The 57,494-nt window shown below is 71.0% G+C and carries 47 protein-coding genes and 7 pseudogenes (1 of these 54 running past the window's edge); 20 read left to right on the forward strand and 34 right to left on the reverse strand.

Annotated elements, in window-relative coordinates; translation table 11 throughout:
• Nucleotides 1-950, forward strand: a 950-nt coding sequence (locus CCL05_RS03250) for a bile acid:sodium symporter family protein (protein WP_086558959.1), incomplete at its 5' end; no start/stop codon positions are given.
• Between the two features lie 7 nt (nt 951-957).
• Here the strand turns inward: CCL05_RS03250 and CCL05_RS45845 are convergent.
• From CCL05_RS45845 to CCL05_RS03270, 5 genes and pseudogenes are all read right to left on the reverse strand, one after another.
• Entirely contained in the window at nt 958-1,302 is a 345-nt protein-coding gene (locus CCL05_RS45845; protein WP_244204144.1) for an ATP-binding protein, read from the reverse strand.
• A 145-nt stretch (nt 1,303-1,447) separates the two neighbouring features.
• Nucleotides 1,448-1,543: pseudogene (locus CCL05_RS45850) on the reverse strand (histidine kinase dimerization/phospho-acceptor domain-containing protein); the annotation flags it as partial.
• Nucleotides 1,544-1,648: 105 nt separating this feature from the next.
• Nucleotides 1,649-2,068 (reverse strand): annotated as a pseudogene (locus tag CCL05_RS45855) (transposase family protein); the annotation flags it as partial.
• A 16-nt stretch (nt 2,069-2,084) separates the two neighbouring features.
• Entirely contained in the window at nt 2,085-2,396 is a 312-nt protein-coding gene (locus CCL05_RS03265) for a hypothetical protein (protein WP_086558960.1), read from the reverse strand.
• Nucleotides 2,386-2,865 carry a cupredoxin domain-containing protein gene (locus tag CCL05_RS03270; protein WP_086559012.1) on the reverse strand — a complete coding sequence of 160 codons (480 nt, stop codon included), beginning with the start codon at nt 2,863-2,865 and terminating at the stop codon, nt 2,386-2,388. Before CCL05_RS03270 ends, CCL05_RS03265 begins: the two co-directional genes overlap by 11 nt.
• A gap of 144 nt (nt 2,866-3,009) precedes the next feature.
• On the opposite strand from CCL05_RS03270, the gene CCL05_RS03275 reads away from it, so the two are divergent.
• Both CCL05_RS03275 and CCL05_RS03280 read left to right on the forward strand, forming a co-directional pair.
• On the forward strand, nt 3,010-3,591 hold the full coding sequence (locus tag CCL05_RS03275; protein WP_086558961.1) for an RNA polymerase sigma factor: 582 nt from the start codon (nt 3,010-3,012) through the stop codon (nt 3,589-3,591).
• A complete protein-coding gene (locus CCL05_RS03280) occupies nt 3,584-4,384 on the forward strand; it encodes a zf-HC2 domain-containing protein (protein ID WP_086558962.1) in 801 nt (266 codons plus the stop codon). The genes CCL05_RS03275 and CCL05_RS03280 overlap by 8 nt, the downstream gene beginning before the upstream one ends.
• A gap of 34 nt (nt 4,385-4,418) precedes the next feature.
• Here the strand turns inward: CCL05_RS03280 and CCL05_RS44695 are convergent, their stop codons facing one another.
• Nucleotides 4,419-4,571 (reverse strand): hypothetical protein, encoded by a 153-nt coding sequence (locus tag CCL05_RS44695; RefSeq protein ID WP_158102412.1) that lies wholly within the window; start codon nt 4,569-4,571, stop codon nt 4,419-4,421.
• Here CCL05_RS44695 and CCL05_RS03285 point away from each other — a divergent pair.
• Nucleotides 4,569-4,811: pseudogene (locus tag CCL05_RS03285) on the forward strand (winged helix-turn-helix domain-containing protein); the annotation flags it as partial. The gene CCL05_RS44695 and the pseudogene CCL05_RS03285 overlap by 3 nt on opposite strands.
• A gap of 49 nt (nt 4,812-4,860) precedes the next feature.
• On the opposite strand, the gene CCL05_RS03290 reads toward CCL05_RS03285, so the two are convergent.
• The 7 genes and pseudogenes from CCL05_RS03290 to CCL05_RS03325 all read right to left on the reverse strand — a co-directional run bounded on the left by CCL05_RS03290 (nt 4,861) and on the right by CCL05_RS03325 (nt 10,894).
• Nucleotides 4,861-5,529, reverse strand: a complete 669-nt coding sequence (locus CCL05_RS03290) for a response regulator (protein ID WP_086558963.1) — start codon at nt 5,527-5,529, stop codon at nt 4,861-4,863.
• The gene (locus CCL05_RS03295) at nt 5,526-6,809 is read right to left on the reverse strand and encodes a sensor histidine kinase (protein WP_167409496.1); all 1,284 of its coding nucleotides are present in this window, start codon (nt 6,807-6,809) and stop codon (nt 5,526-5,528) included. The genes CCL05_RS03290 and CCL05_RS03295 overlap by 4 nt, the downstream gene beginning before the upstream one ends.
• A gap of 27 nt (nt 6,810-6,836) precedes the next feature.
• The gene (locus tag CCL05_RS03300) at nt 6,837-7,676 is read right to left on the reverse strand and encodes a hypothetical protein (protein WP_086558965.1); all 840 of its coding nucleotides are present in this window, start codon (nt 7,674-7,676) and stop codon (nt 6,837-6,839) included.
• Nucleotides 7,673-8,611 carry an ABC transporter ATP-binding protein gene (locus tag CCL05_RS03305; RefSeq protein ID WP_086558966.1) on the reverse strand — a complete coding sequence of 313 codons (939 nt, stop codon included), beginning with the start codon at nt 8,609-8,611 and terminating at the stop codon, nt 7,673-7,675. Before CCL05_RS03305 ends, CCL05_RS03300 begins: the two co-directional genes overlap by 4 nt.
• A gap of 441 nt (nt 8,612-9,052) precedes the next feature.
• A pseudogene (locus CCL05_RS03310) lies at nt 9,053-9,266 on the reverse strand (lysylphosphatidylglycerol synthase domain-containing protein); the annotation flags it as partial.
• Between the two features lie 330 nt (nt 9,267-9,596).
• Nucleotides 9,597-10,526 (reverse strand): M48 family metalloprotease, encoded by a 930-nt coding sequence (locus tag CCL05_RS03320; RefSeq protein ID WP_086558967.1) that lies wholly within the window; start codon nt 10,524-10,526, stop codon nt 9,597-9,599.
• Nucleotides 10,526-10,894 carry a BlaI/MecI/CopY family transcriptional regulator gene (locus CCL05_RS03325; RefSeq protein WP_086558968.1) on the reverse strand — a complete coding sequence of 123 codons (369 nt, stop codon included), beginning with the start codon at nt 10,892-10,894 and terminating at the stop codon, nt 10,526-10,528. Before CCL05_RS03325 ends, CCL05_RS03320 begins: the two co-directional genes overlap by 1 nt.
• A 135-nt stretch (nt 10,895-11,029) precedes the next feature.
• Here CCL05_RS03325 and CCL05_RS03330 point away from each other — a divergent pair, with 135 nt between their 5' ends.
• From CCL05_RS03330 to CCL05_RS03350, 5 genes are read left to right on the forward strand one after another with little or no spacing between them, the layout of a single operon-like run.
• Complete coding sequence (locus CCL05_RS03330; RefSeq protein WP_167409497.1) at nt 11,030-11,698, forward strand: DedA family protein; 669 nt, start codon at nt 11,030-11,032, stop codon at nt 11,696-11,698.
• Nucleotides 11,695-12,300: a phosphatase PAP2 family protein gene (locus CCL05_RS03335; protein ID WP_086558970.1), complete on the forward strand. Its 606-nt coding sequence runs from the start codon at nt 11,695-11,697 to the stop codon at nt 12,298-12,300. The genes CCL05_RS03330 and CCL05_RS03335 overlap by 4 nt, the downstream gene beginning before the upstream one ends.
• A complete protein-coding gene (locus CCL05_RS03340) occupies nt 12,297-13,115 on the forward strand; it encodes a phosphatase PAP2 family protein (RefSeq protein ID WP_086558971.1) in 819 nt (272 codons plus the stop codon). The genes CCL05_RS03335 and CCL05_RS03340 overlap by 4 nt, the downstream gene beginning before the upstream one ends.
• Complete coding sequence (locus CCL05_RS03345; protein ID WP_086558972.1) at nt 13,069-13,731, forward strand: response regulator transcription factor; 663 nt, start codon at nt 13,069-13,071, stop codon at nt 13,729-13,731. Before CCL05_RS03340 ends, CCL05_RS03345 begins: the two co-directional genes overlap by 47 nt.
• Nucleotides 13,728-15,107 (forward strand): sensor histidine kinase, encoded by a 1,380-nt coding sequence (locus CCL05_RS03350; RefSeq protein WP_086558973.1) that lies wholly within the window; start codon nt 13,728-13,730, stop codon nt 15,105-15,107. The genes CCL05_RS03345 and CCL05_RS03350 overlap by 4 nt, the downstream gene beginning before the upstream one ends.
• A gap of 28 nt (nt 15,108-15,135) precedes the next feature.
• On the opposite strand, the pseudogene CCL05_RS03355 reads toward CCL05_RS03350, so the two are convergent.
• The 8 genes and pseudogenes from CCL05_RS03355 to CCL05_RS03395 form a co-directional block, all read right to left on the reverse strand.
• A pseudogene (locus CCL05_RS03355) lies at nt 15,136-15,884 on the reverse strand (COG4705 family protein).
• Between the two features lie 532 nt (nt 15,885-16,416).
• The gene (locus tag CCL05_RS03365; protein WP_086558975.1) at nt 16,417-16,659 is read right to left on the reverse strand and encodes a DUF5302 domain-containing protein; all 243 of its coding nucleotides are present in this window, start codon (nt 16,657-16,659) and stop codon (nt 16,417-16,419) included.
• Nucleotides 16,660-16,867: 208 nt separating this feature from the next.
• Nucleotides 16,868-17,219: pseudogene (locus tag CCL05_RS03370) on the reverse strand (hypothetical protein); the annotation flags it as partial.
• A 144-nt stretch (nt 17,220-17,363) separates the two neighbouring features.
• On the reverse strand, nt 17,364-17,642 hold the full coding sequence (locus tag CCL05_RS47375) for a class I SAM-dependent methyltransferase (RefSeq protein WP_425275883.1): 279 nt from the start codon (nt 17,640-17,642) through the stop codon (nt 17,364-17,366).
• A 96-nt stretch (nt 17,643-17,738) separates the two neighbouring features.
• Complete coding sequence (locus CCL05_RS03380; protein ID WP_086558977.1) at nt 17,739-18,803, reverse strand: LLM class flavin-dependent oxidoreductase; 1,065 nt, start codon at nt 18,801-18,803, stop codon at nt 17,739-17,741.
• A 41-nt stretch (nt 18,804-18,844) separates the two neighbouring features.
• On the reverse strand, nt 18,845-20,293 hold the full coding sequence (locus tag CCL05_RS03385; RefSeq protein WP_086558978.1) for an MFS transporter: 1,449 nt from the start codon (nt 20,291-20,293) through the stop codon (nt 18,845-18,847).
• A 307-nt stretch (nt 20,294-20,600) separates the two neighbouring features.
• On the reverse strand, nt 20,601-20,690 hold the full coding sequence (locus tag CCL05_RS47380) for a putative leader peptide (protein WP_425275884.1): 90 nt from the start codon (nt 20,688-20,690) through the stop codon (nt 20,601-20,603).
• Between the two features lie 1,038 nt (nt 20,691-21,728).
• On the reverse strand, nt 21,729-22,583 hold the full coding sequence (locus tag CCL05_RS03395) for a class II fructose-bisphosphate aldolase (protein WP_086558980.1): 855 nt from the start codon (nt 22,581-22,583) through the stop codon (nt 21,729-21,731).
• A 152-nt stretch (nt 22,584-22,735) separates the two neighbouring features.
• On the opposite strand from CCL05_RS03395, the gene CCL05_RS03400 reads away from it, so the two are divergent.
• Nucleotides 22,736-23,524, forward strand: a complete 789-nt coding sequence (locus tag CCL05_RS03400) for a DeoR/GlpR family DNA-binding transcription regulator (RefSeq protein WP_086558981.1) — start codon at nt 22,736-22,738, stop codon at nt 23,522-23,524.
• A 62-nt stretch (nt 23,525-23,586) separates the two neighbouring features.
• Here CCL05_RS03400 and CCL05_RS03405 read toward each other — a convergent pair whose 3' ends face one another.
• From CCL05_RS03405 to CCL05_RS03415, 3 genes are read right to left on the reverse strand one after another with little or no spacing between them, the layout of a single operon-like run.
• Nucleotides 23,587-24,414, reverse strand: a complete 828-nt coding sequence (locus tag CCL05_RS03405; protein WP_086558982.1) for a carbohydrate ABC transporter permease — start codon at nt 24,412-24,414, stop codon at nt 23,587-23,589.
• Between the two features lie 56 nt (nt 24,415-24,470).
• Entirely contained in the window at nt 24,471-25,421 is a 951-nt protein-coding gene (locus CCL05_RS03410) for a carbohydrate ABC transporter permease (protein ID WP_244204138.1), read from the reverse strand.
• A gap of 26 nt (nt 25,422-25,447) precedes the next feature.
• Entirely contained in the window at nt 25,448-26,728 is a 1,281-nt protein-coding gene (locus CCL05_RS03415) for an extracellular solute-binding protein (RefSeq protein ID WP_244204139.1), read from the reverse strand.
• Between the two features lie 175 nt (nt 26,729-26,903).
• On the opposite strand from CCL05_RS03415, the gene CCL05_RS03420 reads away from it, so the two are divergent.
• From CCL05_RS03420 to CCL05_RS03465, 9 genes are all read left to right on the forward strand, one after another.
• On the forward strand, nt 26,904-27,800 hold the full coding sequence (locus CCL05_RS03420) for an SIS domain-containing protein (RefSeq protein ID WP_086558984.1): 897 nt from the start codon (nt 26,904-26,906) through the stop codon (nt 27,798-27,800).
• A gap of 355 nt (nt 27,801-28,155) precedes the next feature.
• On the forward strand, nt 28,156-31,167 hold the full coding sequence (locus tag CCL05_RS03430; protein ID WP_244204140.1) for a TIM-barrel domain-containing protein: 3,012 nt from the start codon (nt 28,156-28,158) through the stop codon (nt 31,165-31,167).
• Nucleotides 31,168-31,279: 112 nt separating this feature from the next.
• A complete protein-coding gene (locus CCL05_RS03435; protein ID WP_086558987.1) occupies nt 31,280-33,148 on the forward strand; it encodes a DUF4091 domain-containing protein in 1,869 nt (622 codons plus the stop codon).
• 44 nt (nt 33,149-33,192) lie between these two features.
• Entirely contained in the window at nt 33,193-36,789 is a 3,597-nt protein-coding gene (locus CCL05_RS03440) for a beta-galactosidase (protein ID WP_244204141.1), read from the forward strand.
• Complete coding sequence (locus CCL05_RS03445; RefSeq protein WP_086558988.1) at nt 36,789-38,909, forward strand: GDSL-type esterase/lipase family protein; 2,121 nt, start codon at nt 36,789-36,791, stop codon at nt 38,907-38,909. The genes CCL05_RS03440 and CCL05_RS03445 overlap by 1 nt, the downstream gene beginning before the upstream one ends.
• 62 nt (nt 38,910-38,971) lie before the next feature.
• Entirely contained in the window at nt 38,972-40,396 is a 1,425-nt protein-coding gene (locus CCL05_RS03450) for an alpha-L-fucosidase (protein WP_244204142.1), read from the forward strand.
• A 5-nt stretch (nt 40,397-40,401) separates the two neighbouring features.
• Nucleotides 40,402-41,346 (forward strand): hypothetical protein, encoded by a 945-nt coding sequence (locus tag CCL05_RS03455; protein ID WP_086558990.1) that lies wholly within the window; start codon nt 40,402-40,404, stop codon nt 41,344-41,346.
• On the forward strand, nt 41,343-42,239 hold the full coding sequence (locus tag CCL05_RS03460; RefSeq protein WP_086558991.1) for a beta-glucosidase: 897 nt from the start codon (nt 41,343-41,345) through the stop codon (nt 42,237-42,239). Before CCL05_RS03455 ends, CCL05_RS03460 begins: the two co-directional genes overlap by 4 nt.
• Nucleotides 42,240-42,258: 19 nt before the next feature.
• Nucleotides 42,259-45,357, forward strand: coding sequence for an alpha-N-acetylglucosaminidase (locus CCL05_RS03465; RefSeq protein WP_244204143.1), 3,099 nt, complete (start codon nt 42,259-42,261; stop codon nt 45,355-45,357).
• A 30-nt stretch (nt 45,358-45,387) separates the two neighbouring features.
• On the opposite strand, the gene CCL05_RS03470 is transcribed toward CCL05_RS03465, so the two are convergent.
• From CCL05_RS03470 to CCL05_RS03490, 6 genes and pseudogenes are all read right to left on the reverse strand, one after another.
• Nucleotides 45,388-45,717: an ATP-binding cassette domain-containing protein gene (locus CCL05_RS03470; protein ID WP_425275885.1), complete on the reverse strand. Its 330-nt coding sequence runs from the start codon at nt 45,715-45,717 to the stop codon at nt 45,388-45,390.
• 58 nt (nt 45,718-45,775) lie between these two features.
• A pseudogene (locus CCL05_RS03475) lies at nt 45,776-45,976 on the reverse strand (asparagine synthase); the annotation flags it as partial.
• Between the two features lie 104 nt (nt 45,977-46,080).
• A complete protein-coding gene (locus tag CCL05_RS47385; protein WP_307178844.1) occupies nt 46,081-46,194 on the reverse strand; it encodes a keywimysin-related RiPP in 114 nt (37 codons plus the stop codon).
• A 17-nt stretch (nt 46,195-46,211) separates the two neighbouring features.
• On the reverse strand, nt 46,212-46,733 hold the full coding sequence (locus CCL05_RS03480) for a GNAT family N-acetyltransferase (protein WP_086558992.1): 522 nt from the start codon (nt 46,731-46,733) through the stop codon (nt 46,212-46,214).
• Nucleotides 46,730-48,328: an amidohydrolase gene (locus CCL05_RS03485; protein WP_086558993.1), complete on the reverse strand. Its 1,599-nt coding sequence runs from the start codon at nt 48,326-48,328 to the stop codon at nt 46,730-46,732. Before CCL05_RS03485 ends, CCL05_RS03480 begins: the two co-directional genes overlap by 4 nt.
• Before the next feature lie 6 nt (nt 48,329-48,334).
• Nucleotides 48,335-48,547 carry an MbtH family protein gene (locus tag CCL05_RS03490; RefSeq protein ID WP_086558994.1) on the reverse strand — a complete coding sequence of 71 codons (213 nt, stop codon included), beginning with the start codon at nt 48,545-48,547 and terminating at the stop codon, nt 48,335-48,337.
• A gap of 91 nt (nt 48,548-48,638) precedes the next feature.
• Here CCL05_RS03490 and CCL05_RS03495 point away from each other — a divergent pair, with 91 nt between their 5' ends.
• Entirely contained in the window at nt 48,639-49,730 is a 1,092-nt protein-coding gene (locus CCL05_RS03495; RefSeq protein WP_086558995.1) for an alpha/beta hydrolase-fold protein, read from the forward strand.
• A gap of 64 nt (nt 49,731-49,794) precedes the next feature.
• Here the strand turns inward: CCL05_RS03495 and CCL05_RS03500 are convergent, their stop codons facing one another.
• The 4 genes from CCL05_RS03500 to CCL05_RS03515 all read right to left on the reverse strand — a co-directional run.
• Nucleotides 49,795-51,798, reverse strand: a complete 2,004-nt coding sequence (locus CCL05_RS03500; RefSeq protein WP_086558996.1) for a sensor histidine kinase — start codon at nt 51,796-51,798, stop codon at nt 49,795-49,797.
• Nucleotides 51,799-51,847: 49 nt separating this feature from the next.
• Nucleotides 51,848-52,669: an MHYT domain-containing protein gene (locus CCL05_RS03505; protein ID WP_086558997.1), complete on the reverse strand. Its 822-nt coding sequence runs from the start codon at nt 52,667-52,669 to the stop codon at nt 51,848-51,850.
• 325 nt (nt 52,670-52,994) lie between these two features.
• On the reverse strand, nt 52,995-54,695 hold the full coding sequence (locus CCL05_RS03510) for an ABC transporter ATP-binding protein (RefSeq protein ID WP_086558998.1): 1,701 nt from the start codon (nt 54,693-54,695) through the stop codon (nt 52,995-52,997).
• Nucleotides 54,682-57,494 carry the end of a non-ribosomal peptide synthetase gene (locus CCL05_RS03515; protein ID WP_086558999.1) on the reverse strand. 8,101 nt of this gene lie beyond the right edge of the window, so the window shows 2,813 of its 10,914 coding nt (coding positions 8,102-10,914); the start codon falls outside the window, past its right edge; the stop codon is at nt 54,682-54,684. Before CCL05_RS03515 ends, CCL05_RS03510 begins: the two co-directional genes overlap by 14 nt.

Here is a 57,494-nt window from a genome sequence, read left to right on the forward strand (position 1 = left end):
CCCCCGGCCTGTGGCTGCGCCACCCCCATCCTCTGCCGCCGTCGCACCTGACAGTGCACACCGCACCGCTCCTGCTGTCCCTGGTGCTGTTCTCGGCCGGACTCCAGGTCCCCGTCCGCGCGCTGGGTGCCCTGCTGCGGCATCCGAAGGCCCTGCTCGCCGGCCTCGTGCTGCACCTGACGATCCCACTGGCGGTCGTGCCGTTCGTCGCCTTCCTCCTGCGGCGCACCCCGGACACCGACGGCGGCAGCGGACTGCTCACCGCGATGATCCTCGTCGTGGCGATGCCCGTCGCCGCCGGGGCGACCGTGTGGACCGACAAGGGCGAGGGAGATCAGCCGACGATGGTGGGCCTCGTCCTGGCCTCCACCCTCCTCAGCCCGCTGACCACCCCCGTGCTGCTGGCGACGCTGTCGCCGCTGCTCAGCGGCGGTTGCGCGCACACCCTCGCCGCCACCGGCCGGCTGGCCGAGAGTGGATTCGCCCTCACCACCGTGGTCCTTCCCTGCGCGGCGGGCCTGCTGGGCGCACTCGTCCTGCCCACGCGATGGCTGGGCCGCCTGGTCACGACGGTCGCGCCGTCGGCCATGGCCGGTTCGCTGGTCCTGACCTACGTCAACGCCAGCGGCGCCCTCGGATCCGTCCTCACCCGGCCACGCCCGCTGCTGTTCGCCGCTGCTCTGGCCGTGGCCGCCCTGGTCTGCCTGCTCTCCTTCGTTCTCGGCCGGGTCGCCGCCCACCTCCTGCGGCTGGAGGCGGGCGCCGCCTCGTCGCTGACGCTCGCCTGCGGCATGAACAACAGCAGCGCGAGCGCTGTACTGATCACCGCGTCCCTGCCCGACAAACCGCACCTGCTGCTGCCGGTCCTCGCCTACGGGCTGCTGCAGAAGACCGCCGCGAACCGGATCGTCACCCGGCTTCGACCGGCTCCCACCGCAGCAGGCACCTGAACGGTCCTCAGCCGCCGCCCTCGGAGCCGGGCTCCTCGCAGCGTACGGGGATGAGCAGGGTGAAGGCGGCTGGACGGCGGCCGGTCAGGGAGAGTCTGCCGCCCAGAGACACGGCCAAGTCGCGGGCGAGGGACAGGCCGATGCCGGAGCCCTCCCCCACGCCGGTGCGGCCGCGGTCGAACAGCTGGGACGCATCGCCGTCCACTGCGCCCTCGTCGGTCACATCGAAGGCGACGGCTTCCCCGAGGTCGCGGGCCGTGAAGCGCCCGTGGACGTGCGCGTTCTCCAGCAGGATGCCGAGGATCTCGGTGACGGGGGCGCCGAGGACGCGAACGTCGTCTCCCCGTCTCAAGGGCCCCTGCCTCCAGGCGTCTGCCGTCGCGGGCGAACAGTCCGTGCCAGCGCTCCTCGGTCTCGCGCAGCAGCTGTGACACGGGCGTATCCGGGGCGGGCTGAGTCCGAGCGTCGTCGTCCTGGGCGAGCCCCGCCTCCAGCGTCAGCTGAAGCCCGGTGAGCGGGGTGCGTAGCTGGTGGGAGGCGTTGGCGGTGAAGTCACGCTCGTGGCGCAGGAGTTCGGTCAGGCTGTGCAGCATCTCGTTGTGGGTCCGCGCGACCTGGTCGATCTCGGCGACGCTGCTGGGCGCGGCCCGGGCGTCACCTCCGTCAAGAACCCGCTCGTACCTCAACTGCGCGGGCAAGTAGCGGCTGTGGCTGGCGCAGTACCCGTACTCGGCCCATCCGGCCAGGTCGGAGCGATTGACGGTCTCGCGGGAGCGTCCGCACTCCACCGGCGTGGAGTCCACGATCTGCACGTTGTCGCTCCATACAGAGGTGTCGGTGGCCAGCAGCTGGGTCATCCGCCGCAGCAGCTCGGCGGCTTTGCGCAGGCGCTTGTTGTAGCCGGGCTGCTTGGGCGGGTACGGGAAGAGAGGCCGCAGGGGGGAACGGGCGTGGCGAAGCCACCCGGCCTCGGAGGTGAAGCCCAGCATGGCCTGCATCATCGCCAGTGTGACCAGCTCGGCATCGGTCAGTTGCGGAGCGACCCCGACGGCCGGACGCCAGGGCGCCAGATGCGGTGATGCCTTCAGCAGGTCGTCGGTCCTCACATCATCGGTCACATCCGTCCGCGTCTGCTCAGCAAGGCCAGCGCCACTCCTGGAACCCGGAGAGACCGGAGGTGAGGCTGACGATCAGGGCCACCAGTGTGCCGGCCGCGAAGAGCGTTCCGAGCGTGGCGAGGACGGGCAGGAGGCGGGTGGGTGTGATCAGCAGCGACAACGCGAGCAGCCCGGCCCCGATCGCGTTGAGCAGGAACAGCGTGCCGATCGCGTCCAGATATCGGTAGCCGTCGTACCAGAGGTGGAGGTGGATCGCGCCCATGGCCACGACCGTTCCCGCCGCGGCCAGCCGGAGGGCGATGAGCGCGGCCGTGCGCTCAGTAGCCATTGCCGTCGGTCGTGTTGGTGCCGTTGCCCGTTGAGGCGCTGCCGCCCACGGTGAGCTCGGTCTTCATGCCCAGGTCCTTGTGGCCGTCGACAGGGCAGTAGACCTGGTACTTGCCGTCCTTCAGCGAGACGGTGAGGTTCGCCGACTCCCCGGGGGCCAGCGTCCGCGTCTTCTGTTCCGTTCCGGTGCCCTCGATCTCCATGGCGTGGTCGTGATGGCCGTCGTTCTTGACGACGAAGGTGTAGGCACCCGCCTTCAACGTCTTCTTGGACAGCTGCATCTTGAAGTCGATCAGCTTCGCGTCCACCTGGGTGGTTCCCGGCTTGCCACTCTTTTCCGGGGCTGACGGTGACGCGCCGCCACCGTTGCCGCTTCCGCCCCCGCACGCCACGAGGATGCCCGCCAGTGCCCCGGCGGCCAGCCCGGGCCCGACGTTCCTGCGCACGAACGTCATGAGCGTCGTCGTCATGTCTCGGCCCTCCATGAGAAACCATTCCTGCCCAGAGATACGGACGGACCGCGCCAGGGGATTTCCGGCAAGCGGGAGAATGGGGCTGTGGTCCCGCGTGGAACTGGGGGAATCCGTTCGGCGAGGTTCGCCGTATCCACTGGTATGCGGAGATTGGGCCTACCCCTCGGACGGCTCTCGGACGAGGCGCTGCTGGCGGGAATGGCGGCCGGCGCCCCGGAGATCGCCCTCGCGTTCGTCCGCCGGTTCCAGCGCATGGTCTTCGGTATCGCCATCGCTGTCGTCGGCGACCCCCAGCTCGCCGAGGACATCGCCCAGCAGACCTTCGAAAGGGCTTGGCGTCATGCGCAGGTCTACGACTCCCGGCGTGGATCGGTGAAGACCTGGCTGGGGACCATCACGCACAACCTGGCGATCGACGCCGTCCGCGCGCGCAAGGCGACCCCGGTCTGCTCCGAGGACCTCGACGCTCTGCTTGGCATCGTGACCCGGACACCCGAACAGTGGGCACTGGCCGATGAGGCGGCATCCCGGATACGGGCCGCGGTGGCGGGCCTACCGCGCGAGCAGGCGCGGGCCGTGGTCATGGCCGGGATCTACGGGATGACCGCACAGCAGATCTCCGAGTTCGAAGGGATCCCCCTGGGCACGGCGAAGACACGGATCAGGACGGCGATGGGGAAACTGCGGACGGTTCTGGAACCCGAGCGAGCCGATCATGACTGACAGGGACTGCGAGTGGCTGAGGGCCGTCGCCGACGAGCTGGCTCTGGGTATCCTCCCCGGTCAGGAGCGTGCCGAGGCCATCGCCCACCTGGACGGCTGCCCCACCTGCCGGGAGCACGTCGAGCAGCTGACGCTCGTCGGAGACGGACTGCTCTCTCTCCTGCCGGGCAGCGAGCCGCCCGCCGGCTTCGAGACACGGGTGACGGACGGGCCGGGCCTGAACCGGCCGGCGCGACGGCGGCGACCACGGGCCGGCGTGGCGGTCGCGGCCGCCGCCGCGATCGCCCTCGGGTTCGGCTTCGGCGGCTGGGCCGTCGGAACGGCCATCGAGGGAGCGTCGGCTCCCTCCTCGCGGAGTTCGCAGCCCCCCGGCTCGGAGCACGGCCTGCTCACAGCGTCTCTGCTGGCCCCCGACCACCGCCCGGTGGGCCGGATCTTCGCCTATACCGCATCTCCGGGCTGGGTCTACATGTCGGTCCACTTCAGCCGGGCCGGGTCCGCATCCGACTCCCAGGCCAGGGACGGGTCCGCATCCGACTCACAGGCCGGAGACGAGTCCGAGGCCGCAGGCTCGCGCGACGGATACCCGGAGGCGGGAAAGGTCAGCTGCCGACTGGAGCGTACGGACGGCACGTCGGTCCACATCGGGGAGTTCTCCCTCGACGACGCCGGCCGGGGCTACTGGGGAGCACCCACGCGTGTCGACCCGGACACGGTGTCCGGTGCCCGGCTGCTGACCGCGGACGGCTCCGTACTGGCTACGGCCCACTTCCACGCACGGCAGAACCAGTGACCGCAGATCACCCCTCATGCCCGGTCCGGTTCGGTCAGTGGCGCCAGACGCGGCGTCCGGAGTAGCCGCGGCCGCCGAACTCCTCGTGGCGGGCCACGAGCCGCTGCACGCGCTCCGTCTCGTCGATCTCGCAGAACCGGACCTCGTCGAGCCGGGGACGGACACGCGCCCCCTTGGAATTGATCATCTAGTCCTCGACGTCGTGGCCCGACGCTGCACGCTGCACGACGCGGACATCGACTTGCGTCCCAAGGAGTTCGACCTGCTTGCCGTCCTGGCACGGCATGCGGGGGAGGCCGTCTCCCGGGAAACCCTGATGGCCGAGGTCTGGGACGAGAACTGGTTCGGCTCCACCAAGACCCTCGACGTCACCATGGCCGGCCTGCGCCGCCGCCTCACCGAGGCCGCCGACGCCTCGGTCAAACCCCGGCAGCAGCGAGCAGGCCGCCGGTCTTCCCGGCCGCCGCTCATCGGGTTCAGTCCGCGTTGGGCCGGGCGAGGCCGTGGTCGTAGGCGAAGATCACGGCCTGGATCCGGTCGCGGGCTCCGATCTTGGCCAGGACGCGGCCGACGTGGGTCTTGACGGTCGACTCGGAGAGCACGAACCGGGCGGCGATCTCGCCATTGGTCCAGCCCTTGCCGACGGCGACGAGGATCTCCCGTTCGCGGTCGGTGAGGGCCCCGAGCCTCGGGTCCTCGGCGGCGTCACCCCGGTGGGCGGGGACGTACTGGGCGAACTCGTCCAGGAGGCGGCGGGTGAGGGCGGGCGCGATGACGGCGTCACCGACGGCGACCGCGCGGATCCCGGCGAGGAGCTCGTCGGGGCGCGCGTCCTTGAGGAGGAACCCGCTGGCCCCGGCCCGGATCGCGGCGTGGACGTATTCGTCGAGGTCGAACGTCGTGAGCACGAGGACGCGTGAGCGGCCACCGGCGGCGACGATGCGGCGGGTCGCCTCGATGCCGTCCATGCCGGGCATCCGGACATCCATCAGGACGACGTCCGGGCGCAGTTCGGCGGCCTTGCGCACGGCCTCCGCGCCGTGGGCGGCCTCACCGACGACGTCGGTCTCGGGGACGGAGTCCAGGAGCAGGTGGAAGCCGTAGCGTTGCAGGGGCTGGTCGTCCACGACGAGGACGGTGGTCACCGGTCACCGCCGCTTGCGGGTGTGAGGTCGAGGACGGCCTCGACGCTCCATCCTCCGCCGTCCGTCGGTCCCGCGCTGACGGTGCCTCCATACAGAGCGGCTCTTTCTCGCATGCCCACCAGGCCGTGCCCTTCCTCGTTCGGCGGTCCGGATGGTGTGGCCGGGCCGGTGTCCTGGACCCGGATGCTCAGCCGGGTGTCCGTCACGGCGACCGCCAGGCGCACCCGGGCGTCGTCGGCGGCGTGCTTCATGGTGTTGGTGAGGGCTTCCTGGACGATGCGGTACACCGTCAGCTGCACCCCGCTGTCCAGGGCGTCCACGTCGCCGGAGGTCCGGTAGAGGACCTCCAGTCCGGCGGCGCGCACCTTGGCGCACAACGCTTCGAGGTCTGCGATGCCGGGCTGCGGGCTGAGTTCGGGCCCGTCCGGGGGACCGTCCGCCGCCTCGCGCAGCACCCCGAGCACGCGCCGCAGCTCGCCGAGGGCCTGCCGGCCGGTGTCGCCGATGAGCTGCAGGGCCTCCTTGCCTCGTGCGGGTTGGATGTCCGTGGCGTAGGCGCCGGCGTCGGCGAGCGTGATGATGACGGACAGGTTGTGGCCGACGATGTCGTGCATCTCGCGGGCGACCCGGGTGCGTTCGGTGGCCGTGGCCAGCCTGCTGCGCTGGTCGCGCTCGATCTCCAGCCGGGCGGCCCTCTCCCGTAGTCCGGCGAGCTGGGCCCGGCGGATCCGGACCATCATGCCGAGCGCGAGCGCCGCGGTCGCCGTGCTCAGCAGGAAGAACAGCGCGTCCCAGACGGACACGACCGAGGACGCGCGGACCGCGACCAGCACCATCGCACCCGCCATGACCGCACAGGCCCACGGCAGCTGCCGCAGCCGCCCGTGCAGGGCCAGGCTGTACAGCGCGACGAAGAGGGCGACGTCCGCGCGCAGCGCCGCGCCCAGGGACCACTGCAGGACGAACACCGCGGCGATCACGCCGAACGCCACCTCGGGCTTGCGCCGCCGCCACAGCAGCGGCAGTACCAGGCCGGCCTGCAGGGCCAGCATGCCCGCCACGGGCAGGTGGGTGAAGGCGAGCCGGAAACGGGGCGGGCTGTCGCCGTCGTCCACACCGCCGTGGATCAGATCGGGCAGGCAGAACATCAGGAAGACCAGGACGACGACCGCGGTGTCCAGCACCCAGGGACGTGTCCGGTCGGCATGGCGCAGCCGCTGGCCGCCCCGGGACAGCCGGGCGACCAGCGGTCCCATCCCGCTGAGGTCATCGCTGGTCACGGACGTCACCTGTCCATGATGCGGCCGTCAGACGTCACTGCGCACGAGCCGGTACGCCGCGCCGCCCAGCGCCAGCACCGTCCAGCACAGGAACACCAGCAGTCCGGCGCCCGGCGACAGGGTCGTGGAGTCGTGGGTCAGGGCGAACATCGCCTCCCCCGCGTTGGACGGCAGGTAGGGGCTGATGTCGTTCTGCCAGGAGCTCGGCAGCAGTGAGATCAGTCCGGGGATCAGCATCAGGGTGGCCACCAGGACCGAGATCCCGCCGGCCACCGACCGCAGCAGTGCGCCCAGGGCGGCGCCGATCACCCCGACCAGGCCGAGGTAGAGTCCTGCGCCCAGCAGGCTGCGCAGGACACCCGCGTGCGAGAGGCTCATGGCCGCGGGTGTGCCGGAGACGATTCCGCTCCCGATCAGGAAGGTGACGAACGCGCCCAGCATCCCCACCACCAGCGCGACCAGCCCGAACACGGCCGCCTTGGACCACAGCACGGGCAGTCGGCGGGGCACCGCCGCCAGCGTCGAGCGAATCATGCCGGTCGAGTACTCCCCCGCCGTGATCAGCACGCCGAGCACGCCCAGGGCCAGCTGGGCGAAGTTCGTACCGAACAGAGACAGGCTCACGGTCGTCGAATCGGCGAAGTCCGAGTCGAGGTTGCCGGAGTCGATCCCCGACTTGTAGCGGCTCGCGGCGATGAGGCCGAAGGCCACCAGGAACAGCAGGCCCAGGCCCAGGGTGATCCAGGTCGAGCGCAGGGACCACAGCTTGGCCCACTCCGAGGCCAGCACGCGCCGTCCGGTCACCCGGTAGGCGGGTCGGGCGGGGGTGGTCCGGGGCTCCTCGGCGGTTGCGGTGAGGGTGCTCATGCGAGCCTCCCGAGGGTCTCGATGCCGGCCGTGGAGCCGTGGTACTCCACGGCATCCCTGGTCAGGTCCATGAATGCCTCCTCCAGCGACACGGTCCGCGCGCTCAGCTCGAACAGGGCGATCCCGCGCTCGGCCGCCTTCAACCCGATCTCACGGGCGGTCAGCCCGGTCACCTGCAGCTCCTCCGAGCCGATCCGCCCGGTGACCTCGACGCCCGGCCCGGCCAGAACGTCCCGCAGCCGCGCCGGGTCCTGCGTCACCACCTTCACCGCGTCCCCGCCCGCCTCGCGAATGAGCTCCGCGACGGTCGTGTCGGCCAGCAGCCGGCCGCGCCCCACGATGATCAGATGGTCCGCCACCAGGGCCATCTCGCTCATCAGGTGCGAGGACACGAACACCGTCCGGCCTTCGTCGGCGAGCCCCTTGAGCAGGTTGCGGATCCAGAGCACACCCTCCGGGTCCAGCCCGTTGACCGGCTCGTCCAGCATCACCGTCTGCGGATCGCCCAGCAGCGCCGCGGCGATGCCGAGCCGCTGGCCCATGCCGAGGGAGAAGGCACCGGCCCGCTTCTTCGCCACGCTGCCGAGACCGGCGAGGTCGATGACCTCGTCGACCCGTCGGCCCGGAATGCCATGCGTCAGTGCGAGGGCCCTGAGGTGGTTGTACGCCGAGCGGCCCGGGTGGATCGACTTCGCCTCCAGGAGCGCGCCGACCTCCTGCAGCGGCGCCTGGTGGCGGGCGTAGTGGTGGCCGTTCACGGTGACGGAGCCGCTGGTCGGGGCATCGAGGCCGACGATCATGCGCATGGTCGTGGACTTGCCCGCGCCGTTGGGCCCCAGAAAGCCGGTCACCGTGCCCGGCTTCACGACGAAGTCCAGCCCGTCGACGGCCGTCTTCTCCCCGTACCTCTTGGTCAACTGCCGTGCGTCGATCATGCGCGTTCTCTCTGTCGGCCTCCGGCGTCCGTCACTTCGACGCCGCACCGGCAACGCTAGGTGCCGAATCACCCCGATCCGGTGGTACCGGGAGGCTGATCTGCGCCGTCCGCGTGGTACCGCGGTACTACGCGCCCACCTGCGCTGCCTTCCGTGTTCGCCGGCCCCACGGCCGTCACAGCAGGCGCCCTCCCAGCGCCTGCGGCGCACCGGGTCCGCTCTCGACCAGGCTCTCGCCGTCCGACGCGGCGTCGGCCAGTACCCGCGTGTCACAGAGGCCCCAGAAAGGCGCTCGTCATGACGTGCGGCGTGCGGCGCAGGGAGGCGGGACCAGCGGCTCTGCGCTCGCGCTGGGGCACCGCTCGCCAGGCGCGGCCAGGACGCCAAGGGGCGCCGCTAGGAGCGACGTCGAGTCTCGGATTCCGTCGGCATCGGCCGGGATCACAGGACGGAGCGGCGGGCCAACAGCGCGAGCACCAACAGGCCCGGGGAACAGTGGCAGCCAGGCCGTCAGCAGCCGGTAGCCGAAGACCGCCGACAGGGCCGCGGCTCCCGGCACCCCGGCCGCGGTGAGCGTCAGCATGAGCGCCGCGTCCAGCGAGCCCAGACCGCCCGGGGTGGGCAGCAGTACGACGGCGCCGCTGGCAAGGAGGTAACGCCGGCGGCCGACGGCGGTCGGGGACCGCGCGTCCACCGCCCGCGCCCTCGCTCGGGCAGCGCTCGCGGCCGGCCGCCGGGAGCCGCCGCACGGACTCGGCTTCACCGACCGCGCGGTCTCCCGCCGTATCGCCGCTCTCCAGGCCGCCCCACTCCCGCGCCTGTGGCCGCTGGCGGCGGTCGTTCTGGCTCCCGGCGCCCTCACCGCGCTGGGCGCCGCCGACGCAACCGGCGACCTGCTCCGGCTGCTGGAGCCGGTCCTCGCCTGAGGATGATCACGCGGCGGGCCGGTTGCGCATCCGGCGGTGGGCCGCCGGGGCCGAACCCGTCAGGGAGCCTCCTCGCCCTGGGCGACCTCGACCTCGTGGTGGAAGTCGACGACACCTGCCGCTCCGGCGGCGACGGACAGGACCGTGCAAACCACGAGGAGGAACGCGGTACGGCGGGTGGTGCGCGGGCGCGTCCGGGTGGGTGCGAGAAGCGCCGCGACGCGTTGCGGCACCGGTCCGGTCGTCGCCGCGGGTGCGAAGTCGGGACGCGTGGAGGGGGAGGCGTTTCCGGCGAGGGCGGCGCGGGCGATGGCCGTGGCGATCAGGCGCCGGTCTCCGGTGAGCTCGGCGGCGGCCTCGTCGGCGGCCCGCTCGGCGGCGAACCGGATGGTGGCGCGGGTGGCGCGCAGGGCGGGGTGGCAGTGGGCGGCGAGTTCGGCGGCGGCCAGGAAGTAGTGGTGACCGGCACGGTTGTGGGCGCGCTCGTGGGCGAAGAGGGCCTCGCGCTCGGCGGATCCCAGGCTGCGCAGCATGGCGGTGGTGACGACGATGCGGTGGGGCCGGCCGGGCAGAGCGTACGCGTCCGGATCGGGCGATTCGATCACGCACAGGTCACCTGCGGCGGGGCGGCGGTCGGCCTGCGTGCGGGCGGTGCGGAAGGCGCGGGTCTGCCGGAAGGCCGAGCGCACCAGGGTCCAGACGCTGAGGGTGAGCACCCCGGTGGCCGCCATGGCGGCCGGGAGGACGAAGTAGTCCGAGGGGGTCCGCAGGGGGTGGACGAGCTCGCCGAGGGCGGCGAAGGCGGGGAGTTTGAGCAGTCCGGTCAGGACGAGGGCGCCGAGGGCGGCGACGCAGGCTCCCGCCAGCGCCAGGGCCGAGGCGGTGAGGACCCACAGCGCGGTGGCGGGGGCCAGGCGGTCGAGAGTTCGGCGTCCCAGCGTCGGCGCGAGGAAGGGAAGTATCAGCGGCAGGAGCAGCAGAGCGGTCATCAATCGTCCCCCTCCAGGAGCCGGCGCAGGTGCTGCTCGTCGCCGGGACTGAGCTGGGCCACGAAGCGGGCCAGGACCGTCTCCCGGTCGGTGTCCCGGTCGAGTTCGGTGTGCATGCGCCGGGCGGTCAGGCCGGGCGCGTCCTGGACGGGGAAGTAGGCGTAGCCGCGCCCCTGCCTCTCCCGGTCGACGACGCCCTTCTCGTGCAATCGGGTCAGTATCGTCGCCACCGTCGTCCGGGCCAGGCCGGAGCCGAGCTCGGCCTGCACCCGCCCGGGCGTGAGCGGGGCCCCGGCGGCCCACAGCGCGGCCATGACGGCGGCCTCGAGCTCGCCGGCCGGCCGCCTCTCGTCCCTCGCGTCCTTCATGGGAACGTTCCTCACTCCGCCATCGTCTACAGTTCAGTAGACCGACTACAAGATTGTAGTCAGTCGTCGGATGCCGCTATGCCGCCGTTCCGCCCCATCCGACAGTCCGGAAGAACGATGAAGGGGCTCCCGACGATGACCACAGCCATGCACCTATCGTCGCAGCTCGCCGTCAATGTGCTGGACGCCCGGTCGCTGCTGGCCGCCTTCGGCGTGCTGGGCGTGGGCGTGGTGCTGTTCGCCGAGACCGGGCTGTTGATCGGCTTCTTCCTGCCGGGCGATTCCCTGCTGTTCACAGCCGGTCTGCTGTGCACGGGCGCCGACGACCGCGGTCTGAAACTGTCCCTCGCCCCTCTCCTGATCGCCGCGGCGGTGGGAGCGCTGGCCGGCGCACAGTGCGGATACTTCCTGGGCCGAAGAGCGGGCGGCACCGTGCTCGCCCGCAGCCACTCGCCCCGCCTGCACGAGGGGGCGAGACGCGCGGAGGAGCTGCTGGCGCGCTACGGGTACGCGAAGGCGATCGTCCTGGCCCGCTTCGTTCCGGTGGTGCGCACGGTCCTGAACCCGATGGCGGGCGCGCTGCGGGTGCCGGTGCGGACGTTCACCGTGTGGCAGGTGACCGGCGGACTGGTGTGGAGCCTGGGCCTCACGCTGGCGGGCTACGCGCTGGGCTCCTCGGTGCCGAACGTGGACCGGTATCTGCTGCCGATCGTCGCGGTGATCGTGGCCCTGTCGCTGATCCCGGTCGTCTCCGAGGTGTACCGCTCGCGCCGGGACGCGAAGGCGAAGGAGGCACGCGGATGATCCTCGCGTTCGACGGCTCGTCGGTCGACGGCTCGGCCTACACCGGCGTGGTGAACCTCGCCCGGCACGCTCCCGCGTGGCTGGACGACACGGTGTCGGCGTGGTCGACGTATGGCCTGGCCCTGTTCGCGGTCCTCACGGCCGTCGGCTGGTGGCGCGCTCGGCGAGTGGACGCCGCGGCGTCGGTGACGGCGCTCGCCGTGCCGTTCGTCGTGGTCGCCGGGTACGGGGTGGACGCGGTGCTCAAGCTGCTGGTGCGCGAGGACCGACCCTGCCAGAGCCTGCGGGTGACCACGCTGGAGGCGTGTCCGTCACCCGGCGACTGGTCCTTCCCCAGCAACCACGCGGCCATCGCCGCCGCTGCGGCCGTCGCCCTGCTGTTCGTCTCCCGCCGACTCGGCGCGGTCGCCGCTGTGGCCGCCTGCGCGATGGCGCTCTCACGTGTGTGGGTGGGCGCGCACTACCCCCACGACGTGCTGGCAGGTGTCGTGGTGGGCGCTGCCGCCGCCCTGCTCGCCATGTCGGCACTGCGCGGGCGTGCGCAGGACGTCGCGCTGAGGCTCGCGGCCACCCGTCTGCGTCCGCTGCTGGTGGTTTCGTGAAGCGCGGCGAGGTCGCCGAACTGGCCGGCAGCTGCGGACTCGGAGCGTGGACGGCCTTCGGCGTGCTGACCATGGTCGTGGTGGGCCACGACGGCATACCGCTGTTCGCGGACGCCGACCTCCTCTCGTGGTCCGTCGGCCGCCGGCCCGACGTGGCGGTGGCGTTCGCCCGCGGGCTGACCGACACCGGGACCGGTGTCATCCCGTACGCGCTGGCGGTGCTGGCCGCGCTCATCGCGGGGCGCACCCTGCGGCAGCGCGCGCTCGCCGTCGCGCTCTGTCTGGGCTGCCTCGGGGCGGGCCAGGCGCTGCGGTACGCGGTGATGGCGCTCGTCGCACGGCCGCGACCACCCTTGGCGGACTGGGCGACGCATGCCTCGGGATGGGCGTTCCCGTCCGGTCACACCACCACGGCGGCCCTCACCGCGGGACTGCTGATCATCGCCGTCCGCGTGCGCGGGCCGCGCGGCACGACCCGGCTCACCCTGGTCATCGGCGGCTGGGGCACGTCGGTCGGCCTGACCCGCGTCTACCTCGGAGTGCACTGGTTCACCGACGTCGTCGGCGGCTGGCTGTTCGCCCTCGGGTGGGTTGGCCTGTGCCTGAGCGCCGTGGCCCGATGGCTTCCCGACCGATGGACCCCCGGCGCGACGGACACGGACGCGGACTCGGCGCGCGGGACGGCAGAACCGACGGGCAGCACAGCAGGGGGCCGAACGCACACGGCACTGGAACAGACGGACGTGGCACGAGAGCAGAGGGAGGACCATGCGCCAGACGATCCTGGTCGTCGAGGACGATCACGCCCTGCGTGACGTGCTGATGCGCGGACTGCGCGACGAGGACTTCGACCCCGTGCCCGCACCGGACGGCGCCACCGCCCTACGACTGGCCACTGCCGACATCTCCGCCGCCGTGCTCGATATCGGGCTGCCCGACGCCGACGGACGGGACGTGTGCCAGGCGATGCGCGCGAACGGATTCCTCTCCCCCGTCATCTTCCTGACCGCCCACCACCGGCTGAGCGACCGGCTGTCCGGGTTCTCGGCCGGAGGGGACGACTACCTGCCCAAGCCGTTCCACCTCACCGAACTCGCGGCCCGCCTGCGGGCAGCCCTCAAACGGGCCGCACCACCGCATGCCGCCACAGCCGGAGACCTGGCACTGGACGCAGTCCGGCACGTGGTCAGCGTCCGAGGCGCCCGAGTCGACCTGACACCGACCGAGTTCCGTCTCCTGGCGGCGCTCATGGCGGCTTCCGGCGGCATCGTGCGCCGTCGCGAGCTGGTCCGGGCAGCCTGGCCCGAGGGCGCCCAGGTCCACGAAAACACCCTCGACCAGTATCTGACCCGCCTGCGCCGAAAACTGCGCGCAGCAGGCAGCGACCGGACCATCGGCACGGCACGCGGGATCGGCCACCGGCTGTCATGAGCGGCACCCGCCACCGGCTGCGGCCCGCCACGACCGCCTTCCTCCACCGTCTGGCGCCCCGCACGCTGCGCGGCCGGCTCTCCCTCGTGGCCCTCACCACGGCCGCGCTGCTGATGCTGGTCCTCACCGTCGCCTTCAACGCCGTGGCCCAGCACCGCCTCCAGGACCAGGCGGACGACGAACTGCGCACCCGCGCCGCCGCCGTCGCGACGACCATCGACACCACCGGCACGACCGTACGTGTCCTGGAGACCTCCAACGACGCCCTCCTCGACACGAACGTGTGGATCTACGCCGGCGGATCCCTGCTGGAAGAGCCGCCGAACGCCGGCCGCCTCACTCGCGTCGCCGACGCCCTCGCCGGGCGCGGCGGGCGGCGGTGCGTCACCGCCGAGGTGGACGGCCCTCTCCGGCTGTGCTCGCAGCCGGTGTCCGCGGACAAAACCCGGGCTCTGGTGGTCACCGCGCTCGACCTCTCCCCCTACCGGAGTTCGGCCGACACCCTGCTCCTGGGATCGCTCGCGCTGGACGTCACGATGCTCGCCTGCACCTACGCCCTGACCCGGCTGGCGGTAGGCCGCGCGCTGCGCCCGGTCCGCACGATGACCGACCAGGCCACACAGTGGAGCGCCGTCGCCTCCGAAGAACGCTTCGGCCATACGCGACACCCGGCCGAACTCGCGCGCCTCGGTACATCGCTGGACGCCATACTGGACCGCATCCGCACCCTTCTGCGCCACGAGCGGCAGCTCACCGGGGAACTCTCGCACGAGCTGCGCACACCCCTGAGCCGGATCATCGCCGAACTCGACTGGTGGCAGGCCCGCCCCCGCACCGCCGACCAGACCCACGCCACCCACAAGGTCATCGCGGAAGCCGCCCAGTCCATGCGCACCATCTGCGACACCCTCCTCGACGACGCCCGCGACGGCACACTCACCGATCCCGGCACCGCCGAGGTCCTCCCCACGCTGCGACGCCTCATCGAAGTCCTCGACGGGTCGAGTCACTTGACGGTCGCCGCTGACGGCCCGCCTCTGAAGGCCGGAGTCCCACCCGCCCTCCTCGAACGCATCGTCAGCCCGCTCCTGACCAACGCTTGCCGATACGCCCGCTCCAACATCGCCGTCCGCACCTACCGCGCACCCGACGGCGTACGCATCGACGTCATCGACGACGGCCCCGGCGTACCGCCCCCGTTCGCCGGACAGCTCTTCGAGCCCGGCCGGCGCGCGGATCCCGGCGACGGACACAGCGGAGCGGGCCTGGGACTGCCGCTGGCGCGACGCCTGGCCCGCTCCGCCGGCGGCGACGTGACGTACGACCCCGAACACACCCCCGGGGCACGGTTCGTGGTCAGCCTGCCGGCCGGGTGACCACGCCGCACTCGACACCACCGGAGCATCACGGCGTGTTGTCGCGCTGGACGTCCTTGCGGGAGGCGGCCATATAGCCCACGAAGCCGAGGATCGCCACCGTCCAGGACAGCGTGACCGGCCCCAGGCCCAGGTCGAGTCCGCCCCTGCCGTGGCCGACGGCCATCCAGTCGGCGACCGAGGCGCCGAGGGGCGGGTGATGACGTACGCGGCCCAGAACGCGGCCACCGCGTTCAGGCTGCCCCACCGGTGAGCGACGGCCGGGACAGCGATCGCGGCGGCGTACAGCACGGCGGAGCCCAGGTAGCCGAGGCCGATCGAGGCGGTGAGGTCGCCGGCGGCGGTGCCCAGCGCGAACGTGGCCAGCACGGCGGCCCAGTAGAAGGTCTCGCGGCGCCGGGTGTGGATGCTGTGGATGGACAGGGTGCCCTCGCTGCGGTACCAGAGGGCGAAGACGGCGGCCAGCGCGGCCATGAACAACGGGGTCGAGAGCGTGTACGGCACGCCCAGACCGACGTGCAGCACATCGGCGGCCATCGTGCCGAACACGCTGACCATGACGATCGCCGTCCAGTAGACCCGGGCCACGTACCGCCGAACGGCGAACTGCGCCACCAGAGCAGCCACCAGGGCGATGCCGCCGACGCCGACAGCGGGGATCGGGCCGAGCAGGTGGGCCAACCAGTCCGAGGCCGTCTCGCCCATACCGGTCGTCAGCACCTTGATGATCCAGAAGTAGACGGTCACCTCCGGCACCTTGCTCGCCGCGTGACGCATGTGGCCCGCGGGCCGGTTGTGAGTGAGGTGATCTGTCGTCGTGGCAGGCACGATGGCACGGTGCGCGGCGGTTGCCCCAGACCCTCCCAGACCTCGCGGATGTAGGGAGTGATCAAGCGCCGCAGTACGGGCCACTGCTCGGTGAACAGCCGGTGGTGCAGGAGGGCCACGACGGTCTCACTCAGTCCTTCGGCGAGGACGGTCCGGTAGAGCGTCATGCGGGACTTCGGACGGTCCAGGCGCGCCGGCGCAGCATCTTACGGGGAAGCACCACCGGAGCGCTTCGGTGGGGCTTCCTCGTCTCCCGCACAGAGGTCCCCGCAGGGTGGTTGCCGGCGGGGCTTCGCCGTTTGGCCCGCTCTCACGCAGCTCTCAGGACTCGCAGCTGGGCCCTTCCCACAGGCGAAACCGCCTGCTACGCCTCGCCCGCAACACACACACGGACATGCGCATGTTGCGAGCCGATGCACGGAGCGCGCAGGTGGACAGGGCGGTGAGTGCCGTGAAGCGGCCGGATCGCGGGACGGTCGACTCAGCCGCCGCTCTTACGCCTGAACGACCGCTGGCTCGCAGCCGGGCCGCGCGTTGCACGCACTTTCGACACATCGGGTGTGGCGGCAACATCGGCGGCGTCCGCCTGCGCACCGCGCTTGCGCGCCAGGGCTTCACGAAACTTGCGCTTGAGGTCGTAGTCGCCGTCGCTGTCCGGCGCCGGAGGGGACGTCTCCGGGGTAGCCGGCTCCGAACCTTCCGTGGATACGGGCTCTGCGGTCACGGTGACCTCCTGGGTTCGGGGGTGGGCAACCACAGCTTGTCATGCCGGGCGCCGTGCGGGGCGCCGACGACACCATCCTGCTCCGGTTCTGCGGGTATCCCGGGTGTCGATCCCGTGGCCAGGACGTTCGCTGCCAGGGCAACGCCTCTTAGGGCCCGTCCAGCGGATCATGCCGCAGACGCGGGGCCTGGTGCGCCGATCTGCGGCGTCAATAAGGCACCGCCGATTCCCTGCGACCTGATCCGCCGGACATGCCCTGGCCGTTGCGACGCACGAGGGCTGCCTTGCGGGCCTCGGCGAGCTTGCGGGCCTCACCCGCCTTTCGGGACGTGCCGCCGGCGGCGCGGGGAGGTGTCCTTGCTGGTGCCGAGGCCGCGGAAGGGAGCGTTGGTGCTCTTGGGCCGGGGGACGGCGGGCCCGCCGTCGAGCGGGGTCCCGGAGGGAGCCTTGGCGCCGGTGATCCGGCTCAGCTCCGCCTCATCCGAGCGCACCTTGGTGACGGTTGCCTCGATGCCGGCCCCGGCCATCATGCGGCTCGTCTCGCGCCGCCGGCCCGCCAGGCTGTCCGGACGCGAGCACATCGTGCTGGTCGGCGAGGCACTGAGTTGAGCGCATGCCCGCGCCGTAGCGCTGCCGGCCCGCGCTGCATCCACGCTGACTCCCGCCACCCGGCGTCCGTGAGCTGAGCAAGCGGATGCGGCGCGTCATCGGCGGACCGCACGGCGCGCGCCCCGCCTGCTGCCGATCGGCCGCCGACCGGACCACCACACTGCGACGTCGATGCGGACCGGGTGACCGCCGGAGCCCTCAGCCTTCAACGGGCCGGGGCGGTAGCGCCGGGCCACGTCGATCATCCCAGGGAAGAGGTCGATACCGAAGGCGTCGACGCCGAGCCGGTTCAGCTGGGCGGTGACGTCTCCGCGGCCGCAACCGGCGTCCACCACCTGCCCACCGCGCGCGGCCCGCACGCTGTCGGCGAACAACGTCAGGGCAGAACGAAGGTACTTGTGCCCGCCAAGTCCCGGTAAGTAATGAGGCGGCCGGCGGCTGAGTGACAGCACCGGCGAGGCGATCCGGAGTCACCGTAGTCTGGGCAGAAGCTGGTTACCGACGCGGATGGTCTCCTTCTTGTAGGGCGTGTCGGAGAGCACGAAGTGAGTGACGCCGAGCTTGCGGTAGTGGTCCAGGGCCGTGGCGACGTCGGCGGCGGAGCCGACCAGCCACGTGGTCCCCGCTCCGCCACCCCCGAACCTGCCGGGCGTCGTGTAGAGGCAGGTGTCGAGCACCTCGCCCCGCGCGGCGAGGTCGAGGAGCCGCCGCTGTCCGACAGCGGTCTTGCGGTTGCCCGTCCACGTCAGCTCGTGCGCCCCGGCCGCCGCCATCGTCGCGACCTTCTCCTCGGCCGCCTGCCACGCCTCTTCCGTGGTGTCGCGCACCAGCGTGGTGATCCGCAGCCCGAACTCGAGTGGCTTGTGCCGACGGCCCACCTGCTCGCTCAACGCCTTGAGCCGGTCGATGCGTTCGGCGATCCCGTCCAGGGGCTCGCCCCAGAAGAGCTGCACGTCCGCCTCCGCCGCCGACACCCGTTCGGCGGCCTCGGAGGCGCCGCCGAAGTAGAGCGTCGGATGCGCCCTCGCGTCGGTCGCGTAGGGCCGTGGCATCACCGTGGATCGCTCGACCTGGAAGTGCTCGCCGGCGAACGTGACGTCCTCCTCGGTCCACAGCCGCCGTACAAGACGCAGGAACTCCCGGGTCCGCTCGTACCGTTGCGCCGGGTCGCTGCGGGTGTCTCCGTACGCAGCCACGTTGTCGAGTCCGCTGACGATGTTGATCAGGACCCGGCCACGGCTGAGCTGGTCGAGTGTCGCCGCAGCGGTGGCGAAGTGCGCGGGCTGCCAGTAGCCGGGGCGGACGGCTATCAGGGGTTTGAAGGTGGTGGTCCGGGCGGCCAGCGCGGTGGCGACGGTGAAAGTGTCCGGCCGGCCCCACCCGGTTCCGATGAGTGCACCGCCCCAGCCGTGTTCCTCCGCCATGCGGGCGAGGTCGGTGGAGAACTCGATGGAGCCCCAGCCGATCGTCGTGTCGTCGCCGCGGTGGCCCGGCTCGACGGTGTTGGGGATGTACCAGAGGAATTCGGAACTCATCTTGTCTCCGATCAGGGAAGGAGGCCGGGGGCGGCGCGGTGTCAGCTCGACGAACGCCTGCGAAGCGCGGAGCCGGTGAGCGGGGGCGGGGTGTGACCGGCGTCGCGGGCCGAGGGCACGTCGCCCTTCGTCAGGGGCGCCCGTCCCGTCGGTACATGCAGATCCCCGTCCCGCAGCCGGCCGGTCGCCCACACACTGACCAGTCCGGTCAACGCGAGGTAGCCGCACGCCCACCACGGGCTGCCCGAACCGAGGGCCAGCAGAGCCGTCATGATCAGCGGGGTGATGCCGGACGCGAAGACGCCGGATACCTGGTAGACGAAGGACATGCCCGTGTACCGGACCGGTGTGGCGAAGAGGGCGGCGAACAGGGTGCCCTGGGCCCCGTAGAACCAGGCGTGCACGATGCCCAGCGTCACGACCAGCGCCGCCGCGAAGGCCCAGGTCCCGCCGGTGCCGAAGAGCCAGAACGCCGGGAAGACCGAGACGGAGAACGCGGCCATGCCGGTGATGTAGACCGCGCGGGCCCCGCGGAGGTCGACCACCGCTCCGGACACCGGTATCAGCACGGCCATCACCAGTGCCGCGGCCGTGACCGCGAGCAGCACGTGCGTACGGTCCAGCGCGAGAGTTCCGGTCGCATAGGTGATGGCGAAGACGGCCCAGGTGTTGAACGCGGCCCCCTCACCCCACCGGGCGAGCATCCCGAGCAGGACGTGCCGGCGCGCTTCCGGCGCACGCACCAGCTCCACCAGCGGCGCGGAACGCGGCAGTTCCTGAAGGCGGCGTACGGCACGGAAGGCCGGCGTCTCGTCGATCTTCAGCCGTACGGTCAGGCCGACCACCACGAGCACCAGGCTGACGAGGAAGGCTATCCGCCACCCGTAGGCGAGGAACGCCTCGTCACTGAGCGCGTCGCTCAGCAGCGCGAACACGCCGGTCCCCAGCGCCAGTCCGAGGGCCAGCCCGATCTGCGGGCGGCTGCCGAACCGGCCCTTGCGGCCGACGGGACCGTACTCCACGGCCAGCAGCACCGCCCCGGCCCACTCCCCACCCAGCGCCACGCCCTGCGCGATACGCAGGACCAGAAGCAGCGCGGGGGCGAGGATGCCGACCTGCTGATATGTGGGCAGCAGACCGATCAGGGCAGTGGAGACGCCCATCAGCCCCATGGTGAAGGCCAGGGTGCGCTTGCGGCCGATCCGGTCTCCGATGTGCCCGAAGAGCAGACCGCCCACGGGGCGGGCGAGGAAGCCCACGGCGAACGTCGCGAAGGACAGCATCGTGCCGACCGTGCCGTTGGACGTGGGGAAGAACAGCTTGTCGAAGACAAGCCCGGCGGCCGTGCTGTAGAGGAAGAAGTCGTACCACTCGACGGTGGTGCCGAGCAGACTGGCGAGCACCACGGTCCTCAGCCGGGCAGGAGCCGGGGCATCGAGTTCCGCCTTCTGGGCTTGCGACGTCTGCGACGGTACGGGCGCGGCGCTCATCGCGGACCACCGCCGTACCCGGCCATCCGGCCGAGGGAGCCGACGGAGACCGGGCGGTCACCGATGGTGGGCAGGAACAGGGGAAGGGCATACGCGGACATGTGGCTCCGAGTGGGGTGCGGAAGACTGCGTGCGGGCATGCCGACGCGGTGGCGTACGTGCATGTACGCGTCGCGGCACGCGAGGGCGCGTGAAAAAGGGGGGCCGCAGCCTTGACCGGTCCGCGTGATGCCGTGGGGGGCCGGACGCGCGCAGGCTGACGGCCCGGTGGCCCTACGCCGCCAGGGGGCTCATGGGCTCTTGGCCGTCAGCCGCGACAGTTCGCGCTGGACTGGCGGCACAGATCAACGTGCAGTCGTCCCACGAGGGTGTCGGCAGCAGCGGTCATGCCAGGCATTGTGCGTGCGCTGCCCTGCCGAACTCAAGTCAGCGAACCTCGCGTACACCGCAGGACGGTCGGCGCCCTGGTGGCCACGAACGCGGTCATCACCGCATCCGGGCCGGGCGCGCTTTTCGCCCCTGCGTTGGCACGCCATTCGAGCCGCACGTCGACGCTCTACACGTTCGCCTGTGCGCTGGGCGAGGCGGTCGGCCCGGCCTTGCTGTCGGCGACCCCGCGGATGCGGTCGGGGTAGGCCCCGGAATCCGCCGTCGGCCGTCAGGGGACCTCCGCCCCCGCCTCTGGGCCCTCGCCCCCACATCGTCCCCTCCCGGCGGCCACGCCTACCGCACCTGCCGCGCCGCCGGGGACGGCAGCCTGCGGACCACACATCCGTCAAGCCTGCGTGGATCGAGGGAGCCGTGGAGTCCGCCGTGCGGGCCGCCTTGGAGATCCACACCGCGTGAGCCGCGCGGTCCGCTGAGCCACGACGCAGACGCAGGCCCCGGCGCACCGGCGCCGGGGCCGTTTCACTGTGAACGCTCCAGTTGTCAACAGGAACTGCCACAGGATGACGAACTGCTGCCGCAGGACGACGAGCTGCCGCAGGACGAGGAGCTACCGCAGGACGACGAGCCGCTGCCGGAGCAGGAGGAGGAGGAACCGCCGCAGGAAGAACCGGACGGCGAGCCGTCGCAGGAGTCACCCGCGGCGTACCAGGACGAACCGCTGGACGCCGTGCCAACGCCTCCCGTAGCTGATGCAGCACCCGTACCGCTGCTCGTCGGCCACGCCCCGTACCCCTGCCCACTCCGCAGGCCGTACCCGGGCGTCTGCGGGCCCAGATGGTCCCAGGCACGCCGCCAAGCCCGACGCACGAGCCAGGCACACAGCACGGCCATCACCAGCACGGCGACAACCACCACGACCAAAGCAGTCACGATCATTTTTTCCCCCCCCCCGTCCACCGGGCCAGGCGCACCGGCTGTCCGGACCTTGCCCCCTGCCGTGACGACTTCAATCTCCCCTTGAGCAAGCCAAGAGGTTCTGCACGACTCACACCGATCCGCACCCGCCGCCCGACAGCACCCGCAGCGCCGACGCCACGGCATCGGCCATCGCCCGGCGCGCCGCGGTGAGGGCGGGCCGGGGGTCGACGGCCGCGGGCGCCGCGGCGAGGGTGTCGCGGACCGCGCCGGTGAACGCGACGTTCAGTGCCGTTCCGATGTTGACCTTGACCATGCCGGCCGCCACCGCCTGCCGGAGCTCCCCGTCGGGCACGCCCGTCGAGCCGTGCAGAACCAGCGGCACGGGGACCGCCTCCGCGAGGCGGGCGATGAGACCGTGGTCCAGCCGGGCCGTGCGCGTGGTCATCGCGTGGGAGCTGCCGACCGCGACGGCCAGTGCGTCGACCCCGGTGGCGGACACGAAGTCGCGTGCTTGACCGGGGTCGGTACGTGCCGAGGGTGCGTGCACCCCGTCCTTGCCGCCGATCTCGCCGAGTTCCGCCTCCACCCACAGACCCCGGGCATGCGCCCACTGCGCCGCCGCGCGCGTGGCTGCGACGTTCTCGGCGTGCGGCAGCGCGGACGCGTCGAACATGACGGATCCGAAGCCGCAGTCCGCTGCGCGGCGCAGCAGCCGTTCGTCGGTGACGTGGTCGAGGTGCAGGGACACGGGAACGGTGGCCGCCTCGGCGAGCGCGGCGGTGGCCAGGGCTATCGGGGCGAGCCGGCCGCCGTGGAACCGCACCGCGTTCTCGCTGATCTGGCAGATGACCGGGCAGCCCGCGGCTTCCGCCCCGGTGACCACGGCCTCGGCGTGCTCCAGGGTGATCACGTTGAACGCGCCGACGGCCCGTCCGTCGCCGCACGCGGAGCTCACCACGTCGGCGGTGGGAGTCAGCGGCACGGACGGCCTCCTGTCGCAGGCGACAGCGGCAAGGACTGGCGGGACGTGCAGGGTTTTGTTCGTTTAGGGACCATAAAATACCCAATCAAGCGCTGTGGTTTCATGGAGATGCGCACCTCGTGGCGCACATCACCGACAGGGAGTTGTGAGAGATGGCGGCACCGCAGGCCCGCTGGAGCGCGCTGCTGGAGATGCTGACGCGCGACGGACGGATCGAAGTCGAGCCGGCTGCCGAGGAGTTGGGGGTCTCCGCCGCGACGATCAGGCGCGACCTCGACGAGCTGGCCCGTCAGCAGATGGTCACCCGCACGCACGGCGGCGCCGTGATCAACGCGATCGCCTACGACCTGCCGCTGCGTTACAAGGCCGCGCGCAAGGCTCCGGAGAAGGAGCGGATCGCGGACGCGGCGGCCGGGCTGGTCAAGGCCGGCGCCGTGGTGGGGCTCAACGGCGGCACCACGACCACCGAGGTGGCGCGGGCCCTGGCCACCCGGGCCGACCTGAGTTCCGGCGGCGCGGAGACGGCGGTCACCGTGGTGACCAACGCCCTGAACATCGCCAACGAACTGGTCGTACGGCGCCACATCAAGCTCGTGGTGACCGGCGGGGTGGCCCGGCCGGCGTCCTATGAGCTGATCGGGCCGCTGGCCACCGAACTGCTGGCGGAGATCGCGCTGGACCAGGTCTTCATCGGGGTGGATGCCATCGACGTGGCCCACGGGGCGACCGCCCACCACGAGGGCGAGGCCAGCATCAACCGGGCGCTGGCCCGCCGCGCGCTGCAGGTCGTCGCGGTGGCCGACTCCTCCAAGCTGGACCGGCGGGCCTTCGCCCGCATCTGCCCGGTGGAGGACATCGACGTCCTGGTAACCGACAAGGCCGCCTCGGACGAGCTGACCGAGGCGTTCACGGCGGCCGGTGTCGAGGTCATCCGCGCCTGACACCACATGCCGCTTCCGTGGCGGCCCCGGCCGCGGCCTCGGCTCCGGCGCGCGTCTCTGTGTCATCCCCGGACGCCGCCCGCGGTCAGGCCGGCGACGAGGTGACGCTCCACGAAGACGAACAGCACCACCACGGGCACGATCGCGACGAGCGACGTGGCGAACAGGTACTGCCACTGCTCGTGGTACGAGGTGACGAAACCGGGAATCGCCTTGGTCAGGGTCATCCGGTCACCGGACGAGGTGATGGTGAGCGCCACCACGTACTCGTTCCACGCGCTGATGAAGGTGTAGACGAGCGCGGTCACCACACCGGGCATCGCGAGGGGCAGGACGACACGGGTGAGGGAGCCGAGCCGCCCGGTGCCGTCGAGCCAGGCCGCCTCCTCCAGTTCCCGGGGGATGCTCGCGAAGTACGCGTTGAGGATCCACACGCAGAACGGCAGGTTGAACGCCGCGTTCACCAGGATGAGGCCCTCGGCGGTGTCGGTCAGGTCGAGGCTGACCATCTCCCGGTAGATGCCGACCAGCAGCGCGGTCGGAGCGAACATCTGGGTGATGAGGACGAGCAGCAGGAAGGCGCCGCGCCCACGGAAGCGGTGCCGGGCGGTGTAGTACGCGGCGGGCATCCCGACCGCCAGGGCGAGCAGTGTCGAGGCCCCGGCGACGTAGAGCGAGAACATCAGCGCGTCCGCGACGCGCGGGTCGGTGAGCGACCAGATGTGCGTGAAGTTCGACCACTCCCAGGTGGAGGGCAGATAGGACGGCGGGGACTTCATCAGTTCGGGCGTCGGTTTGAGCGCCGTCAGCAGCATCTCCGCGTAGGGCGCGAGAAACATCACCGCCACCAGCCATCCGACGGCGGTGAGCAGGACGGTGCGCAGCTTCATCGGTCCTCGCCGCCTCCTGGGCGGAGCTGCTGTGCGGGACATGACGGCGGTCCTGCTCACGGGGTGTCCTCCTGTCGGCGGACGACGCGCAGATAGACCAGCACCACGGCCAGGATCAGCCCGAAGTTGACGACGGCCATGGCGGCCGACTCCCCCACCGACTGGTTGTCGAAGGCGAGTTTGTACAGGTAGGTGGTGGTCGTGTCGGTGGCGAAGCCGGGGCCGCCGCGCGTCATGGCCCAGATGATGGGGAACGAGTTGAACACGTTGATGACGTTGATGATCGCGGCGACCACCAGAGCGGGCCGCAGCAGCGGCAGGGTGATGCCCAGGTAGCCGCGGAGCGGGCCGGCGCCGTCCACCCGCGCCGCCTCGTACACCTCGGCGGGGATGCTCTGCAGGCCGGCCAGCAGGACGAACGAGGTGAACGGCAGCGAGACGAACACCGCGACGCCCATCATCGCGACCAGGGCCTGCCCCGGATCGGCCAGCCAGTTGACGGGCGCGTCCAGCACGCCGAGGTCCATGAGCAGCCGGTTGATCACGCCGTAGAAGTTGTTGAGCATCCAGCGCCAGATGAGTGCCGTCATCAGCACGGACGAGGCCCAGGGCACGATCAGCGCCCACCGCACCAGCCGGCGCCCGGGGAACCGGGAGTTCAGCAGTTGGGCCAGGCCGAGGGAGACCACGATCGTGACGGTGACGACCCCGACGACCCATACGAGGGTGCGCAGCAGCACTCCGGGCAGGTCGCCCTCGGCGAACAGGTCGGTGTAGTTGCGGACTCCGGCGAAGCCCTGGGACAGACCCGTGGAGCTCACCCGCGTCAGGGACGTGCGGATCATCTCGACGACCGGCCAGACGACCATGGTCAGGATGAGGGCTGTCGCGGGACCGAGCCACAACAGGGGCTCCAGCGCGCGCCATGTCCTGCGGGCGCGGCGCGGCGAGGGCGGCGGTGGTGGCGCCGCCACCGGGGCCGGGTGTTCGGCCCCGGCGGCGCTCACGGTGACATCGGGTACGGCCACCGGGGTCAGTCGCCCTTCTGTGCGGTCTTCTGGATCTCGCCCAGGACCTTCGCCGGGTCGCCGCCCGCCACCGCCGTGCCGATGCGCTGCTTCACGGCTCCGTCGACCGCCGCCCAGGCGGGGTCGTCGGTGGGGGCGAACTCGGCGCTGGAGAGGGCGTCGACGAACGGCTTGTAGTAGGCGGCGTTCTTGCTGTCGGAACTGAGCACCTGACCGGCCGAGTCGGTGACCGACAGGAACCCCTCGGTGGAGACGAACTTGGCGGCGTTCTCCTTCTGGTAGAAGAAGTCGAGGAACTTCTTCACGGCCGCCTTGTTCGACCCGTCGCTCTTCTTGAACGCGACGAGGTAGTCCTGCACGCCGAGCGTCTTGTGGGTGCTGCCGTCCTTGCTGGGCAGGGCCGCGACGCCGTAGTTCAGTTTCGCGTCGACCGGGTCGATGAAGCCCTTCCGCATGAAGACCGCCCCGTTCAGCATGCCGATCTTGCCCTGGGCGAACTGGTTGAAGACGTCCTTGCGGTTGGTGGCCTCGGGGTTGGGCTGGGTGACCTTTTCCTTTGTCAGTTTCCGCAGGTAGCTGAGCGTGTCGACGTTGGCCGGCTGGTCGATCGCCCACGTGCCCGAGGAGTCGGTCCAGCCGCCGCCGTTGTTCATCGCCCAGATCTGGAACTCGGCCTGGGCCTCCTCGGGGCCCAGGGGCAGTCCCAGGCCTATGTAACCCGCCTTCTTGATCTTCTTGGCGTCGGCCTCCACCTCGGCCCAGGTGGTGGGCGGCTGGGCTATGCCCGCCTTGGCGAAGATGTCCTTGTTGTAGAAGAACAGGCGCGCGCTGGAGATGAAGGGCAGGCCGTACTGGGCCCCCTTGTACTGCGCCTTCTGCCGGAACAGCGGGAGGAAGTCGGCCAGCACCTTGGGAGAGACGACGTCCTGCGCCTTGTGGATCAGGCCGTCGCGGGCGAAGTCGGAGAACTTGTTGTAGTTGAGGATGTCGGGGACCTGCTTGGTCTGGACGTACGTCTTGACCTTGGAGTCCATCTGCTCCCAGTCGACGACTTCGAGATTCACCTTGTAGCCGGGGTTGGCGGCTTCGAAGTCCTTGATCAGCGCGGTCCAGTAGGCCTGGGTGTCGTCGTCGTACTTCGCGGCGACGAACTTGATCGTTCTGCCGTCGGATCCGCCGCTGTCCGAGGAGCTGCCCTTGCCGCATCCAGTGAGGGCCAGTGCCAGGGACAGCGCCCCGGCGAGGCCTGCGAGGTGCCGTTTCACGGAGTACCTCTCCGCACGCATGGCGTGCTTCGTCCAGCGCGTGCTCGCCGATTGCGCGCCCGCTTGCTTGTTTATGCTCGATTCCAGGTGCTATCAATCACTGAACGACATGATGCTCCAGGAAACGCACACGGTGTCAAGAGGCGTCTCATCACGCATCCGTCACGCCGTGCGCCCGAGAAGGGGAGACCTCCCGATGAGTCAGACCGAGATCGAGATCGCCACCCAGCCCGACTGCTGGCGGCAGGCCGTGGCACTGGCCCGGCAACCCGACGGCCCCGCCGCCTCGCTGCCCCGGCCCGGCGAGCGGGTGGCCGTCGTCGGCTGCGGGACGTCGTGGTTCATCGCTCAGGCGTACGCGGCGCTGCGGGAGTCGGGCGGCCACGGCGAGACCGATGCCTTCGCCGCCTCCGAGATGCCGGCGGGGCGCGCCTACGACCGGGTGGTCGCGCTGACCCGGTCCGGGACGACGACCGAGGTGCTGGAGCTGCTCCGCCGGCTGCGCGGGCACACCCCGACGACTGCGGTGACCGCGGTACCTCAGTCGCCGGTGAGGGAGTCGGCGGACGCCGTCGTCCCGCTCGACTTCGCCGACGAGACCTCGGTCGTCCAGACCCGGTTCGCCAGCACGGAACTGGTCCTCCTGCGGGCGCACCTGGGCGAGGACCTGGGGCATCTGCCGCAGCAGGGGCAGTCCGCGCTGGACGAACCGCTGCCGGCCGGGGTGCTCGAGGCCGAGCAGTTCACCTTCCTGGGGCAGGGCTGGGCGTACGGGATCGCCCAGGAGGCAGCGCTGAAAATGCGCGAGGCGGCCGCCGCCTGGACGGAGGCCTATCCGGTGATGGAGTACCGGCACGGCCCGATCAGCGTCACCGGGCCCGGCCGTGTGGCGTGGTGGTTCGGGGACCCGACCGCCCTGCCGTCCGGTCTCGCCGACGACATCGCCCGCACCGGCGGGCAGTTGGTGGCACTCGGCCGGGACCCACTGGCGGACCTCGTCGTGGTGCACCGGCTCGCAGCCGCCCTCGCCTCGGCGCGCGGGCTCGACCCGGACAATCCACGCCATCTGACCCGTTCGGTGATCCTGGCCTGACCAGGCATCCCCGGATGGATCTCGGGGTTCGGAGAATTTACCTGGCTGTTACGAACGGTTTCCGGTCCCGCCGAGGCCTCTCGGCGGGGCGGTGGAGCCACCGCCACCAGGGACAACAGCTGCTCCAGGAGATCGCTCCAAGCACCCGGGAGGCCGCATGCCTCACATGTTGACAGGTGGCGACTACCGCAAGAGCATGAGCGAAATCGCTTGGAATCTTGCATCGGCACGCAGCATCAAGCAGATCGCAAGCCCCGCCCGGCACCGCGCTTCCTCGTGGCCGTGCACTGCGCACGCCACCGGCACCACGCACCGCCGCTCCTGAGTCACCGTCCTGTCCGACAGGAGGACACGAGTGCACCCCCGACTGAGCAGTCCTGGCGGCCCGTTGCTCGCAGCCGCGCTGACCGCCGCCCTGCTGACGGCGCCCGTCACCGGCTCCACCACCGCGGCCGCGGCCGGCAGTGCCGAGCCGAAGGTGGCCCGCACCGCGGACGCCGTCACGGTCTCCGTGCCCGCCTCCGCCGGCACCCCCGGCTACACCCTCGACGTAGCCACCGACGAACTCGCCCTGACCACGCGCCGCGCCGGGAAAACGGTGCTCGCCACCGCCTCCGGCGACACCGGCGCCCTGCGCTTCACCACGGCGGACGGCACCTGGCAGCACGCGACCGACGTCACCGACTGGACGTGGAAGAACGGCGTCCTGACCGTCACCGCCGACAGCACGGTCGACGGCGCCACGGTGGAGGCCCGGATCACCCCCCGCGCCGACCGCTACCAACTCGACTGGGACGTCCACGGCGGCGGACCGAAGCAGCTGGGCCTCGCCTACGACCTGTCGTCGGCCGGCCACTGGTACGGCCACGGCGAGGCCGAGACCCCGCAGGGCGGTCCCGGCACCGACCAGCCCTGGCCGCTCGACGCCGGCGAGGTCGACCACAAGACCTTCGGCCCGGCGTCGTACCACATGATCGACCCGTTCTGGTACACCTCCAGGTCGACCGGTCTGCGCGTCGACACCGGAAATGTCATGGACGTGGCGCTCAACAAGGGCAAGGACGGCCTCGGCAACTTCGTCGTCGAGTCGCCCGACACCTTCAAGGCCACGGTCTTCGTCGAGTCGACCCCGCTGGAGGTCTACCGCGACTACATCGGCATCGTCGGCAAACCCACCAAGTCCGATGCCCCGTACGAGCAGTACGCGAAGCCGCTGTGGAATTCCTGGGCGCAGTTCTACACCAAGGTCGATCAGGAGAAGCTGCTCGACTACGCCACGGACCTCCACGACAACGGCCTGGACGGGCACACCATCCAGCTCGACGACAAGTGGGAGTCGAACTACGGCAATCTGACCTGGGATCCCAAGACCTTCCCCGATCCCAAGGGTCTCTCCAAGAAGATCCACGACATGGGGTTCGACTTCGGCGTCTGGGTCACCCTGTGGATCAACCTGGACTCCGCCAACTACCAGTACGCGGTCGACCACGGCTATCTGCTCATGGACGCCAAGGACAAGACCAAGCCGTGTGACGTGACCTGGTGGAACGGTGAGGCGGGGATCATCGACCTGGCCAACCCCGAGGCCAAGGCCTGGTACGAGGGCAACCTCAAGTCGCTGATGGACACGTACGACATCGACGGGCTGAAGTTCGACACGCGCTTCTTCGACGAGAGGTGCGCGCCGCGCGAGGGCTCCCAGGTCACGGACTACCAGAAGCTCGGCACGCAGCTCGCCGACGAGTTCGACCTCCAGGGCGCCGGCATCCGCGTGCACTGGAACAAGACGGCCCACGAGGCCGGCTTCGTCACCCGCCAGGTCGACAAGGGCACCGGCTGGGACTCGCTGCGTGCCTCCGCCTCCCAGAACCTGGCGATCTCCACCATCGGCTATCCGTTCGTCGAGTCGGACATGATCGGCGGCTCCGGCGGCCAGCCCGCCCCGACGAAGGACGTACTGGTGCGGTGGGCGCAATCCGCCTCACTGATGCCGCTGATGTACGCCTCGACCTCGCCGGTGGACACCAACGACACCACCACCGGGCAGAAGGTGGACTACGACCGGGAGACGGTGGACCTCTACCGGCAGGCGATCAAGACGCACGAGAAGCTCGCTCCGTACATCTGGGACCAGGTGCAGAGCACCCTGAAGACCGGCGATCCGATCATGCGGCCGCTGTTCTTCGACTTCCCGAAGGACGAGGCGAGTTACACGGTCGCCGACGAGTGGATGCTCGGCCCGGCCGTCCTGGCCGCGCCGAAGCTGAGCACCGGCGCCACCCGCTCCGTGCATCTGCCGCCGGGCACCTGGTACGACGTCAACCAGGGCACGGTGATCCGCGGCCCCAAGACCCTGAAGGGCTACGCGGCGCCGCTCGGCGTCACCCCGGCCTTCGTCAACGTCAAGGCCGAGGGCGCCGACAAGGCCATCAAGGCGCTCAGGCGCAACGACGCTCCGGCCGCCTCCGTCCTGATCACCCCGGACGCCCCGGCCACCGATGCCGGCAAGCCGTTCGAGGTGACCACCGACGTGACCAACTGGAGCACCGGGACCCTCACGAGCGTCAAGGCGGCGCTGGACCTGCCCGACGGGTGGAGCGCCAAGGCGACCGGCCCGACCACGGCGAGCTCCCTCAAGAACGGCGCCACACTCACCACCACATGGACGGTGACCCCGGCCGAGGACGCCCGCTGGGGCAGCCACGACCTCACCGGAACCGCCACCTACACCGGGTCCAACGGCTCGACGAAGGTGTCCGACACCGTGCAGGCGCAGGTGAAGGCCGCCCCGGGCAGCGTGCAGGCGCCCTACCTGACGACCGACACCACCTCCGAGGACCCCCAGTACGCCCAGGCCGGTGATCAGTTCGCCATCTGGGCGGGCGGCCAGGACCTGTCCGGCTGGAAGGACGAGAAGGGCGTCATCTACCGCGACGACGTGGCAGGCGAAAAGGCCACTGTGCAGGCTCAGCTGGTTTCCCAGAACAGCGTCTCACCGGTCGGCAAGGCGGGCATCGCCCTCGCCAACGACCTGACCGCACCCGAGAAGGGCGGTTACGCGGTGCTGGTCATGACCCAGAGTTACGGCCTGGAGTTCATGACCGACAGCGACGGCGACGGGAAGCTCGACACCTGGGCCGGCGGCGGCTCCACCTACCACCCGGCGTATCTGAAGCTGACCCGGGACGGCGCCACCTACACCGCGTACGCCAGCAAGGACGGCCAGACCTGGTCGCAGGTGGGCACCGCCCAGGTGCCGTCGGCCGCCGGCACCGAAGACGCCGGGATGGTCGCCAGCGCGGCCAACGTCAACTACCCCGGCAAGAACATCGAAGCCGTCTTCAGCGGATTCTCCGTCACCTCCTGACACGCCGGTCCGGCACCACCGCCACCCCCCGCCACTCCGGCAGGCCTCCCCTCCCCTGGGGGGCCTGCCGGGGACCACTCCCTGCACAGCCGTGAGAATTGGAACCCACCCCATGGCACGTACACCCTCAGCTGTCGCCGGCTTCGTAGCGGGCGTGGTCGTGGCCGCCAGTACCACCGCGATCGCCGTCACCGGTACGACGACCAGCGGCACCGACCCCAACTCCAAGGCCACCACCACCTGGCTGACCGTCAAGGTCGCCGATGCCATGGGCACCAGAGACACCATCACCTGGGTCCCCACCGGCTCCTTCGCCGGCTCCGCGGAAGAACGGGTCCCGCGCTATCCGATGACCCCCATCCAGGGCAAGGACACCAAGGAGCTCAAGCTCTCCGCCGTGCGCAACGAGCAGGTCTCGGCGCAGCTTGCGATCGCCTCCGGCCACAACCTCGACGACGTCAAGGCCGTGGTCGGCGACCTCACCGGGCCCGGCGGCTCGAAGCTGTCCGGTGCCGACACCCAGGTCCGGTTCGTCAAGTACGTGCCCGTGCAGCGCTCCAAGAGCGAGGTCGACTGGTCCGCCACCATCGACCAGGTCAGCTCCGGCAAGGAGGTGTCCGGCGACCGCAACCCCGACGTGGTGGGCGACCCGCTGGAGGAGGGGTCGTCGGTGGACGTACCCGCGTACGCGGCGCAGCCGCTGTGGTTCACCTTCCACATCCCCAAGGGGGCCAAGCCCGGCACCTACACCGGCACGGTCAAAGTCAACGCCGACGGACGCACCCAGACCACCTACCCGCTGACCATCGAGGTCGCCGACGCGAGCGTGCCCGACCCGAAGGACTACAGCTTCTTCCTCGACGTGTGGGCGCAGCCGGAGACGATCGCCAAGAACCACGGCGTCAAGCTCTGGTCCGACGACCACTGGAGGCTGATCGACAAGTACGACCGCGACCTGGCCTCGCACGGCCAGAAGGTCATCAACACCACCATCGTCGACAACCCGTGGCACCACCAGTGGTCGCTCGGCACCCGCGAGTCGCAGACGGCCACGCCGTACACCAGCATGGTGGGCTGGGCCTGGAACGGAAAGACGTTCTCCTTCGACTTCAGCCGCTGGGACAAGTACGTCGAGACCGCCAGACGCGCCGGTCTCGGTCCCGACATCGGCGCCTTCTCCATGCTGGCCTTCCAGGACCAGGAGCACCTCACCTACACCGACACCAGCACCGGCAAGACGGTCTACGAGAACGTCGATCTGGGCGGCGACCGCTGGCGTCAGGCGTGGGGGGCCTTCCTCCCCGCTTTCGAGAAGCACGTGAAGGCGAAGGGCTGGCTGGACCACACCTGGCTGTCCTTCGACGAGCGGCCCATCAGCACGATGACGGTCGTCAAGGACTTCGTCCACGAGGTCGCGCCGGCCTTCGACGACCGCATCTCCGTGGCGGGTTCGATCAACACCGAAGGCGTCGCGTCCAACCTGTCCGTCGACTGGGGCGGCATCGACGCGATGACGAAGGAGAAGGTGGAGGAACGGCGCAAGGCCGGCAAGATCACGACCTTCTACGTGTACGGCTCCCCGGCCCACCCGAACACGCTGTCCTACTCGCCGGCCGTAGAGTCGCGGATGCTGCCGTGGATCTCCGCCCAGCGGGATCTGGACGGCTTCCTGCGCTGGTCGTACAACAGCTGGACCAGTGATCCCTTCAAGCAGCCGGTGTACATCTTCACGCAGGGCGACGAGTACCTGGTCTACCCGGGCAAGGACGGCCCGATGTCCAGCATCCGCTGGGAGCAGCTGAAGGAGGGCATCGAGGACTACGAACTCATCGCCCAGCTGCGGAAGAAGGACGGCGGCACCGACAGCGACGCACTGACCGACGCTCTCACCACCGCGACCCGCAACCTCGACGGCCGTACCAAGGACGTCAACGACATCGAGACCGCGCGGGCGGCAGTCGTGAAGGGGCTGACGTCATGAGAGGCAGGTGGAGATCTCTGCTGCTTGCCGGAGCGCTGACTGCCATGTCCCTGTCCGGCGCGGGTCTCGTGACGCCGGCCCAGGCGGATCAGCAGACCCCGGCGCGGCACACCGTCACGTACGACCAGTACTCCGTACGGGTCGACGGCAAACCCCTGTACATCTGGGGCGCCGAGTTCCACTACTTCCGGCTGCCCAGCCCCGACGCGTGGCGCGACGTCCTGCAGAAGATCAAGGCGGGTGGATTCAACGCCGTCTCGCTCTACTTCGACTGGGGCTACCACTCCCCCAAGCCGGGCTCGTACGACTTCACGGGCACCCGTGACGTGGAGCGGCTGCTCGACGAGGCCGAGCGCGCGGGCCTGTATGTGATCGCCCGACCGGGCCCGTACATCAACGCGGAGGTCTCCGGCGGCGGCATGCCCGCCTGGCGGTCGACCCAGGCCGGCGTGAACCGTACCTCCGAGCCGGAGTACCTGAAGGCGGCCCGGGAGTGGATGAGCCGAATCAACCCGATCATCGCGCGCCACCAACTCACCCGTGGCACAGGGTCGGTGATTCTGTACCAGATCGAGAACGAGTACCAGGGCGGTCGCCACGACGCCGACTACATGCAGACCCTCATCGACTGGGCGAAGGAAGACGGCATCGATGTGCCCACCTTCGTCAACGACGGCGGCGCGAACCAGAACTGGGTGAGCGGCAAGGGCGCACCGGACATCTACGGCTTCGACGCCTACCCGCAGGGTTTTGACTGCAAGGACCCCGACACCTGGAAGAACCTGCCCGACTACTCGTACGTCAACGAGTGGAAGCCCGAGTCCCCGCTGATCATCCCGGAGGCACAGGGCGGCGCGTTCGACCCCTGGGGCGGCACCGGATACCAGGACTGCGCGAAACTCACCGGCACCGACTTCACCCGGGTGTTCAGCAAGATGAACATAGCCGCCGGCGTGAGCGGCCAGTCCTTCTACATGACGTACGGCGGCACCAACTGGGGCTGGCTCGCCGACCCCAACGCGGTCTACACGTCGTACGACTACGGGGCCCCGATCAACGAGTCCCGCCAACTGACCGACAAATACCAGGAGTTCAAGCGCCTCGGGTACATGGTCAACTCCGTCACCTCACTGGCGCGCACCGACAAGGCCGAGGCCCCGACGCCGACCGACGACGCCCTGCGCATCGACCGGCGCGTCAACCCCGACGACGGCACCCAGTTCTTCACCGTGCGGCACGCCGACACCCGCGTGAAGGACGAGGACGAGACAACCCTCTCGTTGAAGGGTGCGGACGGCGACTACCCGCGCGTCCCGCAGCAGGGCACGATCACCGTCGACGGCCGGGACGCCAAACTCCTCGTCGCGGGCTATGACCTGGGCGAGAAGCAGCGGCTCGTCTACTCCACCTCGGAGATCATGACGCACGCCAAGATCGGCGACCGGGAGGTGGCGCTGCTCTACGGGCGTGCGGGCGAGGCCGGCGAGACCGTGCTGCGGTACGCCGAGCGGCCCGAGGTCAAGGTCCTCGACGGCGATGTCACCACCACCTGGGACGCCGAGCGCGGTGACCTGCGCCTGAACTACACGCACAAGGGCCTGGCCCGCGTGCTGGTGAACGGCATGGAACTGCTGATCGCCGACACCGCCGAGACCGCCCACTGGTGGCGGCAGGACACCGCCGCGGGCCCGGTCCTCGTACGGGGCCCTTCCCTCGTCCGTACGGCCGAACAGGCGGACGGCACTCTGAAGTTGACCGGCGACTCCACCAAGGCCGCGAAGATCGAGGTCATCGCGGACGCCAGGAAGGTGACCTGGAACGGCCGCGAGGTCGCCGTCACCCAGGCGCCGCGCGCGGTCGCGCTGCCCGCGTTGACGACGTGGAAGTACAAGGAGGAGGCGCCGGAGTCAGCTCCCGGTTTCGACGACTCCACCTGGACCACCGCCGACCACCTCACCGCCGACAACGCGGCGCTGGCCGGGTCGTTGCCGGTCCTCGCGACGGACGAGTACGGCTTCCACCACGGCAACGTCTGGTACCGCGGCCGGTTCAGGACCACCGGTGCCGCCACCGCGCTCGCACTCGACGCCAAGACCGGCAACACCGGTCAGTACGCGGTCTGGCTCAACGGCCGTTACCTCGGCAGCTCCGGCGACGGCGCGCACACCTTCGGCATCCCGGCGGGCACCCTGAAGGCCAGTGGCGACAACGTCCTCTGCGTCCTCGTGGAGAACGCGGGCCACAACGAGGAATGGGGCCACGACTACTCCAAGGAGCCACGCGGTCTGCTCTCCGCCGAGGTGATCGGCGGGGCCTCCACCCTCACCTGGAAGATCCAGGGCAACCGGGGCGGGGAGGACCCGGTGGACACCGCCCGGGGCCCGTACAACAACGGCGGGCTGTACGGGGAGCGGGCCGGCTGGTCGCTGCCGGGCTTCCCCGACGACAACTGGAAGAGCACCACCCTCTCCGGGCAGAGCGCCAAGACTGAGCCCGGCGTGCGCTGGTACCGGACCTCCGCCCGGCTCGACCTGCCGCAGGGCCAGGACAACGCGCTCGCGCTGGACCTGGCCGAACCCACAGGCGGCAGCACCGGCTACCGGGCCGAGATCTTCGTCAACGGCTGGCTGATCGGCCGCTACCTGCCGGACACCGGACCCCAGACACGGTTCGTGATCCCCAAGGGCCTCCTGCGCGAGCAGGGCGACAACTCCATCGCCCTGGCCGTGTGGTCCACCAAGGCCGGCGCGGGCCCGGGTTCGGCGAAGCTCGTCGACCTCGGCGCCTCGGCGGGCGGGATCAAGGTCGGTACGGTGGCGGCGCCCTCGTACGACGCCAAGACCTACGCGATGCCGACCGCGGGCGCTCACGTCACCGTCGACGCCGAGCCGTTCCTGGCCACCGGCACCGCGACCAAGGTTCCCGTCACCCTCAGCGTGCCGAAGGACGCGCCGACCGCCTCGAACGTCGAGCTGGCGCTGAAGGTCCCGGACGGCTGGACCGCGACCACCGACGACACGACCCGTTTCGATCAGGTCCGGCCCGGCGGCACCGTGACCGCGGACTACACCGTCACCCCACCGGGTGACCCGGTCCACTACGCCGTCCTGACCGCGACCTCCAAGCTCACCCAGCCCGGCCGTCCGGGCACCGTCACCGGTGTGCGCGCCGTACAGGTGCCACCGCCGGCCCTCTCCGCCGACGCCTATGTCAGCGACCTGGCCCTGGTCAAGGCGGTCAACGGCTGGGGCCCGGTGGAGAAGGACACCTCCAACGGGGAGGACGCGGCGGGTGACGGTCATCCCCTGAGCATCGGCGGCACCACGTACACCAAGGGCCTCGGCGTGCACGCGAACAGCCAGGTTCGCGTCTATCTCGGCGGTGGCTGCACCCGGTTCACCGCGACCGCCGGGGTGGACGACGAGGTCGGCGACGGCGGCAGCGTTTCCTTCCAGGTGATCGCCGACGGCCGCTCCCTCACCACAACCCCGGTGGTGCGGGGCTCCGACGGCGGCACGGACATCGACGTGGACGTGACCGGCGCCCGCTGGCTGGACCTGCTGGTCGACGGGGACGGCGATGTCTCCTCGGACCATGCCGACTGGGCGGAGGCCAAGCTGACCTGCGGTGGCGGTGCCTGATGGCCGTGGTGGCGATGCGCGGCAGGCTCATGGCGTTGCTGCTGACCGTCTCGGCCGTCGTGGCCGGGACGGTGGCACCCGCCGAGGCCGGTCAGGGATGGACGGGGACTTGGGCGACCGCCCAGCACGCCGCGTACGACCCGGGCACCTCGGAGGTGACGGTTCGGATACCGGTGCGGGTGAGCGCCGGCGGGTCGAGCGTACGCATCCGCCTGACCAACGACTTCACCACCGAGCCGGTGACCATCGGTCACGCGACCGTCGGACTTCGGGAGGGTGGTTCCGCCGTCACGAAGCCGCAGAAGCTGCGGTTCGGCGGGAAGAGCGAGGTGACGATCGCGGCCGGCGAGCAGGCGGCCAGTGATCAGGTCCGGCTCACCGTGCCCGCCCGCAGCGACCTGGTCGTCAGCCTGTACTTCCCCGGCCGGCTCACCCACATCAGCCAGCACTGGATGGGCCTCCAGACCGTCTATTGGACGCCCGACGGAGGTGGCGACCACGCGGCGGACGCCGACGGGGACGCCTTCACCCGGACCGATTCCACCTTTCCGTTCCTGACCGGTGTCGACGTACAGGGCGGCAACGCGGCGGGCGCCGTGGTGGCGCTCGGCGACTCCATCACCGACGGCGCGGCCTCCACGTCGGACGCCAACCGGCGCTGGCCCGACTATCTGGCGGGGCGGCTGTCGGCCTGTTCGTCCACCGCCGGGGTGCTGAACGAGGGCATCAGCGGCAACCGGATCACGGCCGGGGTGGACGGCAACCCGTCGGCGCCGGCCCGGCTGGAGCGTGATGTGCTGTCGCAGCCGGGCGCGCGGACGGTGGTCCTGTTCGAGGGCGTCAACGACCTCAGCTGGGGCGGTGCCACCGGTGATCAGGTGATCGACGGCATGAAGGAGATCGTGCGCCGGGCCCACGAACGCGGGCTGCGTGTGATCGGCGCGACGGTCGTGCCGTATCGCGGCTGGGGCGACTGGTGGACCGAGGCCAAGGAGGCCGACCGGCAGAAGGTCAACACGTTCGTGCGCGAGGGCGGCGTCTTCGACGGCTACGCCGACTTCGACAAGGCGGTGCGGGACCCGGACGACCCCACCCGCTACGCCGCCGCGTTCGACTCCGGGGACCATCTGCACCCCAACGACACCGGGATGAAGGCGTTCGCCGACGCGGTCGACCTCGCCGGCCTGCGGGTGGCCCGGGACTGCCCCTCGGCCCGCGTCCGGCTCACCCCGTACCGGCCGACCCTGCAAGCGGGCGGCGAGGGCACGGAGATCACGTCGACCGTCACGAACAGCGGTTCCAGGGCGGTCACTCAGGTCAGCACCCGCCTCGATCTCCCCGACGGCTGGTCCGCCGAGCCGGCCGGCAGCACGCGCACCCGCTCCCTCGCCCCGGGCGACAGTGCCGCCGTCACCTGGACGGTGACCCCCGCGGCCGACGCGGCCTGGGGCACCCACGAGATCGGTGTAGGCACCTCCTTCGTCCAGGACAGCCGTACCCGGCACGACTCCGACAGTGTGGACGCCACGGTGACCCCCGTTCCGTCCGAGGTGCGGGCGCCGTATCTGACGACCGCCACCACCACCGAGAAGGCCCAATACGCCCAGAACGGCGACCAGTTCGCCATCTGGGCGGGCGGCCAGGACCTGTCCGGCTGGAAGGACGAGAAGGCGGCGGTCTACCTCGCCGACTCCGCGCCGCCGTCCGGCACCGTGACCGCCCGGGTCGTCGGTCAGACCGGCAGCGGCCCGTCCGCCAAGGCGGGGATCGCGGTGGCCAACGACCTCACCTCGCCCGAGGCCGGCGGCTACGCGGTGCTCACCATGTCCGCGCAGTACGGCCTGGAGTTCCTGACCGACAGCGACGGTGACGGGAAGCTCGACACCTGGGCGGGCGGCGGCAGTTCGTACCACCCCGCCTGGCTGAAGCTCGTCCGCGACGGCACCGCCTACACCGCGTACGCCAGTTCCGACGGCACCACCTGGCAGCAGGTCGCCACCGCGACCGTTCCCTCCGCGAGCGGCACCGGCGATGCCGGCCTGGTCGCGAGCGCGGTCAACCTCGACTACCCCGGCCAGATCACGACAGCACTTTTCGACTCCTTCTCCACCCACGAGTGATTCGACTCCTTCTCCACCCACGAGTGAGAGGCACGTTGATGCCAGTCAACCGCAGACACTTCATGACCACCGCGGCCGCCCTCGGCGGCGCGGTGCTGCTCGCCCCGCCCGGCACCGCCCAAGCGCTCGCGCAGGGCGCCGTGTCCGGCGTCCCGGGCATCCCCGACTACCAGCCCACCAAGGCATCTCTCGACACTCACCCGGTGCCGCGCTGGTACAAGGACGCCAAGTTCGGCATCTTCGTGCACTGGGGCATCTACTCGGTGATCGGCGGCGCGACGCCGAGAAGCGCCTCAGAGTGGTACCTGTGGTACCAGAGCACCAAGGACACCGCCGAGTGGAAGTACCACCGCGACACCTACGGCGAGAACGTCACCTACGACGACATCATCCCGCAGTTCAAGGCCGAGAAGTACGACCCCGACTCCTGGGTGAAGCTGTTCGAGCAGGCGGGCGCCGAGTACTTCGCGCTGACCAGCAAGCACCACGACGGATTCGCCCTCTACCCGAGTCAGGTGACGGACCGTCACTCGGTGGCGTACGGCCCGAAGCGTGACCTCGTCGGCGAGCTGATGACCGCGGCCCGCAAGCGCGGCACCGTGCGCCCTGGCCTGTACTACTCGCTCGGCGAGTTCTTCAACCCGGCGATCGGCCGGCCGATGCGCAACTTCTACACCGACGAGGAAATCCCGATGACCGGCTACAAGCCGGTCCAGGACTACGTCGGCGACTACGAGCTCAAGCAGCTCTACGAGATCATCGACCGGTACGACCCGGAGCTGCTGTGGGCGGACGGACAGTGGTTCCGGCCCACCGGCAACCCGCCCTGGCGCAGCGAAGAACCCCTCGCCCACTACTACAACCAGGCCAAGAACCGTAAGTACCCCAAGGGTGTGGTGATCAACGACCGGTTCGACACCCACTTCGACTTCGCGACGTACGAGCAGCGCACCAACCCCACGATGGACCCCCAGAAGTGGGAGTGCTGCATGACCATCGGCTACTCCTGGGGGTACAACAAGCACGAGCCGGACGAGGACTACAAGACCTCCGAGTTCCTGATCCAGCTGCTCGCCGACGTGGTCAGCAAGAACGGCAACCTGCTGCTGAACATCGGCCCCAAGCCGGACGGCACGATCCCCGACATCATGCAGGAGCGGCTGAAGGACATCGGCGCCTGGCTGAAGGTCAACGGCCCCGCGATCTACGGGTCGACGCCCTGGGTGCGGGCGGAGGAGGAGGGCAGCCCTCTCGGCATCCGGTACACCGTGTCCCCGGGCAAGTTCAACATCATCGTGCTGGGCAAGCCCAGCGGCACCCTTTCGGTGCCCGGCGACATCCCCATCAGCGCCACGTCCCGGATCCGGCTGCTCGGCACGAGCGGCAGTCTGCGGTGGACGCGCCGTGACGGAAAGATCGACATCACCGTGCCGTCCTCCCTGCCCAGCGACATCGCCAACGTCTTCACCGTCGACTGGGACCGGTGAGCGGCATGGCGATCAGCAGCGGTACGCAGTTCGACACCCTGGGCCCCACCCTCACCGTCACCACGCAGCCGGCCGAGCCGGCCGGCGGTGACCCGGTCACCGCCACCGCGGTCCTCAGCAACGACTGCCCCTTCCCGCTCCGCAACGCCGTGCTCCACCTGATCAACCCCGGCGCCACCACGGCGGCGAAGACCATCCCCCTCGGTGACCTGCCGCGCGGCGCGAAGACGACCCGGCGCTGGGAGACGGCGATCCCGTCCGACGTGGCCGGGAGCCTTTCGTTCACCGCGCACCTGGTCTTCGACGTCGACGAGCACAGCAGCGACTGCGCGCGGTCCGCGAAGACGTTCACCGTGCCCTACCGGCCCAACGGGGTGCGGGACCCGTACGGGACGTTCGCCACCACCGACGACGCGAGGTTCGGCCAGTACGGCAGCCAGTTGGTGATCTGGGCGGGCGGCCGGGACCTCTCCGGCGGCACCGACGAGAAGGCGGGCATCCTGCGGCCCGGCTCCGCCGCCGAGGCGAGTGTGGTGCAGGTCGAGACGGTCAGCCTCACCGGGAGCGACAACCCCACCGCCAAGTACGGGATCGCCGTCGCGAACGACCTGACCGCGCCGGAGAAGGGCGGCTACGCCGTCCTCACCATGTCCAAGTCGTACGGCCTGGAGTTCATGACCGACAGCGACGGCGACGGACACCTCGACACCTGGGCCGGCGGCGGCGCGTCCACCCACCCCGCCTTGCTGCGCCTGGTCCGCTCCGGCACGGCCTACACCGCCTACAGCAGTACCAACAACGGCCTCTCCTGGAACGAGATCGCGAGCGCCACCGTGCCGTCCGCGAGCGGCGCCCTGGACGCCGGCGTGGTGGCGAGCGCCGTGAACCTCAACTACCCCGGCACGACGGTCCAGGCCGTGTTCGACCACTTCACCGTGGAGGAGTCATGAACACCTACCGCCCCGAACAGGACTTCCTCCCGCCGCCGGTCCCCCTCACCGTCACCCCGGCCACCCCCGAGCCGGGCCAGACCGTGACCCTGACCGCCACCCTCAAGAACACCACCGCCATCACACTGCGCGGCACCGTTCTCTACCTCGCCGTGGGCGACCTCGCGAAGTCGGACGACCTGGGCGACATCGCGCCCGGGCGGTCGGCCACCCGCACCTGGAAGACCAGGCTCCCCGACGACGCCGAAGGAGTGGTCCCCTGCATCGCGCACGCGCTCTTCGACGTGCACGAGAACGGATCCGACTGCACCCGCGCGACCTCGTCGCTGAAACTGCCGTACAGGTCGCTGGCCGGTGCCTTCGACAACGCCGGCATCTCCTCCGACGACGCCACCACCACCGCCGACATCGACGGCTCGCGGTCCAGCCTGTCCGCCGAGGCACTGGCCTCGGTCGGACTGACTCCCGGGGCCCCGGTCAGCTACGGCGGGACGACCTTCACCTGGCCGGACACCAAGCCCGGGGCCAAGGACAACGTGGTGTCCTCCGGGCAGACCGTACGGCTGTCCGGCACCGGCTCACGGCTGGCCTTCATCGGCACCTCCACCTGGGGCGACGGCAAGGGCGACGGCAAGGTCGTCTACGCCGACGGCACCGAGCAGGCGTTCTCGGTCGACGTCCCCGACTGGTACGGGAGGAACTCCTCCGCCGCGGTGGTGCTGCCCTACCGCAACACCCCCAGCGGCCGGGACGACAACCCCGTCAGCCTGTTCACCTTCGGCGTCGATCTGACGGCCGGCAAGGAGCTGCGCTCCGTGGTTCTGCCCAAGGTCAGCGACGGCATCCAGTCGGGCGTCGCCGCCCTGCACATCTTCGCCATGACGATCAACTGAGCTCTGCGGAAGGACGTTCATGCACGACAACCGAGACGACCTGGGCATCACAGGTGTCACCCGCAGACGTATCCTCACCGGCGCGGTCGTGCTGGGCGGCGCCGCGCTGCTCCCCCGCCCGCAGGGCGCGTACGCCGCCGGCGGCACCCCGTTCGACAGCGCGCCCGCCGCGGCCGCGCTGAAGCGGCTGCTTCCCGACCACTACCAGCAGCTCACCCTGCGGGCCCTCGACGCCGGCACCGACCGCTTCCGGGTCACCGGCCGGGCCGGGCAGATCACGGTGGAGGGCACCAGCCCCGCCGTGCTGCTCGCGGGCGTGCACACCTACCTGCGGCGGACCGCGCACGCCTCCGTCTCCTGGACCGGCGAGCAGCTGAACCTGCCACGCATCCTCCCCGCGCCGGCCGGGGAGATCACGGAAACGGCCAACGTGCCGCACCGCTTCGCCTTCAACGACACCAACGAGGGCTACACCGGCGCCTACCGCGACTGGGACGCCTGGCAGTACGAGCTGGACGTGCTGGCCGCGCACGGAGTCAACCGGGTCCTCGTCTACATCGGCGGCGACGCCGTCTACTACGACACGTTCCGTCAGTTCGGCTACACCGACGCCGAGATGCGCGCCTGGATCCCGGCCCCGGCCCACCAGCCCTGGTGGCTGTTGCAGAACATGTCGGGCTTCGGCGGGCCGGTCTCGCGGCAGCTCATCGAGAAGCGTGCCGCGCTCGCCGGGAAGATCGTCGACCGGATACGTGACCTGGGCATGACGCCGGTGCTGCCGGGCTACTACGGCAGTGTCCCGGACGACTTCCCCGCCAAGCACGGCGGGGACGCGAAGGTGGTGGCGCAGGGCGACTGGGGCGCCTTCAAGCGCCCCGACTGGCTCGACCCGCGCACCACGGCCTTCGACGACGTGGCCGCCGCTTTCTACCGTGCCCAGAAGGAGCGGTTCGGCGCGAGCACGATGTACAAGATGGACCTGCTGCACGAGGGCGGCAACGCCGGTGACGTGCCGGTGGGCGAGGCCGCGGGGGCCGTCGAGGCGGCGTTGCAGAAGGCCCGCCCCGGGGCCGTCTGGGCGATCCTCGGCTGGCAGAACAACCCGGCCAGGGAGCTGCTCGACGGCGTCGACAAGCGCCGGATGCTGATCGTGGACGGTCTGTCGGACCGCTACACCACCGTCACGGACCGGGAGAGCGACTGGGGCGGCACCCCGTACGCCTTCGGCAGCATCTGGAACTTCGGCGGCCACACCCCGATCGGCGCCAACGCCCCGGACTGGGTGGAGCAGTACCCCAAGTGGCGTGACAAGAAGGGCAGTTCGCTCGCGGGTATCGCTGCGATGCCGGAAGCCGCCGACAACAACGCGCCCGCCCTCGCCCTCCTCACCGACCTGGCCTGGACACCCGGCACCGTCGACCTGGACGACTGGTTCGCCGCGTACGCCCTCTCCCGCTACGGCGGCCCGGACCGGCATGCCGCCGCGGCCTGGCAGACGATCCGCGACACCGCGTACAACATGTCCCGCGCGGACGGCTGGAGCGAGGCACCCGACGGACTGTTCGGCGCCCGCCCCAGCCTGACCGCGAACAAGGCCGCCGCCTGGGGACCGGAGAAGGATCGCTACGACACCACGGCCTTCGACGCCGCCCTCACCGAACTCCTCGCGGTGCGAGCGGAGTTGAGGGACAGCTCGTCCTACCGGTACGACGTCGTCGACGTGGCCCGGCAGGTCCTGTCCAACCGCAGCCGGGTCCTGCTGCCGCAGATCAAGGCCGCACACGACGCCGGGGACAAGGCCCTGTTCGGCAGGCTGACCAAGACCTGGCTGGTCTGGATGGACCTCCTCGACGACCTGCTCGCGACCTCCGGCCCGCATCTGCTCGGGCGGTGGCTCGCCGACGCGCGCTCCTGGGGCGCCGACCGGGCCGAGAAGGACCGCCTGGAATACGACGTCCGCTCCCTCATCACCACCTGGGGCGGACGCAAGAGCAGCGAGGAGGGCCTGCACGACTACGCGAACCGGGAGTGGTCCGGACTGGTCGGCGGCCTGTACCGCACCCGCTGGCAGACGTACTTCGACGCGCTCGCCACGGGCAAGGACCCGGCGACGATCGACTGGTTCGCCCTGGAGGACCGCTGGGCACACGCGCACGAGACGTACCCGACCGATCCCCACGGCTCCTCTTACACCCTGGCCCGCAACGTGCGCGACCTGCTCGCCGCCACTCCCTACCAGGCGGCCCTCACGGCGGGGGCCGACCGGGGAGCGGTCGCCGAGGGCACGCCCGCGACGGTGACGGTCACCTTCACCAACAGGAACGGGTTCGCGGCGGCACGCGACGTGGCCCTCTCCGTCACCGCACCCGAGGGCATGACGGTGAAGCCGCTCGATCCGGTGCGCACGGCGTCGGTGGCGTCGGGGAAGACGTTCGCCGCCCGCTTCGAGGTCTCTCTGGCCGGTCAGCCCACGGAACTGGTCGGCCGGGTCGTCGCGGCGGCGGCGTACGCGGGCGGCGGGAAGGCGGTGGCGCCGGTACGGCTGATGGCCGCGGCCGGGGTCGGCGACCCGTACCGCACGGTCTCCTACAACGACGCGGTGTTCGGCCAGGCCGGCGACGAGATCGCCATCGAGGGCGCGGGGGCCGACCTGTGGGGCGGCACCAACGAGTTCGGGGCGGTGTACCGGGCGGGCGCGTGCAAGGACGGAACGGTGGCCCAGGTCACGGTCACGTCCCAGGACGCGTCCGGGGGCTGGGCACGGGCGGGCCTCATGGTCCGCGACGACCTCGGCACCCAGGGGAGCGCGGGCTATGTGAACCTGGCGGTCACACCGTCCAACGGCTGTGCGCTGAGCTGGGACGCGGACGGTGACGGCCGTTTCGACTCGATCGAACTGTCGGGCTCCTTCACCGCTCCGGTGCGGCTGCGGCTGACCCGGTCCGGGACCTCGTACACCGGGGAGGCCAGCACGGACGGCGTCACCTGGACGACCGTGGGCACGGCCACACCCGCGGGCGCGTCCGCCGCACAGGACGTCGGGGTCTTCATGACCGCGGCCAACGGCTGGACCGACGGACGGGGCATCGCCACGTTCGACGGATTCACGGTGGCCTGATGTCGCAGTGGCCGTAGCCAGGACCTGCCGTTATCCGGAGAGGACGTCCCCCGTTTCCTGGGCGCGGGACAGCAGGCGGTACTGCGCGCTGCCGACCAGCAGTTCGTCGTGGGTGCCCGTGGCGACGACGCGGCCCGCGTCGAGGACGATGATCAGATCCGCGGCGCGGATCGTCGACATGCGGTGGGCGATCACCAGCAGCGTGCACTCGTCCGCGGTCTCCCGGATCGACCTGCGGAGCGCCACCTCGCTGACCGCGTCCAGATGGGCGGTCGGCTCGTCCAGCAGGAGCAGGCGTGGCCGGGTCAGCAGGGCACGGGCGATCGCGATCCGCTGGCGCTCGCCACCGGAGAGCGCCATGCCGTGCTCGCCGGTGGCGGTGTCGAGGCCCGCGGGAGGCGGTCGACCAGGTCCGTGCCGCGATCTTCATCTGGCCTGCCTCACCGACGGTCAGGGCACGGGGCGACCAGTCGCCGAGCAGCCAGGGCCGACCCGATGGGTGGCCGACCTCCTGTGCCGCCCGGCCGCGGAGTGCGGCGCCGGTCCGGACCGCCGAAGCGCAGTCCGGAAGGACGACGACCCAGCCCGGCCGCTCGCCGGAATCGGGAAAATCAGCCATGCCGGCGTCCTGCCTGGAGGACCTGCCGTCCGGTGATCACAGAATCTGGGCGGAGGGACCCGCGTCCCACCGCCACAAGGGGGTGCTCGGGCGAGAAGGGAGGCTCAGAAGAACCTCCTCCTGAAGAACCAGAACCGTTCCGGTCCATCCCTGAAGCCGATACCGGTCTTGCGGAAAGTACCGGCCGCGGTCAGCGTCGGGCGCTCGTAAGTGCGCATGTCGTGACACCGGCGCGTCACCAATTCCTCACCAGGACCCGCGCGTTGCGCCGCGGGTCAAGCGACTCTGCCCAGGGCCGCGGCGCCAGGCGCGCGGCCGTGGGCGTGAAGCCGTAGCGGAGGAACAGCCCGCCACCTCCGGTGGTCGCCGTGAACAGGGCGGAGAGCGGCCGGGCGCGGGCCGTGGCCAGGACCGCCAGCAGCAGCCCGGCTCCCGCTCCGCTCCCCTGCCGGTGCTCCGCCACGCAGAAGTTGTAGACGACGCCCACGGGTCCGCCCTTCCCCTGGGCGGCCGGATACGCGCGCAGGCCCACGCCTCCGTCGAGGGTGCCGTCGGGGGCCTCCAGCACGAGGAAGTCCGCAGCGCGGGCGGCGTAGAGCGAGACGGGTCGCGGCCGTAACGCCCCCGAGTGCACGAAGGGTCGGGACAGGGCCGCGAGTGCGGCGGCGTCCTCCGGGCGGGCGGGGCGTACGACCGAGGTCGTCGTGAGAGGAGCGCGCGGCAGCGGCGGTGCCGTGGACGGCGTAACCGTGTTCAAGGCGTCCCTGCCCCGCTTCCGGATCCGCCGTCGCGTCGATCACGGCCGTCGACGTATGTCGCCACCACCTCGATGCCGCCGATGCGGGCGGGGTCGACGCGCCACGGGTCGTCGCCGAGCACCACCAGGTCGGCGCGCTTGCCCGGGGAGAGGCTGCCGGCGCTGTCCTCCCAGTGGCAGGCGTAGGCACCGGCGACGGTGTAGGCGCGCACCGCCTCGTCCACGGTGATGCCCTCGTCCGGGCCGATCACCCGGCCGGACTCGGAGGCGCGTTCGACCATGAACTGGACGGCCCGCAGCGGGGATCCGTCGGTGACCGGCCGGTCGGAGCTGCCGACGAGGGTGATGCCGTGGTCCAGGAATCCCTTGCCCCGGTACAGCCACGGCGCGCGCTCCTCACCCATGATCGCCGCGTAGTCGTCGCCGAAGTACCGCAGGAAGTTGGGCTGGACGACGGCGCTCACGCCGAGTTGCGCCATGCGCGAGAGCTGGTCGGGGCGGATGAGGCCCGCGTGTTCGACGCGGTGCCGGACGCCGTGGCGCGGGCGGAGGCGCTGGGCCCGTTCCAGGGCGTCCAGGGCGACGTCGGCCGCGCGGTCGCCGATCGCGTGCACGGCGAGCTGCCAGCCGGCGAGGTGGCCGTCCACGATGAGGTCCGTGAGCGTCTCGGGATCCTCCTGCAACTGCCCGGTATGGTCGAGCCCTTCGTACGGACTGCTCAGCGCGGCCGTACGGGCCATCATGCCGCCGTCGGTGTAGACCTTCAGGGCGCCGACGGAGAGCCAGTCGTCGCCCAGGCCCGTGCGCAGGCCGAGGCCGAGGGCCCTGGGAATGCCGTCGGCCTCGTGTGCGGCGACGGGCCGCAGCCGGTCGGCGGCGACCATGAGCTGCACGCGTAGCGGCAACAGGCCTTTCTCACGGGCGAGTTGGTAGGCGCCGAGTTCGACGGGGCTGTGCCCGAACAGGGCACCTCCGATGCCTGCCTCGGCGCAGGCGGTGACACCTTCGGCGACGCAGGTCCGGGCGGCGCGTCCGATCGCCTCGGCGAGCTCCTCCTGGGAGTACGGCAGACGCAGGGCGCGGGCGGCGCCCATCGCGCCCTCGGCGAAGAAGCCGTTCTCGTGGGGGACATCGGCGGGGAGCAGGTCCAGGACGGCGGTGTTGACGACGCAGCCGTGTCCGGAGTCGTGCAGCACGAACACCTTGCGTCCGTGGCTCACCCGGTCCAGTTCGGCGGCCGTCAGATGGCGGCCCAGGGCCCGCTGGTCGTATCCGGCGATGCTGACCCAGGCGCCGGGCGAGGCCGTGCCGCGGACGGCTTCCGCAACGACGGCCAGGACCTCGTCGATCCGCGTGCGGCCCGCGATGCTCGGCGTGTTCTGCTTGAACCCGGTCCAGGCGAGGTGCACATGGGCGTCGATGAACCCGGGCAGCACGGTGGCGCCCTGAAGGTCGATCACCTCCCGTGCGGGCAGCGAGGTCACGGCCTCGTCGAGGCCGACGATCCGGCCCCGCCAGATGCCCAGGTCGTGGGCGACGGGGTGGTCCGGGTCCATGGTGACGAAGCGGGCGTTCGTCAGTCTGGTGCAGAGCATCGGGCGTCAGGCGTCGAGGGACTCGGCGAGGGAACGGGGGCGCAGGTCCGTCCAGTTGGCCTCGACGTACTCCAGGCAGGCCTCCCGGGTGTTCTCCTCGAAGGCGATCGTCCAGCCCCCGGGCACGTCCGCGAAGGACGGCCAGAGCGAGTGCTGGCCCTCGTCGTTCACGAGGACGAGGAAACGGCCGTCGGCGTCGTCGAAGGGGTTGGTGCTCATGTGCCGGTGCCTCCTATGAAAATTAGGTTAGGCTCGCCTAATCGCAAGTGAGCTTAGCCTTCTCGCTTTCCGCTCCACAAGGAGACGTCGCATGAGGTTGGTGGGGGACGACACGTTCGCCGCGTTCGGACTGCCCGGCGCACCCGGCACCGACGCGTTCTGGGAGGCCGCGCGGTCACCCGTGTCGATACCGGACGGCGACGGCTGGACGACCCTCTTCCTGTGGCGTGGGTCCGGTGCGGCGGCCATCGACTTCGAGAGCTGGTCCGAGCCGGTTCCGTTGGGCCGGTTCGGTGACACGGACTGCTGGTTCGCCGTGGTGCGCATGCCCGCCCGGCTGCGCGTGACGTACCGGTTCCGCGTGGGCGAGGAGACGTACGCGGATCCGTTCAACCCGGCCGGCGCCGGCGGCGACCGGTCCGTCGCCGCGACGCCGGACGCCCCGGCCCAGCCGCACTGGCCCGCTGTCGGAGCCGACGACGTGCTGCCCCTCCCCCGCACCCGGATCCGCTGGGCCGGTGAACGGCTGGGCGGGCGGCGGACCGTGCGTGTGCATCCTGCAGGCGGTGGCGGGCCGGTGGTCCTGCTGCTCGACGGGGACGACTGGCTGTATCTCCACCCGGCCATGACCGCGTTCGACTCGGCGGTCGCCGGCGGTGAGATGCCGCCGGTCACCCTCGTCTTCCTGCCGGCCGGGGACAGGGAGGCGGAGTTCGCGTGCCGGCCCGAGCTGTGGGAGGCGGTCCGGGACGAACTGCTGCCGCTGGTGGCGGAGTCGGGGGTGACCGCCGAGGTCGACCGGCTGGTCGTCGCCGGGCAGAGCCTTGGTGGGTTGAGTGCGGTGTACGCGGCGCTGGAATTGCCGGACCTGGTGACCCGCGTCGCCTGTCAGTCGGGGTCGTTCTGGTGGACACCCGACGCCCTGGGCCTGGCCGACCCCTTGGGCGGCCCGGTCGGCGGCACCATCGCCGCGCGCCTGCGGCAGCGCCCGGACCTGTCCGGCCTGCGGATCGCGTTCGACGTGGGGGAACACGAGACGCGGATGCTGCCCCACTGCGAACTGACCGAGACCCTGGCGGAACGGGCCGGCGCCACCGTACGGGTCTCCCGGTCACCGTCGGGCCACGACCGGGCGGGCTGGCGTCACGCCCTGCTCAGGGATGTCGCCTGGGCGCTCGCTTGAGGCGTGCGGACCGGCGATCGGTACGCCGGGTCCGGCGGTACGGCCCGCTGCCCCATGGCCCTCGTCACCCCCGCTGCGGCGGGATCAACGCTGACGCGGGGGCCAGTTCCCGGCCGCCGTCCCGGTCGTCGGGGAGCGCCGCGTCGTGCCCCGGCGTGTCGTCCCGTATCAGGTTCTCGCGGATGAGGACGGCCGCGGTGGCGCCGCCGCTCTCCGAGGGGCGCAGTTCGACTCTCAGGCCCTGCCGGGCGGCGATGCGGTTGACCACGAAGAGGCCGATCTGCTTGGCGTCGAGCAGGTCGATGTTCTCGGACTGGATCTTGCGGTTGGCCTCGGCCATCGCCTCCTCGTTCATGCCGAAGCCGCTGTCCTCGATCTCGATGAGGAGGCCGTCGCGCAGCCGGGCGGCCCGCAGCCGGACCTGGGTGCTGGGCGGTGAGAACGAGGCCGCGTTCTCGACGAGTTCGGCGAGCAGGTGGATGACGTCGGCGACGGAGCCGCCGTTGACGGAGACGCGCGGTACGGGCCAGAGCTGGACCCGGCCCGGCTGCTCGATCTCCGCGACGGCGGCCCGCAGGACGTCATCCAGCGGGATGGGGTCGCGCCAGCCGCGTCCGGGTGCGATGCCGGACAGGATGAGCAGGCTCTCGGAGTGGCGCCGCATCCGGGTGGCGAGGTAGTCGACCTGGTACAGCTCCTGCACCTCGGCCGGGTCGCGCGGGCGCTGCTCCAGCTGGTGGAGCAGGTCGAGCTGGCGGTGCAGCAGCACCTGGCCGCGGCGGGCGATGCTGACGTACACCCCGGAGATGCCGCTTTGCAGTTCGGCGCGCTCGGAGGCGGCCTTGAGCGCGGCCCGCTGTACGGCGGTGAGTGCGGTGCCCACCTGGGCGAGTTCGTCGCCGACGAGGCGGCGCATCGGGGCCTCGGCGTCGATGTCCACGCCGTGCCCGGCGTGCAGTCTGCGCATGGCCTGCGGCAACCGGCGCCCGGCGACCTCCAGGGCGGAGTTGCGCAGGTCGAGCAGTTCGACGATGAGTCCGCGGCCGACGCCCACGGACACCAGCAGCGACAGCAGCACACCCATCAGACCGAGGATGACGGCGATGCCCGAGGCGCCCAGCGTGTCCCAGCCGAACGGGTTCGCCTGGGCCGTGGCGCCCGTGCCGGCGTCCGCCTGGGCCTCGGCGAGGTCCTTCAGCACGGTGTCGGCGCCCGTGTCCCAGTCCTTCAGGAAGCCGGCGGAGACGACCTGGGCGCCGGGTCCGGCGCTGCGCACCCGGTCCTCGCCCGCCGCGAGCCCGTCGTAACTCTGGCTGGTCAGCACCTCGTTGTACACGGCCCGGTGGGCCGGCTTCAGGTCGGCGACCGCGGGCTTCAGCAGCTCCCGCTGGGTGGCGACGGCCCCGACGAACAGCGTGTACTGCTCCGTGGTGAGCTTTCCCGCCCCGCTCCCCGCGGCGAGGAGGGACTGTTCCTGGGCCACCGCCTCGCGGGCGCGGGCGAGTTCCAGGACGACCCGGGCCTCTGATGCGGCGTGAGTGCCGTTCTCCCCGGTGAGCGCGCCGGTGACGGCGAAGGCGTCCTCGATGATGGTCGAGTACCCCGTGAAGGCCTTCTGAGCGGCGCCCTTCGCCTCGGTCTTCGCGCGCAGCGCCGTGAGCCCGCGCGTGTCGGCTTCCAGGCGGTCGATGCGGGCGGGCAGGCCCGCGTCGAGGAGCGCGGAGTCCGCGGCGGCGGCGTCGGCGCCCTGACGGAAGGCGGCGGCGGCCTCGTCGGTGGCCTTCCGGGCCTCCTCGACCGTGTCGCGCCCGGCCGGGTCCGGCGCGGCGGCGTGGCGGGTGACGGCGGTCCGCTCAGCCTGCAACGCGATGACGAACTCGTCGAGGGGGGCGAGGAGTTCGGCGTTGACGTCCTTGACCCGCTCGGTGTCGCCGATGCTGGAGGCCGTCGTCACCGCGGCGAAGCCCCACAGGGCCATGAGGGACACGATGGGCAGCATGAGCAGGGCGACGATCTTGGCCCGGACCGATCGGGGGCGCAGCCGTTCCCTTGCACGGGTGACAGGCATGGGCTACCTCTTCGACGGTGTGTGCTGTGCGGCTCTGCGGACGTACGGCTCAGACGGTCGTGGTCGCAGTGGGGGCGGGGGCGGGCGTGGTGGCGGTCGCGGTGGAGAGCTCGACCTCGCGCAACAGTTCGGCGGCGACGGACTCGGCGCGCTTGCCGGTCGGGGAGAGCGCGACGTACGCGGAGGCGAGGAAGAGGAACGAGCCGAGCACGACGGCGAGCGGGAAGAGGAACTCGGTGGCCGTGGCCCCGGGCAGTTCCGCGCTGCTGGGCGTGAGGCTGACGCGGACGGCGTACATGGCGGTGTAGTGCATGCTGCTGACCGCGAGTCCCATGACGAGCGCGGCGACGGCTGCGAGGGCGGGGCCGCGCACGATGAGGGTGAGGGTGAGCGCGGCGGTCGCGGCGACGACGGCGATCGCGACGGAGGCGAAGACGAGGAACGGGTCGTAGTCGATGCTGCCGTGCAGATTGAGCGCGGCCATGCCGGCGTAGTGCATGGCGGCGACGCCCAGTCCGGTGCCGAGCCCGCCGAGCGCCACCGACGTGATGCGTGAACGCCCGTACCCGGCGGTGAAGACGCCGGCGCTGACGACGACGATGGCCATGACGAGGCTGAGCACGGTGAGCGGAACGTCGTAGCGGATGGGGGTGCCCTCGACACTGAAGCCCATCATCGCGACGAAGTGCATGGTCCAGATGCCGGAGCCGATCGCGAACGAGGCCAGCACCAGCCAGTTCCGTTTCGAGGCGCCGTCGGCATCCAGGGCCCTGACCGTGCACCGCAGGCCGAGCGCCGAGCCGACGCAGGCCATGACGTAGGAGAGGACGGGGGTGACCCATCCGGCGCTGAAGTGGTCCATGTGCCCCACGGGAAACCCCTCTCGCCCGCCGGGCGGGGAGCTCAGCGCGCACGTGAGTACCGCCGGTAAGAGAGACCCGGGGGAACGAGATCGCGCCACTGCCTACCGGAGGTCGGTGAGGATTAAAGTACTGCGGTGTGTGTTACGGGCGTGTTTGCACGCAAGTGCTTCACATATTCCTTACACGGCCTGTACTTTCACCGTCGATCGCCTCGTCGCTGCCGCGCGCCACCGAAGCGGCCGGCACCTGGCGCAGCGGAACGTCAGGGGACGACAGCGCTCCGTACAGCGCGTGCGTGGCCGAAAAGTGTTCAGGAAGCGGTCACTACGTGGGTCACCGGGCCACGGCCAGGCAGTAGTTCTCGTCCGTGGCCAGGAGGTTGCGGTGTGTGTCCTCCGCCGTGACGACTCCGTCGTCCAGGACGAGGACCCGGTCGGCGGCGTCCAGGAGGGCCGGGCTGCTGGTGAGGACGATGGTGGTGCGGCCCCGGCGCAGCTTCGCCACGTTGCGGGCGATGAGCTGTTCCGTGACCGCGTCGACGGCCGTCGTCGGGTCGTGCAGGACGAGGACGTCGCTGTCGGCGGCCAGGGCGCGGGCCAGGGAGAGCCGTTGGCGCTGTCCCCCGGAGAGGTTCGCGCCGCGGTCGCGGACGGCGTAGTCGAGGCCCTCGCGGTGCAGGGCGACGACATCGGTCAGCATGGACGCCTCGACGGCGTCGGGGACCATGCGGCTGGTGCCCGACGGGTCGATGTTCGAGCGGAGCGTCCCCGCGAAGATCTCCCCGTCGTACGGGTTCACCAGCACGTGCTCGCGGACCGCCTCGACGGACAGGTCCGCGAGGTCCCGGCCGCCGACCCGTACCGTTCCCTCGTACGCGCCGGGCGGGACGTTCACGGCCAGGATCGACGCGAGGTCGGCCGCCGCGCGCGGCTGGTAGGCGGCGATCGCCACGAACTCTCCCGCGGACACCTGGAACTTCAGCTTGCGCAGGGTTCCGTACTCGACGCAGTCGAGCTCCACGTCCCCGTTCTCGGCCGGGCGTTCGGATCCCGGCGTCATCACCGGTGGCGCGGTCAGCACCAGCGCCATGCGCTCGGCCGAGGCGCGGGCCATCATCACGTACTTCGGCATCTCCGAGAACAGCTTCAGCGGTTCCATGATGAACTGCGCCAGGCCGACGGCCATGACCAGTTCGCCGATGCTGATCCGGCCGTCGAACGCCAGCCGGCCGGCCAGCAGTGTCACGGCGCCGGCGAGCACCGCGTTGAGGGCCAGCGCGGTGCCCGCGTACGCGCCGTTCACCTTGGCGACGGTGATCGCCTGGACCTTCGCCTCCGTGCTGACCTTCCGGTAGGACCGGAACGCCGCATGGTTGCCGCCGAAGCCGTGCAGCGGGCGCAGACCGGTGATCAGGTCGGCGACCTTCGCGCCCGCCCGCGCCACCCGGGCCTGCTGTTCCTGGGTGCTGGTGCCGATCCGCCTGGACAGCACGCTCAGACAGGACAGGATCGCGACGGTTCCCACGATCACCAGCAGGCCGAGCCGGACGTCGGCCAGGCCGAGCGCGAGAGCCGCGACCACCACCGCGACCAGCGAACTGATCAGCAGCGGCACGACCTCGATGATGTCGGCGGTCTGGTCGGCGTCCTCGGTGGCGATGGTCAGCACCTCGCCGGACTTGAGGTCGACGTCCCTGGCGACCGGCTGGAGACCGCAGGCCGCGACCTTCACGCGCCAGCGGTGTGCCTCCGTCGTGTTGGCCTTCTGCAGGATGCGCATCCCGAACCGCCAGGACAGCGACACGGTCGTGATGATCACGGCCAGTACGGCGATCGAGAGGCCGAGCGCACCGAGGCCGCGGTCCCGCATCGTGTGCTCGACGATCAGGCCGAGCGCGATGGGGAAGGCCGTCTCGCCCGCCTGGTACAGGCCCATGAGGAGGGTGCCGCCGGCCATGGCGCCGACGTTGCGGCGCAGGGCGGCGCGGAGGATGTCGGACCCCGAGCGGGGCCGCTGCGTGTCAGGAGTTGTCATCGAGGTGGCGGGCAATCGCTTCCGGGGTGCGCAGGGTGAACAGATCGCGGATCGTGATCACGGGACCGTACTCGCGGCGGAGCAGCCCGATCAGCCGCACCGCCAGCATGGAGTGTCCTCCGAGGGACACGAAGTCGCTCACCGCGCTCACCTCGTCGTCGTCCAGGTCCAGTGCCTCGGCGAAGTACTCGCACACCACGGTCTCGGTCTCGGTCGCGGGGCCCCGCTCCCCCGCCGTGGTCAGCGCGCCCAGCGGCTTGGCCTCCGGCAGCGCCTTGGTGTCAGCCTTCCCGTTCACCGTCAGCGGGATGCTGTCGACCTGGGCGTAGTGGGTGGGACGCAGGAAGTCCGGCAGCCCGGCGCCCACTTCGGCGGCGACCGTGGCCAGCTCCACGCCGTCCAGGACCAGATAGGCGGCCAGCCGGTACGCGCCGTCGACCTGCGGGTCGGGCTGGGCGACGGCTGCGGCGAACCGCACCGCCGGGTGCGCGGCGAACTCGGCCTCCACCTCGCCGAGTTCGACGCGGTGCCCGCGGATCTTGACCTGCTGGTCGGTGCGGCCCAGGTACATCAGGTTGCCGTCGGGCCGACGGACCACCAGGTCCCCGGTGCGGTACATGCGCTCGCCGGGTTCCCCGAAGGGGCAGGCGACGAAGCGGTGCGCGGTCTGGGCGGGCTGCCCGAGATAGCCGCGGGCGATGCCGATGCCCGCCACGTACAGCTCACCGGGGACGCCGTCCGGCAGCGGCCGCAGCCACGGGTCCAGGACGTGGACGTCGGTGTTGTCGATCGCCACGCCCACCACGGGGTCCGCGCACTCGAAGGTGCCGACGCCGAGGGTGTTGATGGTGTACTCGGTGGGTCCGTACAGGTTGTAGCCGACCGTCCCCTCGGTCTCGGCGAGCCGCTGCCACAGCGTCGGGGTGACGGCCTCGCCTCCGAGCAGCACGAGCGGCGGCCGGCGTTCCGGGTCGTCGAGCAGGCCCTCGGCCACGAGCTGCTGTGCGTAGGTCGGGGTCACGTTGACGACGTCGATCCCGTGCTCCAGGCAGTACGCGACCAGCCTGGGCGCGTCGCGGCGCAACTCCTCGTCGCAGACGTGCACTTCATGTCCGTCGGCGAGCCACAGCAGCTCCTCCCAGGACATGTCGAACGCGAACGACACGGTGTGCGCGATCCGGAAGACGCGGTGGCCGTGCTCCGCCAGCACCGGCTCGAAAATGCGGCGCTGATGGTTGATCAGCATGTTGGTGAGTCCGGCGTACTCGGTCACCACGCCCTTGGGCTTGCCGGTCGAGCCGGAGGTGTAGATCGTGTACGCGGGGTGCCGCAGACGGTCCGGGTCGTCCGGTGCGAACGTCACGTACGGCTCGGCCTCGGGCAGCGGGCGGTCCAGTTCGATCAGGCCGGCGTCCAGCGAGGCCAGCCGGGGTGACACGGCGCTCACCGTGAGGATGACCTCCGGGCGGGCGTCCTCGACGATCGCGGCGATGCGCTCGTCCGGGTGGTCCAGCTCCAGCGGCACGTATGCGGCGCCGACCCGCAGCACGGCGAACAGCGCCACGATCGAGTCGAGGGAGCGCGGGATCGCGAGACCCACGTTCGTCTCGGGGCCGATGCCCCGCCGGGCGAGCACACCCGCCACCGCGCGGCTGCGGTCCCGGAGTTCGGCGAACGTCATCCTCGAACCGTGGGAGACGAGCGCGATCCGCTCAGGTGCGCGGTCCGCCGCCTGGTCGAACCGGTCGACGACGGTGTCCGTGCCGACGTCCGTACGCTCGCCCCGGAAGGGCTCCGGCCCCAGACCCCGCAGCGCGCCCACCGGCCCGGTCGACCGGGCCAGGTCCTCCAGCACGCGCAGGTAGTCGTCGAGGAGACGACGGGCGCCCGCGGTGTCCTCGTCGCGATACTCCAGCTTGACGGTGAGGCGGTCGCCGGGCGTGACGACCCAGGTGAACGGGTAGTGCGTGGAGTCGTCGGCCTGCACCGAGGTGATGCCGTGCCGGGCGTTCATCTCGGCGAAGGCGTCCATGTCCAGGAAGTTCTGGAGCACGAACAGGTTGTCGAACAGGGTGTCGTGTCCGCTGGCCCGCTGGATCTCGCCGAGTCCCAGGTGCTCGTGTTCCATCGCCTCGACCCGGGCCCTCTGCACGGCCGCGAGATACGCGCCGACCGTGTCGCCCGGCCGTGGCCGCGTCCACATCGGCACGGTGTTGAGCAGCACGCCGACGATGTCGGACAGCCCCTCGCCCTCGCGGCCGGAGACGGTCACGCCGAACACGGCGTCACTGCGGCCCGTGTGGGCGCCCAGGAGCAGGCCGAAGGCTCCGGTGAGCACGGAGTTCAGCGTGACGCCGTGCGTCCTGGCCGCCTCCCGCAGCAGGCCGGACTGTTCGGCCGACAGCGTGCGCACGAGCGCGCGTGGCAGGTCGTCCGAGAAGGTCGGCGCCGGTCCGGCGAGCAGTGTGGGGCCGGGGAGACCGGCCAGGTGCTCAGCCCAGAAGCGTTCCGAGACGGCGGAGTCCTTGGCGTCGATCGCCCGGGCGTAGCCCTCGAAGCCCGGCGTCGCCGGAACCGCGTCGAGCGGCTCCCCCTCGACGACCGCCTGGTAGGCGTCGAACAGGTCCCGCAGCACGATCTCCCGGGACCAGCCGTCCCACAACAGCAGGTGGTAGCTGAGCAGCAGGCCGTCGCGGCCGTCGGGCAGCCGCACCACGGTCAGCCGGATCAGCGGTGGCTCGCCCGGGTCGAACCCGGTGTCGCGGTCCCGGGCCCGCAGGGCGTCGACCCCGGCGTCCG

The sequence above is a fragment of the Streptomyces africanus genome (genome assembly GCF_002150735.1).
GTDB classification, from domain to species: domain Bacteria; phylum Actinomycetota; class Actinomycetes; order Streptomycetales; family Streptomycetaceae; genus Streptomyces; species Streptomyces africanus.

What these genes read in the sequence shown, in the direction of transcription:
- CCL05_RS03265 (WP_086558960.1), bottom strand. Translation starts at nt 2,396, where the DNA reads ATGGCTACTGAGCGCACGGCCGCGCTCATCGCCCTCCGGCTGGCCGCG.
- CCL05_RS03270 (WP_086559012.1), bottom strand. Translation starts at nt 2,865, where the DNA reads ATGACGACGACGCTCATGACGTTCGTGCGCAGGAACGTCGGGCCCGGG.
- CCL05_RS03275 (WP_086558961.1), top strand. Translation starts at nt 3,010, where the DNA reads ATGCGGAGATTGGGCCTACCCCTCGGACGGCTCTCGGACGAGGCGCTG.
- CCL05_RS03280 (WP_086558962.1), top strand. Translation starts at nt 3,584, where the DNA reads ATGACTGACAGGGACTGCGAGTGGCTGAGGGCCGTCGCCGACGAGCTG.
- CCL05_RS44695 (WP_158102412.1), bottom strand. Translation starts at nt 4,571, where the DNA reads ATGATCAATTCCAAGGGGGCGCGTGTCCGTCCCCGGCTCGACGAGGTC.
- CCL05_RS03300 (WP_086558965.1), bottom strand. Translation starts at nt 7,676, where the DNA reads ATGAGCACCCTCACCGCAACCGCCGAGGAGCCCCGGACCACCCCCGCC.
- CCL05_RS03305 (WP_086558966.1), bottom strand. Translation starts at nt 8,611, where the DNA reads ATGATCGACGCACGGCAGTTGACCAAGAGGTACGGGGAGAAGACGGCC.
- CCL05_RS03320 (WP_086558967.1), bottom strand. Translation starts at nt 10,526, where the DNA reads ATGACCGCTCTGCTGCTCCTGCCGCTGATACTTCCCTTCCTCGCGCCG.
- CCL05_RS03325 (WP_086558968.1), bottom strand. Translation starts at nt 10,894, where the DNA reads ATGAAGGACGCGAGGGACGAGAGGCGGCCGGCCGGCGAGCTCGAGGCC.
- CCL05_RS03330 (WP_167409497.1), top strand. Translation starts at nt 11,030, where the DNA reads ATGACCACAGCCATGCACCTATCGTCGCAGCTCGCCGTCAATGTGCTG.
- CCL05_RS03335 (WP_086558970.1), top strand. Translation starts at nt 11,695, where the DNA reads ATGATCCTCGCGTTCGACGGCTCGTCGGTCGACGGCTCGGCCTACACC.
- CCL05_RS03345 (WP_086558972.1), top strand. Translation starts at nt 13,069, where the DNA reads ATGCGCCAGACGATCCTGGTCGTCGAGGACGATCACGCCCTGCGTGAC.
- CCL05_RS03350 (WP_086558973.1), top strand. Translation starts at nt 13,728, where the DNA reads ATGAGCGGCACCCGCCACCGGCTGCGGCCCGCCACGACCGCCTTCCTC.
- CCL05_RS03380 (WP_086558977.1), bottom strand. Translation starts at nt 18,803, where the DNA reads ATGAGTTCCGAATTCCTCTGGTACATCCCCAACACCGTCGAGCCGGGC.
- CCL05_RS03385 (WP_086558978.1), bottom strand. Translation starts at nt 20,293, where the DNA reads ATGAGCGCCGCGCCCGTACCGTCGCAGACGTCGCAAGCCCAGAAGGCG.
- CCL05_RS47380 (WP_425275884.1), bottom strand. Translation starts at nt 20,690, where the DNA reads ATGCCTGGCATGACCGCTGCTGCCGACACCCTCGTGGGACGACTGCAC.
- CCL05_RS03400 (WP_086558981.1), top strand. Translation starts at nt 22,736, where the DNA reads ATGGCGGCACCGCAGGCCCGCTGGAGCGCGCTGCTGGAGATGCTGACG.
- CCL05_RS03405 (WP_086558982.1), bottom strand. Translation starts at nt 24,414, where the DNA reads ATGAAGCTGCGCACCGTCCTGCTCACCGCCGTCGGATGGCTGGTGGCG.
- CCL05_RS03415 (WP_244204139.1), bottom strand. Translation starts at nt 26,728, where the DNA reads ATGCGTGCGGAGAGGTACTCCGTGAAACGGCACCTCGCAGGCCTCGCC.
- CCL05_RS03420 (WP_086558984.1), top strand. Translation starts at nt 26,904, where the DNA reads ATGAGTCAGACCGAGATCGAGATCGCCACCCAGCCCGACTGCTGGCGG.
- CCL05_RS03435 (WP_086558987.1), top strand. Translation starts at nt 31,280, where the DNA reads ATGGCACGTACACCCTCAGCTGTCGCCGGCTTCGTAGCGGGCGTGGTC.
- CCL05_RS03440 (WP_244204141.1), top strand. Translation starts at nt 33,193, where the DNA reads ATGTCCCTGTCCGGCGCGGGTCTCGTGACGCCGGCCCAGGCGGATCAG.
- CCL05_RS03445 (WP_086558988.1), top strand. Translation starts at nt 36,789, where the DNA reads ATGGCCGTGGTGGCGATGCGCGGCAGGCTCATGGCGTTGCTGCTGACC.
- CCL05_RS03450 (WP_244204142.1), top strand. Translation starts at nt 38,972, where the DNA reads ATGACCACCGCGGCCGCCCTCGGCGGCGCGGTGCTGCTCGCCCCGCCC.
- CCL05_RS03455 (WP_086558990.1), top strand. Translation starts at nt 40,402, where the DNA reads ATGGCGATCAGCAGCGGTACGCAGTTCGACACCCTGGGCCCCACCCTC.
- CCL05_RS03460 (WP_086558991.1), top strand. Translation starts at nt 41,343, where the DNA reads ATGAACACCTACCGCCCCGAACAGGACTTCCTCCCGCCGCCGGTCCCC.
- CCL05_RS03465 (WP_244204143.1), top strand. Translation starts at nt 42,259, where the DNA reads ATGCACGACAACCGAGACGACCTGGGCATCACAGGTGTCACCCGCAGA.
- CCL05_RS03470 (WP_425275885.1), bottom strand. Translation starts at nt 45,717, where the DNA reads ATGGCGCTCTCCGGTGGCGAGCGCCAGCGGATCGCGATCGCCCGTGCC.
- CCL05_RS47385 (WP_307178844.1), bottom strand. Translation starts at nt 46,194, where the DNA reads ATGCGCACTTACGAGCGCCCGACGCTGACCGCGGCCGGTACTTTCCGC.
- CCL05_RS03485 (WP_086558993.1), bottom strand. Translation starts at nt 48,328, where the DNA reads ATGCTCTGCACCAGACTGACGAACGCCCGCTTCGTCACCATGGACCCG.
- CCL05_RS03490 (WP_086558994.1), bottom strand. Translation starts at nt 48,547, where the DNA reads ATGAGCACCAACCCCTTCGACGACGCCGACGGCCGTTTCCTCGTCCTC.
- CCL05_RS03495 (WP_086558995.1), top strand. Translation starts at nt 48,639, where the DNA reads ATGAGGTTGGTGGGGGACGACACGTTCGCCGCGTTCGGACTGCCCGGC.
- CCL05_RS03500 (WP_086558996.1), bottom strand. Translation starts at nt 51,798, where the DNA reads ATGCCTGTCACCCGTGCAAGGGAACGGCTGCGCCCCCGATCGGTCCGG.
- CCL05_RS03510 (WP_086558998.1), bottom strand. Translation starts at nt 54,695, where the DNA reads ATGACAACTCCTGACACGCAGCGGCCCCGCTCGGGGTCCGACATCCTC.